The sequence below is a fragment of the Bradyrhizobium sp. LMTR 3 genome, from assembly GCF_001693485.1.
Lineage (GTDB): Bacteria > Pseudomonadota > Alphaproteobacteria > Rhizobiales > Xanthobacteraceae > Bradyrhizobium.
The window spans coordinates 1-55960 of sequence record NZ_MAXC01000023.1; the positions used below are offsets into that span (position 1 = coordinate 1).

At 63.6% G+C, this 55960-nt stretch carries 54 protein-coding genes and 2 tRNA genes (1 of these 56 cut by a window edge); 24 read left to right on the plus strand and 32 right to left on the minus strand.

Translation table 11 applies throughout. The features are described from left to right. Positions 1–201 precede the first annotated feature (201 nt). The 4 genes from LMTR3_RS17065 to LMTR3_RS17080 form a co-directional block, all read right to left on the minus strand. Complete coding sequence (locus LMTR3_RS17065; RefSeq protein WP_065746238.1) at positions 202–693, minus strand: hypothetical protein; 492 nt, start codon at positions 691–693, stop codon at positions 202–204. Positions 694–839: 146 nt separating this feature from the next. Then, positions 840–2066, minus strand: a complete 1227-nt coding sequence (rlmN, locus tag LMTR3_RS17070; protein ID WP_065746239.1) for a dual-specificity RNA methyltransferase RlmN — start codon at positions 2064–2066, stop codon at positions 840–842. Between the two features lie 185 nt (positions 2067–2251). Beyond that, a complete protein-coding gene (locus LMTR3_RS17075; protein ID WP_065746240.1) occupies positions 2252–2875 on the minus strand; it encodes an invasion associated locus B family protein in 624 nt (207 codons plus the stop codon). 167 nt (positions 2876–3042) lie between these two features. Continuing rightward, positions 3043–3882 (minus strand): SDR family oxidoreductase, encoded by an 840-nt coding sequence (locus LMTR3_RS17080; RefSeq protein WP_065746241.1) that lies wholly within the window; start codon positions 3880–3882, stop codon positions 3043–3045. Between the two features lie 112 nt (positions 3883–3994). On the opposite strand from LMTR3_RS17080, the gene LMTR3_RS17085 reads away from it, so the two are divergent. From LMTR3_RS17085 to LMTR3_RS17095, 3 genes are all read left to right on the plus strand, one after another. Further along, positions 3995–4969 (plus strand): NADPH:quinone oxidoreductase family protein, encoded by a 975-nt coding sequence (locus LMTR3_RS17085; protein WP_065746242.1) that lies wholly within the window; start codon positions 3995–3997, stop codon positions 4967–4969. A gap of 348 nt (positions 4970–5317) precedes the next feature. Then, entirely contained in the window at positions 5318–6433 is a 1116-nt protein-coding gene (locus LMTR3_RS17090; protein WP_084029682.1) for a hypothetical protein, read from the plus strand. Between the two features lie 44 nt (positions 6434–6477). Further along, positions 6478–7641, plus strand: a complete 1164-nt coding sequence (locus LMTR3_RS17095) for a TAXI family TRAP transporter solute-binding subunit (protein WP_065746244.1) — start codon at positions 6478–6480, stop codon at positions 7639–7641. A 236-nt stretch (positions 7642–7877) separates the two neighbouring features. On the opposite strand, the gene LMTR3_RS17100 is transcribed toward LMTR3_RS17095, so the two are convergent. Together LMTR3_RS17100 and LMTR3_RS17105 are read right to left on the minus strand one after the other, a co-directional pair. After that, positions 7878–8264, minus strand: coding sequence for a YkvA family protein (locus LMTR3_RS17100; RefSeq protein WP_065746734.1), 387 nt, complete (start codon positions 8262–8264; stop codon positions 7878–7880). 106 nt (positions 8265–8370) lie between these two features. Continuing rightward, positions 8371–8676, minus strand: coding sequence for a 4a-hydroxytetrahydrobiopterin dehydratase (locus tag LMTR3_RS17105; RefSeq protein WP_065746245.1), 306 nt, complete (start codon positions 8674–8676; stop codon positions 8371–8373). 230 nt (positions 8677–8906) lie between these two features. On the opposite strand from LMTR3_RS17105, the gene LMTR3_RS17110 reads away from it, so the two are divergent. Both LMTR3_RS17110 and LMTR3_RS17115 read left to right on the plus strand, forming a co-directional pair. After that, entirely contained in the window at positions 8907–10337 is a 1431-nt protein-coding gene (locus tag LMTR3_RS17110) for a TAXI family TRAP transporter solute-binding subunit (protein WP_084029683.1), read from the plus strand. A gap of 87 nt (positions 10338–10424) precedes the next feature. Beyond that, positions 10425–11999 carry an alkaline phosphatase D family protein gene (locus tag LMTR3_RS17115; RefSeq protein WP_065746246.1) on the plus strand — a complete coding sequence of 525 codons (1575 nt, stop codon included), beginning with the start codon at positions 10425–10427 and terminating at the stop codon, positions 11997–11999. 22 nt (positions 12000–12021) lie between these two features. Here LMTR3_RS17115 and LMTR3_RS17120 read toward each other — a convergent pair whose 3' ends face one another. After that, positions 12022–12402, minus strand: coding sequence for a response regulator (locus LMTR3_RS17120; protein WP_065746247.1), 381 nt, complete (start codon positions 12400–12402; stop codon positions 12022–12024). 203 nt (positions 12403–12605) lie between these two features. Between LMTR3_RS17120 and LMTR3_RS17125 the strand changes: the two genes are divergently transcribed. Both LMTR3_RS17125 and typA read left to right on the plus strand, forming a co-directional pair. Then, positions 12606–13361 (plus strand): Crp/Fnr family transcriptional regulator, encoded by a 756-nt coding sequence (locus tag LMTR3_RS17125; protein WP_065746248.1) that lies wholly within the window; start codon positions 12606–12608, stop codon positions 13359–13361. A 242-nt stretch (positions 13362–13603) separates the two neighbouring features. Then, entirely contained in the window at positions 13604–15430 is a 1827-nt protein-coding gene (gene typA / locus LMTR3_RS17130) for a translational GTPase TypA (protein WP_065746249.1), read from the plus strand. Positions 15431–15497: 67 nt separating this feature from the next. On the opposite strand, the gene LMTR3_RS17135 is transcribed toward typA, so the two are convergent. Then, entirely contained in the window at positions 15498–17396 is a 1899-nt protein-coding gene (locus LMTR3_RS17135) for a hypothetical protein (RefSeq protein WP_065746250.1), read from the minus strand. Positions 17397–17633: 237 nt separating this feature from the next. On the opposite strand from LMTR3_RS17135, the gene LMTR3_RS17140 reads away from it, so the two are divergent. Continuing rightward, the gene (locus LMTR3_RS17140; protein ID WP_065746251.1) at positions 17634–18893 is read left to right on the plus strand and encodes a flavin monoamine oxidase family protein; all 1260 of its coding nucleotides are present in this window, start codon (positions 17634–17636) and stop codon (positions 18891–18893) included. A gap of 113 nt (positions 18894–19006) precedes the next feature. On the opposite strand, the gene LMTR3_RS17145 is transcribed toward LMTR3_RS17140, so the two are convergent. The 4 genes from LMTR3_RS17145 to LMTR3_RS17160 form a co-directional block, all read right to left on the minus strand. Further along, on the minus strand, positions 19007–19417 hold the full coding sequence (locus tag LMTR3_RS17145; protein WP_065746252.1) for a thiol-disulfide oxidoreductase DCC family protein: 411 nt from the start codon (positions 19415–19417) through the stop codon (positions 19007–19009). Positions 19418–19504: 87 nt separating this feature from the next. Beyond that, entirely contained in the window at positions 19505–20824 is a 1320-nt protein-coding gene (locus LMTR3_RS17150; protein WP_065746253.1) for an SDR family oxidoreductase, read from the minus strand. Between the two features lie 22 nt (positions 20825–20846). After that, complete coding sequence (locus LMTR3_RS40305; RefSeq protein ID WP_065746254.1) at positions 20847–21047, minus strand: DUF2269 family protein; 201 nt, start codon at positions 21045–21047, stop codon at positions 20847–20849. A 22-nt stretch (positions 21048–21069) separates the two neighbouring features. Then, positions 21070–21969, minus strand: coding sequence for an alpha/beta hydrolase family protein (locus LMTR3_RS17160; protein WP_065746255.1), 900 nt, complete (start codon positions 21967–21969; stop codon positions 21070–21072). 291 nt (positions 21970–22260) lie between these two features. Here LMTR3_RS17160 and LMTR3_RS17165 point away from each other — a divergent pair, with 291 nt between their 5' ends. Next, positions 22261–22770, plus strand: a complete 510-nt coding sequence (locus tag LMTR3_RS17165) for a GNAT family N-acetyltransferase (protein ID WP_057842744.1) — start codon at positions 22261–22263, stop codon at positions 22768–22770. A gap of 98 nt (positions 22771–22868) precedes the next feature. Next, entirely contained in the window at positions 22869–23399 is a 531-nt protein-coding gene (gene ppa / locus LMTR3_RS17170) for an inorganic diphosphatase (RefSeq protein ID WP_028348406.1), read from the plus strand. A gap of 164 nt (positions 23400–23563) precedes the next feature. Here the strand turns inward: ppa and folD are convergent, their stop codons facing one another. The 3 genes from folD to LMTR3_RS17185 form a co-directional block, all read right to left on the minus strand. Then, a complete protein-coding gene (folD, locus tag LMTR3_RS17175; RefSeq protein ID WP_065746736.1) occupies positions 23564–24448 on the minus strand; it encodes a bifunctional methylenetetrahydrofolate dehydrogenase/methenyltetrahydrofolate cyclohydrolase FolD in 885 nt (294 codons plus the stop codon). Positions 24449–24533: 85 nt separating this feature from the next. Beyond that, positions 24534–24851: a DUF167 domain-containing protein gene (locus LMTR3_RS17180; protein WP_065746256.1), complete on the minus strand. Its 318-nt coding sequence runs from the start codon at positions 24849–24851 to the stop codon at positions 24534–24536. Positions 24852–24881: 30 nt separating this feature from the next. Further along, positions 24882–25172, minus strand: a complete 291-nt coding sequence (locus tag LMTR3_RS17185; RefSeq protein WP_065746257.1) for a YggT family protein — start codon at positions 25170–25172, stop codon at positions 24882–24884. A gap of 184 nt (positions 25173–25356) precedes the next feature. Here LMTR3_RS17185 and LMTR3_RS17190 point away from each other — a divergent pair. Further along, positions 25357–25432 (plus strand) — tRNA-Ala (locus LMTR3_RS17190). Between the two features lie 124 nt (positions 25433–25556). Here the strand turns inward: LMTR3_RS17190 and LMTR3_RS17195 are convergent. The 4 genes from LMTR3_RS17195 to LMTR3_RS17210 all read right to left on the minus strand — a co-directional run bounded on the left by LMTR3_RS17195 (position 25557) and on the right by LMTR3_RS17210 (position 28956). Then, positions 25557–26369, minus strand: coding sequence for an enoyl-CoA hydratase (locus LMTR3_RS17195; protein WP_065746258.1), 813 nt, complete (start codon positions 26367–26369; stop codon positions 25557–25559). A 112-nt stretch (positions 26370–26481) separates the two neighbouring features. Then, positions 26482–27282 carry a glutamine amidotransferase gene (locus LMTR3_RS17200; RefSeq protein ID WP_065746259.1) on the minus strand — a complete coding sequence of 267 codons (801 nt, stop codon included), beginning with the start codon at positions 27280–27282 and terminating at the stop codon, positions 26482–26484. A gap of 165 nt (positions 27283–27447) precedes the next feature. Next, positions 27448–28227, minus strand: a complete 780-nt coding sequence (locus LMTR3_RS17205; RefSeq protein WP_065746260.1) for an SDR family NAD(P)-dependent oxidoreductase — start codon at positions 28225–28227, stop codon at positions 27448–27450. Positions 28228–28452: 225 nt separating this feature from the next. Continuing rightward, entirely contained in the window at positions 28453–28956 is a 504-nt protein-coding gene (locus tag LMTR3_RS17210; RefSeq protein ID WP_065746737.1) for a tellurite resistance TerB family protein, read from the minus strand. Between the two features lie 377 nt (positions 28957–29333). On the opposite strand from LMTR3_RS17210, the gene LMTR3_RS17215 reads away from it, so the two are divergent. Then, positions 29334–29810, plus strand: coding sequence for a cupredoxin domain-containing protein (locus LMTR3_RS17215; protein ID WP_065746261.1), 477 nt, complete (start codon positions 29334–29336; stop codon positions 29808–29810). A gap of 214 nt (positions 29811–30024) precedes the next feature. Here LMTR3_RS17215 and LMTR3_RS17220 read toward each other — a convergent pair whose 3' ends face one another. The 3 genes from LMTR3_RS17220 to LMTR3_RS17230 all read right to left on the minus strand — a co-directional run bounded on the left by LMTR3_RS17220 (position 30025) and on the right by LMTR3_RS17230 (position 34426). Continuing rightward, entirely contained in the window at positions 30025–31434 is a 1410-nt protein-coding gene (locus tag LMTR3_RS17220) for an adenylate/guanylate cyclase domain-containing protein (RefSeq protein ID WP_065746262.1), read from the minus strand. 102 nt (positions 31435–31536) lie between these two features. Then, entirely contained in the window at positions 31537–32922 is a 1386-nt protein-coding gene (locus tag LMTR3_RS17225) for a cytochrome P450 (RefSeq protein WP_065746263.1), read from the minus strand. Positions 32923–33058: 136 nt separating this feature from the next. Further along, the gene (locus LMTR3_RS17230) at positions 33059–34426 is read right to left on the minus strand and encodes a hydrolase (protein WP_065746264.1); all 1368 of its coding nucleotides are present in this window, start codon (positions 34424–34426) and stop codon (positions 33059–33061) included. A gap of 149 nt (positions 34427–34575) precedes the next feature. On the opposite strand from LMTR3_RS17230, the gene LMTR3_RS17235 reads away from it, so the two are divergent. The 6 genes from LMTR3_RS17235 to LMTR3_RS38580 all read left to right on the plus strand — a co-directional run bounded on the left by LMTR3_RS17235 (position 34576) and on the right by LMTR3_RS38580 (position 41391). After that, the gene (locus LMTR3_RS17235) at positions 34576–36267 is read left to right on the plus strand and encodes an MFS transporter (protein ID WP_065746265.1); all 1692 of its coding nucleotides are present in this window, start codon (positions 34576–34578) and stop codon (positions 36265–36267) included. A gap of 320 nt (positions 36268–36587) precedes the next feature. Then, positions 36588–37709, plus strand: coding sequence for a TRAP transporter substrate-binding protein (locus LMTR3_RS17240; protein WP_065746266.1), 1122 nt, complete (start codon positions 36588–36590; stop codon positions 37707–37709). Between the two features lie 113 nt (positions 37710–37822). Beyond that, positions 37823–38428, plus strand: coding sequence for a TRAP transporter small permease subunit (locus LMTR3_RS17245; protein WP_065746267.1), 606 nt, complete (start codon positions 37823–37825; stop codon positions 38426–38428). Further along, entirely contained in the window at positions 38425–39774 is a 1350-nt protein-coding gene (locus LMTR3_RS17250) for a TRAP transporter large permease (protein ID WP_065746268.1), read from the plus strand. The genes LMTR3_RS17245 and LMTR3_RS17250 overlap by 4 nt, the downstream gene beginning before the upstream one ends. A gap of 31 nt (positions 39775–39805) precedes the next feature. Further along, the gene (locus tag LMTR3_RS17255) at positions 39806–41221 is read left to right on the plus strand and encodes an amidase (protein WP_065746269.1); all 1416 of its coding nucleotides are present in this window, start codon (positions 39806–39808) and stop codon (positions 41219–41221) included. Then, on the plus strand, positions 41218–41391 hold the full coding sequence (locus tag LMTR3_RS38580; protein ID WP_176721929.1) for a hypothetical protein: 174 nt from the start codon (positions 41218–41220) through the stop codon (positions 41389–41391). Before LMTR3_RS17255 ends, LMTR3_RS38580 begins: the two co-directional genes overlap by 4 nt. 21 nt (positions 41392–41412) lie before the next feature. Here the strand turns inward: LMTR3_RS38580 and LMTR3_RS17260 are convergent, their stop codons facing one another. Together LMTR3_RS17260 and LMTR3_RS17265 are read right to left on the minus strand one after the other, a co-directional pair. Then, a complete protein-coding gene (locus tag LMTR3_RS17260; protein WP_065746270.1) occupies positions 41413–41634 on the minus strand; it encodes a hypothetical protein in 222 nt (73 codons plus the stop codon). Positions 41635–41865: 231 nt separating this feature from the next. Then, positions 41866–42144, minus strand: coding sequence for a hypothetical protein (locus LMTR3_RS17265; RefSeq protein WP_065746271.1), 279 nt, complete (start codon positions 42142–42144; stop codon positions 41866–41868). Positions 42145–42350: 206 nt separating this feature from the next. Here LMTR3_RS17265 and LMTR3_RS17270 point away from each other — a divergent pair, with 206 nt between their 5' ends. After that, complete coding sequence (locus LMTR3_RS17270) at positions 42351–43403, plus strand: polysaccharide deacetylase family protein (RefSeq protein WP_065746272.1); 1053 nt, start codon at positions 42351–42353, stop codon at positions 43401–43403. Between the two features lie 74 nt (positions 43404–43477). Here LMTR3_RS17270 and LMTR3_RS17275 read toward each other — a convergent pair whose 3' ends face one another. The 5 genes from LMTR3_RS17275 to LMTR3_RS17295 all read right to left on the minus strand — a co-directional run bounded on the left by LMTR3_RS17275 (position 43478) and on the right by LMTR3_RS17295 (position 48069). Then, positions 43478–43882, minus strand: a complete 405-nt coding sequence (locus LMTR3_RS17275) for a hypothetical protein (protein ID WP_065746273.1) — start codon at positions 43880–43882, stop codon at positions 43478–43480. 127 nt (positions 43883–44009) lie between these two features. Beyond that, positions 44010–44085: transfer RNA gene (locus LMTR3_RS17280), tRNA-Thr, on the minus strand. Positions 44086–44179: 94 nt separating this feature from the next. Beyond that, the gene (locus tag LMTR3_RS17285; protein ID WP_065746274.1) at positions 44180–45961 is read right to left on the minus strand and encodes a heme biosynthesis HemY N-terminal domain-containing protein; all 1782 of its coding nucleotides are present in this window, start codon (positions 45959–45961) and stop codon (positions 44180–44182) included. Positions 45962–45969: 8 nt separating this feature from the next. Then, on the minus strand, positions 45970–47202 hold the full coding sequence (locus tag LMTR3_RS17290; RefSeq protein WP_065746275.1) for a COG4223 family protein: 1233 nt from the start codon (positions 47200–47202) through the stop codon (positions 45970–45972). A 111-nt stretch (positions 47203–47313) separates the two neighbouring features. Next, positions 47314–48069 carry a uroporphyrinogen-III synthase gene (locus LMTR3_RS17295; protein ID WP_065746276.1) on the minus strand — a complete coding sequence of 252 codons (756 nt, stop codon included), beginning with the start codon at positions 48067–48069 and terminating at the stop codon, positions 47314–47316. Positions 48070–48202: 133 nt separating this feature from the next. Here LMTR3_RS17295 and tsaD point away from each other — a divergent pair, with 133 nt between their 5' ends. Genes tsaD through LMTR3_RS17310 form a run of 3 tightly spaced genes read left to right on the plus strand, consistent with a single transcriptional unit; the run spans position 48203 to position 50674 of the window. Beyond that, positions 48203–49276 carry a tRNA (adenosine(37)-N6)-threonylcarbamoyltransferase complex transferase subunit TsaD gene (gene tsaD / locus LMTR3_RS17300; RefSeq protein ID WP_065746738.1) on the plus strand — a complete coding sequence of 358 codons (1074 nt, stop codon included), beginning with the start codon at positions 48203–48205 and terminating at the stop codon, positions 49274–49276. Between the two features lies 1 nt (position 49277). Then, complete coding sequence (locus LMTR3_RS17305; RefSeq protein WP_065746277.1) at positions 49278–50258, plus strand: NAD(P)H-dependent glycerol-3-phosphate dehydrogenase; 981 nt, start codon at positions 49278–49280, stop codon at positions 50256–50258. 2 nt (positions 50259–50260) lie between these two features. Further along, on the plus strand, positions 50261–50674 hold the full coding sequence (locus LMTR3_RS17310) for an EVE domain-containing protein (RefSeq protein ID WP_065746278.1): 414 nt from the start codon (positions 50261–50263) through the stop codon (positions 50672–50674). Positions 50675–50829: 155 nt separating this feature from the next. Here LMTR3_RS17310 and LMTR3_RS17315 read toward each other — a convergent pair whose 3' ends face one another. Beyond that, complete coding sequence (locus LMTR3_RS17315) at positions 50830–51981, minus strand: DNA topoisomerase IB (RefSeq protein ID WP_065746279.1); 1152 nt, start codon at positions 51979–51981, stop codon at positions 50830–50832. A 369-nt stretch (positions 51982–52350) separates the two neighbouring features. On the opposite strand from LMTR3_RS17315, the gene acs reads away from it, so the two are divergent. Then, positions 52351–54303 (plus strand): acetate--CoA ligase, encoded by a 1953-nt coding sequence (acs, locus tag LMTR3_RS17320; protein WP_065746280.1) that lies wholly within the window; start codon positions 52351–52353, stop codon positions 54301–54303. A gap of 324 nt (positions 54304–54627) precedes the next feature. Further along, the gene (locus LMTR3_RS17325) at positions 54628–55140 is read left to right on the plus strand and encodes a L,D-transpeptidase (RefSeq protein WP_065746281.1); all 513 of its coding nucleotides are present in this window, start codon (positions 54628–54630) and stop codon (positions 55138–55140) included. 47 nt (positions 55141–55187) lie between these two features. On the opposite strand, the gene LMTR3_RS17330 is transcribed toward LMTR3_RS17325, so the two are convergent. Then, positions 55188–55787, minus strand: coding sequence for a thermonuclease family protein (locus LMTR3_RS17330; protein ID WP_502686649.1), 600 nt, complete (start codon positions 55785–55787; stop codon positions 55188–55190). A 48-nt stretch (positions 55788–55835) separates the two neighbouring features. Next, positions 55836–55960, minus strand: the 3' portion of a protein-coding gene (locus LMTR3_RS17335; RefSeq protein ID WP_065746282.1) for a DUF1674 domain-containing protein. The gene runs 85 nt beyond the window's last position; the window shows 125 of its 210 coding nt (coding positions 86–210); its start codon lies beyond the right edge, outside the window — the gene reads right to left on this strand; the stop codon is at positions 55836–55838.

Consider the following 55960-nt stretch of genomic DNA (forward strand, 5'->3'; position numbering starts at 1 on the left):
CCCCAATTTGCGCAGCACCAGCGTTCCCGCTGTCGCCACCCGCTCGATCAGCCAATCAGCACGCTCAGCAACCCGAATATCGCCAAAAGACATCGCATGCCTCCCGCCAAAATAGGTCGAAAGGCCTTGAATCACATTCACAAAATCCGGGGAATCACTTTCGGGGATCCCGTAGCCCACAAGGGGAGAGGGGAAGAAGCATCAAGAGAATGGCCGTGACTGCGATGGCAGCGGCGGCGGCGGCTTTATCGGGGGCGGCGGTTCGCGCCAGGCTCCGGCGGTGCGGCCCGCAATCAGCCAGTAGACGAGGCCGGCGACGATGCCTGCGCCGGTCATGATTTCGAGATGACGGCGCACGATACCATCGAAAGTCAGCGTCTCGGGGTCGAAGGGAACGAGGCCGAGATAGCAGGCCGCGCCAACAATCCCGCCGCCGACCGCGTATGCGAGCACGCTGCGGATGTAGAACGCTTCGGTGATGAGCACGACCACCAGCGCCGGCAGCAGCGCAAAGCCGGACAGGAAGATGAAGCCGAAGCCGAGCACGACATCCAGCGCGCCCTGGTCGATCGGTCCGCTGCCGAGATCGCTGAATTCCGGATACAGCACCGCGCCGACCACGATCATTCCCGCCACGAAGCAGGCGGCGAGGAAGGCGAACAGGATGACGAAGATGCGGCCGATCAGTGCCATGGCTCATGCACCGTCATTGCGAGGAGCGCAAGCGACGAAGCAATCCAACTCTCAGCAAGCCGAGAGATGGATTGCTTCGCGGAGCCTGTCATCCGGCGGCGCTTCGCGCCGACCGGGTGGCTCGCAATGACGGCACTGACCACCGCTCAATCCGTCATCGCCATGGCGCGCAGCGCCTGGCGCTCGCGCGCGGACAGCTTTTCGGTCTCCGACTTCAACTGGCCGCAGGCGGCGAGGATGTCGCGGCCGCGCGGCGTGCGGACCGGCGAGGAATAGCCGGCATTGAAGATGTATTCGGAGAATTTTTCGATCTGCTCCCAGTCCGAGCACTCGTAGCGCGAACCCGGCCACGGGTTGAACGGGATCAGGTTGATCTTGGCCGGAATGCCCTTGAGCAGCTTGACCAGCAGCTTGGCGTCGTCGAGGGAATCGTTGACGCCCTTGAGCATCACATATTCGAAGGTGATGCGCCGCGCATTCGACGAGCCCGGGTAATCGCGGCAGGCCTGCAGCAATTCGGCAATCGGATATTTTCGGTTCAGCGGCACCAGCTCGTTGCGCAATTCGTCGCGCACGGCATGCAGCGAAATCGCGAGCATGACGCCGATCTCCTCGCCGGTGCGGATGATGTTGGGTACCACACCCGAAGTCGACAGCGTAATGCGCCGGCGGGAAATGCCGATGCCTTCGTTGTCGGCTGTGATCAGCAGCGCGTCGCGCACCGCGTCGAAATTATAGAGCGGCTCGCCCATGCCCATCATGACGATATTGGTGACGAGGCGACTGCCGGTCGGCGTCTCGCGATCGGCCCAGTCGTTGAGGCGGTCGCGCGCCACCATGATCTGGCTGACGATTTCGCCCGCGGTGAGGTTGCGCACCAGCCGTTGCGTGCCGGTATGGCAGAACGAGCAATTCAGCGTGCAGCCGACCTGCGAGGAAACGCAGAGCGTGCCGCGATCGGTTTCGGGGATGTAGACGCACTCGACTTCATGTGCCTTCTGGAACGCATCGCCGCTCGGCAGGCGCAACAGCCATTTGCGGGTGCCGTCGTTGGAAACCTGCTCGGCCACCACTTCCGGACGATCGACGGTAAAATGCTGCTCGAGCTGCGCGCGCATGTCCTTGGAGACGCTGGTCATCTCCGCAAACGATTTGGCGCCGCGAAAGTACATCCAGTGCCAGAGCTGTTGCGTGCGCATCTTGCGCTGCGCCGGCGCGACGCCGATCTCGCCGAGCCGGTCGGCGATCTCCGCGCGCGACAGGCCGATCAGCGAGGGTTTTGCCGGCGGCACATAGGTTTCGAGTGGAACCTTCTCCAGCGGCGCCACGGGAACTATCGGCGTGGATTTCGTCTCTGTCGAAACTGCGGTCATCGTATTTCTGTTCTAGGGAGGTTTCTCCCTCATCCTGAGGAGCGGCGTCTTCGCCGCGTCTCGAAGGATGAGAGCCGGGCCTCACGGTTCGAGACGGCGCAAGCGCCTCCTCACCATGAGGGGAGACAGCTTCAAATAGGCCCTCCGAGGCCTCAAAACAACGTCGTTCCGGGCTAAAAGCGGGTCTAGCGCTTACAATCCTGCGCCAGCCGGTCGAGCGCCTGGGACAACCCCTTCAACGAGAAAACGTCCGTGGTCTCGGTGCCCTTGGCAGAGACGCCCTTGATGGTGACCTCGGCAGACTTGCGCATGGCCGCGACCATTTGCTCTTCCTCCGCGGCGTTCTTGATCCAAAGCCCATCGCCCTGAGTGTACATCGCGTAGGACGCGCCGCCGACTTCGAGCGAAGATTCCGAGCCCGGCTTCAGCGCGTAGCCGATCATGATCGAAACTTCGTTGACGACTTTTTCAGCCGGACGCGTCGAGACGAAAGCGTAGGCGGGATCGCGCGGACGGTTCGGCGGGTTGGTCTTCGACGACGACGGCTTCGCCAACGCGAAGCAAACCTTCTTGCCATTCGGCGTCGCGGTGTAGGCGCCCCAGGTCCCGTACTGACCGATCAAGGTAGGTTCCGCGCCGCCCGCGGCAGCAGCCGCTTCCGGCTTCTTTGCCGCTGGTGCCGGTGCAGGTGCCGCCTTGCCTGAGTCCTTGGCGCCCTTCGCAGCAGGGCTCGGTGTTTGCGCGAGGGCTGTCGTCCCGCACAACGCCGCTATCGCAACCAGAAATGCCAGTATTCGCAACACGGACAACTGGTTCCCTCATTATTGTGACTGGAAGATGGCCCGCGGGCGCATCGCGCCGCCGGGGATGGATAGCCGGGAAATGCTTTTTTGGGAAGGCAGTTACGGTGTTACTCACCGCCGTCGCGACGCTTCGTCCCTGATACCTTCGAATTCAGGGCGCGGGGGTCTCGACTTCAGTCCCTAGAACGGCGCTCGCGCTGCTTCTGCCACTGCGCATCGGTCCATTGCAGCAGATCCTCGGCGCCGGAACTGCGCAAATGCGCGCCGCCATCCTGCACCACCATCTCGCCATTGATGTATCCGGCCTGGTCGGAAATCAGAAAGCTCGCGAGATTTGCAAGTTCGCCATGCTCGCCAGCGCGGCCAAGCGGATTGCGTTGCGCCCAGCTTTCATCTCGGCCCTCGGGGCGGAGCTGACCCGACGCGCCGGGCGTCGGAAACGCGCCGGGCGCGATCGCAACCGTACGCACACCCTTCGGTCCCCATTCCACCGCAAGGCTTTTGGTCATCGCGAGCACGGCGGATTTCGCCATCGCCGACGGTACCGTGAAAGCGCGGCCGGTGATCGTCGAGGTCGAGAGTATGCTCAGCACCACGCCCTTGTGCTTGCTGTCGATCCAGCGCCTGCCCGCGGCGAGCGTGCAGTACATCGTGCCGTGCAGCGTCGGCGCCAGGATCGCATCCGCCGCGCGGAACGAGAGATGTTCGGTCTGCGCGATGAAGGTCGCGGCAGCATTGTTGACCAGCACATCGATCGGCGCCTCCCGCCAGATCTGGTCCATCATCACATTGACGGCCGCGCCGTCGCGGACATCGCATCGGACTGCAGCAACCTTGCCGCCGAGTTCACCGCGCATCTGCGCGGCAGTCGCCTCCAGCACTTCGAGCCGCCGGCCGCAGATGACGAGCTCTGCGCCAAGCTCGACGAAGCGGCGTCCCATCGCGGCTCCAAGGCCCGAGCCGCCACCGGTGACCAATATCCGTTTTCCGGCCAACAGGCTGTTTTCAAACATCGTTTGAATCCCCTCACCCGCGCTAGTCATGCGTCCGAATCGGATTGTAGCCCGGCTTCAAATCCGGCAAGAAGCAGTCAGCTCATCGTCGGTCCGAAAATCAGGTGTGTCCATGAAAGCCATTCTCTGCTCGCAATATTGCCAACCGGACGATCTCGTGCTGGCCGACGTCCCCGATCCGGTGGCCGAACCGGGACAGGCCGTGATCGCGATCAAGGCCGCGGCGCTGAATTTCTTCGACATCCTGATGATCCAGGGCAAGTACCAGATCAAGCCGCCGTTCCCGTTTTCGCCGGCCGCCGAAGTTGCCGGCGTGATCGAAAGCGTCGGCGCCGGCGTGACCGACCTGAAGGTCGGTGACCGCGTGGTGGCATCCTGCGGCCACAATGGCGCACGCGAAAAGATCGCGCTGCCGGCAAGCTCGATCGTGAAGATCCCCGACAATCTGGATTTTGACCGCGCCGCCGGGATCATCATCATCTACGGCACGGCGCTGCACGCCCTGGAAGATCGCGCCAGCCCGAAGCCTGGCGAGACGCTTGCCGTGCTGGGCGCTGCCGGCGGCACTGGCCTTGCGGCCTGCGAGCTTGGCAAGTTGATGGGCCTGAAGGTGATCGCCTGCGCGTCGTCGGACGAGAAGCTGGAATTTGCCAAGGCGCATGGCGCCGAGCTGACGCTGAACTACAGCAAGGAAGATTTGAAAGAGGGCTTGCGTCGGCTTACCGGGGGCAAGGGCGTCGACATCATCTTCGATCCGGTCGGCGGCACCTACGCCGAAGCCGCCTTGCGCTCGATCGCCTGTGAAGGCCGCTTCCTGGTGATCGGCTTCGCGGCGGGCGACATTCCGAAGATGCCGCTCAACCTCGCGCTGCTCAAGGGCTGCGATATCCGCGGCGTGTTCTGGGGAGCCTGGACCAGGGTCAATCCCGAGAAGAACCGCGCCAACCTGGAAAAGCTCGTGAAGTGGACGGCGGAAGGCAAGATTTCCTCGCATGTCGACCGCACCTTTCCGCTGGCACAAACCGCCGAAGCGCTGAAGGTGCTTGCCGGCCGCAAAGCGATGGGCAAGGTGATCCTGCACCCCTGAGGTGCGGGATCATCTGTCGGACTTAGTCGTCCACTAGGAAGAAGCGAGAGCGTCGGTGCGATGCGCGGACGCGGACCAGCAACGCGCCTTTTTTCGCGTCTGCGGCATGAATTTCATCTCACCGATATAGTTTCTCGGTAACAATGCGTGTTTTCAAACCGCAGGATGCCGCTTGTTTGCCTCAATCATACCAAAATATCTCCTCATTCCCACCAGCCGTCGTCGTTTTTTGAACCCATTCCGTGTGCGATTTTAACCATCAGTGAAGGGGCTCCTGTACGTCAAGAAGAGCAAGAAGTAGGTGCAGGGGGACGCCCGTCGTTGCGTTCAGTAGTGGGGAGCATCATCATGGCGGATAACACCAGGCCGGTTCAGGCGAGAGATCCGTTCGACAGGTTCGACGAAGCCATCAGCGATCCTCGGTTGTACGAGGCCGATCAATCTCGATATGAGCAGCTTCGATACGAGCAACCCCGATACGAACAGCCCCGATACGAACAGCCCCAGTACGAACAGCCCCGATACGAGCAGCCGCAATACGAGCAGCCCCAGTATGCGCAGTCTTTTGCGCCATCGTTTGAGCGGACAGATGTGCTGCCGGAGGAGCTCCCGCCACACGAGCCGGTGCCGCTTTTCCTCGCCAACTACGAGGAGGAGTCGCATCAGCAGCTTTCCGAATATACGTTCGGCAGCGGACGGTTCGGCAGCGGCGGCCTGAAGAAGGCGCGCGCCGGGCGCATTGTAACCGGCGTCGTGATCGTGTCGGCGATAGCGGCCGTTCTCGCGCTCTTTTCGATCGACTCGACCCGGGCCGTCATCTTCAACGCCTCGCTTGGCGGCGGTGGCGGCGGCATCGCGCCGCCAGCCGACCAGCTCGCCGCGGCGGTGCCGGAGCCCGCGCCGCAGCAGCGCGTTGCCGCGCCGCCGCTGGCCGCCGAGCCATCCGGTGCGGAGATGGCAGCCGCTCGCCGCTCGCCGCCCACCGCGCTGGCATCCGCATCGCCGACGCGCGACGAAATTGCCGCCGCCTATCAGAGCGCGCTCAAGGGCAAGCTCGCGGTGCCTGAGCCGGTAGCGCGCGAAGCATCCAACGACGTCGTCGCTGCGATCAATCCGGCGGCCCCGGTTGCTGCGGCCGCACCGGCGGTTCGTGAGCCCGCGCGCGAGGCGGCTCCGGCACGTCGCATCGATCCGGAGGAACTTGCGGCGCTATTGAAGCGGGCGAAGGGCCTGCTTGAGATCGGCGACATTACTTCCGCCCGATTATTGCTTGAGCGCGCGGCGGACGCGCAGGAGGCGGAGGCGGCATTGATGCTGGCCGGAACCTATGATCCGCAAGTGCTGGGCAGCCAGGATTTGCGGAGCGTCACGCCCGATCCGGCTGCGGCGCGGCTCTGGTACCAGAAGGCCGCCCAGCTCGGGTCGCCTGATGCAAAGCGGCGGCTCGGCCAGTTGCAGAACTAGGCAATTAATCAAGAAAATACTCAAGACCAGCGCAGAGGAAACCCATGCGACACTTACTGGGAATGGCATTGCTTGCCATAACGGTGACATGCAGCAATACGGCGGCCAAGGCCGCTGAGAAGGAATACGATCCGGCCAAGGTCAGCGAAAGCCTGAAGGCCATTTTCCAGTTCGGCTCAGTCGCCACCAAGCAGGCGCTGAACGCCAACACCGTCACACTGATCTCCGGAACGATCGGCGGCACCTACGTGCAGTTCGGTGCCGACCTGGCTTCCGTGCTCGACGATGGGAACAAGTTGCGCGTACTCCCCATCGTCGGGCGCGGTTCGGTGCAGAGCGTGGCCGACATCCTGTTCCTGCAGGGCGTCGACCTCGGCATCGTGCGCGCTGACACGCTCGACTATCTCGAGAACAAGGGCTTCGCGAAGGACATCAAGAAGCAGTTCACCTATGTAACCAAGCTCTTCAACGAAGAGCTGTACGTCCTCGCGCCGAAATCGGTAACCAACATCAACCAGCTCAGCGGCAAGCGAGTCAGCGTCGATCTTCCCAACGGCGGCACCTTCGTGACAGCGGCGATCGTTTTTGAGCGGCTCGGCCTCAAGCCGAACTTCCACTATATCGAGCAGCGCATCGCGATGGAGAAATTGAAGAACGGCGAACTCGACGCCGTGATCGTCTGTGGCGGCAAGCCGTACAAGTCGGTCAGCAACTTCAAGGACGACCGCTTCCACCTCGTTCCTGTCGACTATTCGCGGCCGCTGCAGGGCGACTATCTGCCTGCGGTGCTGACCTCGAAGGACTATCCCAACCTGATCGCGGAGGGTCAGAAGGTCGATACCATTGCCGTACCGGCAGTGCTCGCGGCATACAACTGGGCGCCCAACACGGAGCGCTACCGCAAGCTGTCCCAGTTCGTTGACGCCTTCTTCACCAAGTTTCCGACGTTCCAGAACCCGCCCTTCCATCCGAAGTGGAAAGAGGTCTCGCTCTCGGCGCCACTGCCCGGCTGGCAGCGCCTGCCGGTTGCCGAGCAGTGGCTCAAGACCCACAATATCGAGGCCGTGTCGCGCGCCAGGTTCGATGAATTCCTGAAACAGAGCCCAACGACGGCGGCCAGCGTCAGGACGGATGCGGACAAGGAAGCGCTCTTCAAGCAGTTCCAGGCGTGGGAAGCGGAGCGAAGCGCAAGGGCGCAGACTCGCTAGAGCGTTTTCCAGCGAAGCATGCCCTCGGACTTGATCCGTGGGTGGACACCGCTTCGCGTCAAGAAACGCGTCAAAACAAAAATCTGGAGTCCGGTTCTGATTCAATCAGAACCGGACTCTACGCGTCTTCCGGTGGAAGCCGGCGTCGGATTTGGTCCGGGACCGCGGCCGGTTCATCAAGGCCAGAAAATCAAAGGCCCGGTTCCGATTCAATCGGAACGGGCCTTTGGCATCCGCTATTCCGTCGCTTCATCAGCGTCGATCCCGCGCTTCAGCGCAGCGCGGGCGGCATCGCGATGCTCCTGCGTGATGTGACTTGCAACCATGCGGATGGCGGTGGCGAGCACAGCCGCATCGTCGGTGAAACCGAGCAGCGGCATCACGTCCGGCATGAAATCGAGCGGCAGGATGAAGTAGGCGACAGCGCCGAGCAGCGCCGCCTGGACGTGACGCGGCGTCTCTTTGTCGAATGCGCAATAGTAAGCCGCGAGCAGATCCTCGGCGAAAGGAAGCTGCGCTACCACCCGCTTGAGCTTGATCCAGAAGCGCCGGCGCACACTCTCGCGGTCCTGCGCCAGCCGGTCGGCCGGCTCAAAACCCGCGGTGTGATCGGACGATGCCATCGCGGCGCTCCCCTCGCATCCGGCGCGGCAGATCGCCGCGGCCAATATGTACGAATGAAGAATTGGGGATGTCCGCCCCACCCCGCAAGGTCGCGGCGAGGCGACCTCAGGCGACGCCCAATTGCCCGGCGATGGCGTTCATGGCCTTGGCCAGATCGATATCGCGCCCGGTGACGCCGCCGGCGTCATGGGTCGCCAGCACCACTTCCACCGTCTTGTAGACGTTCTTCCATTCCGGATGGTGGTCGCTCTTTTCGGCCACGAGGGCAGCGCGGGAGATGAAACCGAACGCCTCGTTGAAGTCCTTGAAAGTGAAGGTGCGGGCAATCGCATCCCGGCCGGCCGTTTCCGACCAGCCGGTCAGTTCCGCCAGCGCCGATTTTAGCGCTTCTGCCGATAGCCGTTCCGCCATGATCGCCTCCGCGCTTGAATCAGCCTGTCACTAACGCCAAGCCTTAACACCCAAGGCCGCTTCGGGGATCCCCCACACCTAAAATTGGCAAGCAAGGGGGTCCGATGGCGACCCCGGGCGCCGGTAACCATGACAGAGATGTAACAATGGTTCCGCGGGAAAATTTGCTAGAATATTAGGTGAAGCGTGCCGGCTGCGTGAAAATTCCACCCTCAAACCGACCGGGATTGATGACCGACGGCCCCCATTCTGCGGAAACGCCGGCCGCCCCCTCGCCCCGCTCTGCGAAACGAAGGCTGACATTCGTGACGCTGGCCGGCGTACTGGCCGTCATCGGCGCGCTGGCAGCCGGCTATTACTTTGCGATGCGGCCAGTAACGCTGCGGATCGCGGTTGGCCCTGCTAACAGCGACGATCTCAAGGTGGTTCAGAATCTGGCGCAGGCCTTCAATAATTCCCGAAACAGCCAGGTCCGGCTGCGTCCGGTGCAAACCGACGGCGCGCTCGCGAGCGCCAATCTGCTCGGCGAAGGCAAGGCTGATCTCGCCATCATCCGCGGCGACCTCGATGTGCCGAAGAACGCGCAGGCCGTGGCAACGCTGCGCAAGAACGTCGCCGTGTTATGGGTGCCGTCGGCCGGCAAGGCCAAGGCTGCCAGAGGCCGGAAGGCGGCGCCCGAAATCAAGAACATTACGCAACTCGCCGGCCGTCGCATCGGCGTGGTCGGCCGCACCCAGGCCAATGTCAATTTGCTCAAGGTGATCCTGCGGCAATACGGCGTCGATTCCGGCAAGGTCGAGATCGTTCAGTTTCCGGCCAACGAGGCCGCGGAAGCCATTCGCAGCCAGAAGGCGGATGCCTATCTCGCGGCCGGCCCGGTCAACAGCAAAATCACTTCGGACGCGATCGCCGCTTCCGCGCGCGAGGGCGGCACACCGAAGTTCCTGGTGATAGATTCGGCCGAGGCGATTGCGCAGAACCATCCCGCCTACGAGGCCGCCGACATCCCGGCCGGGACGTTTGGCAGCGCGCCGAGCCGACCCGAAGAAGAGATCAAGACGATCAGCTTCGCCCACCACATCGTTGCGAGAAGGGGCATTGCAGAATCGACTATCGCCATCTTTACGCGGCAGTTGTTTGCGATCCGCCAGACGCTGAAGAACGAATTTCCGCTGGCCGCCAAGATCGAGACGCCCGACACCGACAAGGACGCCACGCTTCCCGTGCATCCCGGCGCCGCCGCCTTTGTCGACGGCGAGGAAAAGACCTTTCTCGACCGTTACAGCGATTACATCTGGTGGACGTTGATGGCGATGTCGGCGATGGGCTCCGCCGGCGCGTGGTTTGCGGGCTACCTCAAGAAGGATGAGCGCAACGTCAACGTATCGCAGCGCGACCGGCTTCTCGACATGCTCAGCGCCGCCCGCCAGTGCGATTCGATGGACGAGCTCGACCAGATGCAGGCGGAAGCGGACGACATTTTGCGCCACACCCTGCTGTGCTACGAACACGGCACGATCGAGGAAGGAACGTTGACCGCGTTCAACATCGCGATCGAGCAATTCCACAACGCGGTCGCCGATCGCAAGGCGCTGTTACTGAGCATGCCGCAAAACCTGCAACGCGCCAGCGCGCAGTTCCGTGCGGCCGGCAACGCCTGATCTGCGAACCCGGTAATCGGGCCGTCATCAATTCCCTCTAGGTCTGGCCGCTCTATTGCGCCTAAACCTGGTCCGGAAGAGGCTTGCATGACATTCAGGATTTCCCGCAGCCGCCTTCCTGGAATTTCACGGCGCCATTTCCTCGCCACCGCCGGAGCAGGCGCCATCGGCGTCATTGCAACGCCTTATCTCAGCCGCGCCGCGGATCGGCCGATCGTCACTTCGGGCGTGCAATCCGGTGATGTCGGCACCGACGGCGGCGTGGTATGGGCGCGCGCCGACCGGCCCTCCCAAATGCTGGTCGAGGTCGCCACGAATGAATCCTTTGCCAACGCACGGGCTTTGCCGCCGATCGCAGCGCTGCCTGAAAGCGACTTCGCCGCAAAAATGTTGCTGGAGAACCTGCCTGCCGGGCAGGAGACCTTCTATCGCATCCGATTTCGCGACCTCGCCCATACGGGCATCGAAAGCGAGCCTGTGGTCGGGCGGTTCCGCACCGCGCCTGGCGACCGCCGCGACGTCAGCTTCGTTTGGGGCGGCGACGTTGCCGGACAGGGCTGGGGCATCAACCCGGATGACGGCGGCATGCTCACCTTCGCCACCATGCGCAAGCATCGCCCGGATTTCCTGCTGCACTCGGGCGACACCATCTATGCCGACGGCCCGATCAAGAGCGAGGTGACGCTTCCCGACGGCAAGGTCTGGAAGAACGTGACGACGCCTGAGAAAGCAAAGGTCGCCGAAACGCTCGACGAATTCCGCGCCGCGCACAAGTACAACTTCATGGACGCGCATCTGCGCGCATTCAATGCCGAGGTGCCGATCTTCGTGCAGTGGGACGACCACGAGGTCGTCAACAACTGGTCGTCGTCCAAGGAATTGCCCGCCGCCTACAGTGAACGCAACGTCGCCCTGCTCGCGGCCCGCTCAGCACGCGCCTTCCACGAGATGTATCCGATCCGCGCGAGCATCACGGAGCCGGGACGGCTCTACCGCACGCTCCGTTATGGCCCGCATCTCGACGTGTTCATGCTGGACGAGCGCAGCTATCGCGGACCGAATGGCTCGAACCAGGAGACCGCTTACGGGCCGGAAAGCTTTTTTCTCGGGCCGGCGCAGCTCGCGTGGCTGAAACGGGAACTGTTGAACTCGCGCGCCACCTGGAAGGTGATCGCATCCGACATGCCGCTCAGCATCATCGTCTATGACGATGCGCGCAACAGAAAAGGCTCGGAAGCCGTTGCACAAAGCGACGGCCCGCCGCGCGGCCGCGAGCTGGAGATCGCCGATCTCCTGCGTTTCATCAAGACGTCGGGCGTGGTCAACACCGTGTGGCTGACGGCGGATGTGCACTACGCGGCCGCCCATTATTACAATCCCGACAAGGCGCACTTTCAGGAATTCGATCCGTTCTGGGAGTTCGTCGCTGGTCCCTTGCACGCCGGCACCTTCGGCCCGAACGACCTCGACAACACGTTCGGACCCGAGGTGAAGTTCATCAAGACGCCGGGGCCCGGCCAACAGAATTTGCCGCCGTCCGCCGGAATGCAGTTTTTCGGCCACGTCAGGATCGACGGCGGCGGCGGACAGATGACGGTGACCTTGCGCGACCGCGCCGATGTTGCGCTGTGGTCGACAACGCTCGATCCGAAGCCGGTCTAATTGCTGCGCCGGCCGCAACCGCTCAAGGCATGACGCGGCTGTTCTTCAGCAGCGCCTCAAGCGCTTCGGTCGAACAGGGTTTTGGTAGCCGCGGCTTCGCCGCGAATACCGCCGGCAGCATGGCATCGGCGCCATAGCCGGTGACGAAGGCAAACGGAATCTTCAGCACCTCGAGCCGTTCTGCGACGGCAAAGCTTTTTTCGCGGATAAGGCTGACGTCGAGCAGCGCAAATTCCGGCGGCCGGTGGGCGATCAATTCGAGCGCTTTGGCCACGTTCGCGGCAATCCGCACCGTCTTCACGCCAAAACCCAGAATCGTATCTTCGAAATCGAGTGCGATGATCGGATCGTCTTCGACAACCAGCACGTCGCTGGGCATGCCGTCACGGGGGGCGCGGTCCATGTTCTCGCCATTTCAAACTTCATGATTTGATCAGGGACCCGGGCCGAAGCCCCGGAGGCTGCGGGCGGCCGACGCCTGTAAAAAGCGCATCTGCCGGTTCCGGAACTGAAACCACCACATGTCCGTTCTACCGTCTGTTCACTTGTGCACATATCGGCGGCAACAAGCCGATTATTGTCGTTTGGAGGAAACAAGGAACTTCCATGCTCACGCGACGAAACGGGGTGGCCGGCGAGCGGCCATTCAACAATCTGTTGCGCCGCTTGAATGACGCCGATTTCGCGTTGATCGAAGCGCATCTCGTCGCGGCCGATGCCAATCCGAATGATTTGCTCTACAGCCCTGGCGACAACGTCGAGACCGTCCATTTTCCCTGCGGCCCCAGCCTCGTCTCCTACATGGTCCCCAACGAAGATGGCCGCGATGTCGAAACCGTCCTGATCGGCCGCGAAGGCGCCGTCGGCGGGATCGTCAGCCAAGGGTTTCTACCGGCTTACACGCGCATCACAGTCAGGTTCGGCGGGCCGTTCGTGCGGCTGCCGGTCGGCCGGCTCGATGCGGCGAAATCGAAATCGCGCACGCTGAGCAACATTTTCGCGCGCTATGCCGATTGCATGCTGGCGCAAATCTTCCAGTCCACCGCCTGCAATGCGATCCATTCGATCGAACAGCGCACCGCCAAATGGATCATTTCGGCGATGGAGCGCACCGACGGCGATGACGTCGTGCCGCTGACTCATGAGCAACTGGCGACTCTGCTCGGCGTCGGCCGTTCCTACACCAGCCGGGTTATTCAGACTTTCAGGATGGAAGGCACGCTGGAGACCCGGCGCGGCTCGATCCTGGTCCGTAATCGGGAGACGCTGCGGAACCGGTCCTGCCGCTGTAACGAGGCGGTCAAAGCCCATTTTGACGAGGTTTTGCGCGGGGTGTATCCGGACCCCAAAAAGGGCAATTGAACCCGGCGCCATGCCCAAAATCGGCTAACCAAATGCCAAACGAACCATTGTTTTTTGGCGTTTTCTGAATATATTGCGCCGCAACGCGTAAGGTGTGCCCGGTCCTTTTGGCCGGGCTTCCTTTTTGGAGCCAGGTTTGAGCCATGGCCCCGTTCGCATCCCAGGTTTGAGCGCGATCCGGAAAAGTGGGTCCCGGTTTTCCGGTGAGATCGCCCTCCACATGCACGACCAGAAGAAGAGCCATGAACCTTCGTAACGTCGCCATCATCGCCCACGTCGACCACGGCAAGACCACCCTCGTCGACCGTCTGCTGCAGCAATCCGGCACCTATCGCGAGAACCAGAAGGTCACCGAGCGCGCGATGGACTCCAACGATCTGGAGCGCGAGCGCGGCATCACCATTCTGGCCAAGGCCGCCTCGGTGCAGTGGAAGGACACCCGCATCAACATCGTCGACACCCCCGGCCACGCCGATTTCGGCGGCGAAGTCGAACGCATCCTGAACATGGTGGACGGCGCCCTGGTGCTGGTCGACGCCGCCGAAGGTCCGCTGCCGCAGACCAAGTTCGTGGTCTCCAAGGCGCTCAAGGTCGGGCTGAAGCCAATCGTCGTGATCAACAAGGTCGATCGTCCCGATGCGCGCCCGACCGAAGTCATCAACGAGGTCTTCGACCTGTTCGCGGCGCTCGACGCCAGCGAGGAGCAGCTCGATTTCCCGATTCTTTACGGGTCGGCCAAGCAGGGCTGGATGGCCGACAGCCCGGACGGCTTGCAGGATGCCGGCATGCAGCCGTTGTTCGACCTGATCGTGCGCCATGTCGCGCCGCCGAGCGTCGAGCAGGGCCCGTTCCGGATGATCGGCACCATCCTCGAAGCCAACCCCTATCTCGGCCGCATCATCACCGGCCGCATCACCTCGGGCGCGATCAAGCCGAACCAGCAGGTGAAGGTGCTGGGCGCTGACGGCAAGACGATCGAACAGGGGCGTATCACAAAGATCCTTGCCTTCCGCGGCATCGAGCGCACCCCGCTGGATGAAGCCGAAGCCGGCGACATCGTCGCGATTGCGGGCCTGACCAAGGGCACCGTCGCCGACACCTTCTGCGATCCTTCCGTCGAGACGCCGCTGGTGGCGCAGCCGATCGATCCGCCGACGGTATCGATGTCGTTCATCGTCAATAACTCGCCGCTCGCCGGCACCGAAGGCGACAAGGTGACTTCGCGCATGATCCGCGACCGCCTGCTGCGCGAGGCCGAAGGCAACGTCGCGCTGCGCGTGGTCGAGGCCGCCGACAAGGATTCCATGGAAGTATCGGGCCGCGGCGAATTGCAGCTCGCGATCCTGATCGAGACCATGCGCCGCGAAGGTTTTGAACTCTCGGTGTCGCGTCCGCGCGTCGTGCTGCAGAAGGACGAAGCCACCGGCCAGTGGCAGGAACCGATCGAGGAGGTCGTGATCGACGTCGACGAGGAGCATTCCGGCGTCGTCGTGCAGAAGATGAGCGAGCGCAAGGCCGAGATGATCGAGATGCGCCCCTCCGGCGGCAACCGCCTGCGGCTGGTGTTCTACGCGCCGACCCGCGGCCTGATCGGCTACCAGGGCGAACTGCTCACCGATACCCGCGGCACCGCGATCATGAACCGCCTGTTCCACGGCTATGCTCCCTACAAGGGCGACATCCAGGGCCGCCGCAACGGCGTGCTGATCTCCAACGACCAGGGCGAAGCGGTGGCTTACGCGATGTTCAAGCTGGAAGACCGCGGCCCGATGATGATCGAGCCCGGCTGGAAGGTCTACAAGGGCATGATCGTCGGCGAGCACACCCGCGACAACGATCTCGAGATCAACGTGCTCAAGGGCAAGCAGCTCACCAACATCCGCACCACGTCGAAGGACGAGGCGGTGCGCCTGACGCCGCCGATCAGGATGACGCTGGAAAAGGCGCTGGCCTATATCGAGGACGACGAGCTGGTCGAAGTGACGCCGAAGTCGATCCGCCTGCGCAAGAAGTTCCTCGACGCCAACGACCGCAAGCGCGCGGAAAAGGCCAAGGAAGCGGTGGCGTAAGGCCAGTCTCGTGCCCCGGACGCAGCGCAGCGCGATAACAGTGCGCTGCTGAGCCGGGGCTCAAGCTCTACTCCCCCTCGTGCTTGGTCGGATCGTCACCGTCGTCAACCAGATCGATAGCGCCGTCCCTGTCAACCAGATCGACGGCCTTGCGCAGCGCAACGACGTGCGGGGCGCTATAGGTGTCGGGCTTGCGTTCGACGTCCCAGTAGGCGGTATGGGTGAAGAAGTCCGCGCCGCCTGCCGCCTTGGTCGATACTTCGAGATCGACGATGTGGTAGCCGAAAATCGGCGACAGCGCGCCGCCGATGGCGTCTCCCCAGAAAAGCTGAAACCGCGGGAAATAGATGTTGGTCCATCGGGTCAAGCCGAACAGGGCACCGTTATGAACCCGCCTGTTCCCCGTATTTGGGTCCCGGAACGTTAGCAAACCGTCCGCATCAAGCCGTTTTGGCGGGCAGGTCGGAAATTCTCTTTCTTCAACACGACGCTTGAAATCATTCTTGAGCCCGGCGTCAGCTACCTTGGCCGACGCATCGGCCTTGTCCTGACGCGTCGCGGCGCCGGTCTTGTCCTTGTCCTCACACATCAGGAAGTAGACGTGGGTCAGCGCGCTTCCCAACGTGACGTAATCGGTAACCAGCCAGCTTTTGGAGCGCTGTCCATTGGGCGATTGCACGGCCGCGGCGGCGGCGATGTTTGCGATCGCCGCTCGCGCCTTCGTCCGCAACGCCTTCTTGTCTGCGATCGACGCGCTCTTGTCGTCTGGCTGCCATGGCGCGCGGTCGATGTCGGCGAATTCTTGCCCAAGCTGGTCGACCGGCGGCAGCTCGCTGCAAATCCGGCTGAAATAGGCGCGCAGCATGTCGTAGGCGACCACGGTTCCGAGGCTGTGCGCAACGACGACGATCCGGTCGTATTGACCGCTGGTGTGAAGACGCTCCAGCGTGTCCACGGCATCCTTTCGGATCGCCCGGCGCACCGCGACATTGGCGGGCGAATTGCGGAAATAGCGCGCCGCATCGCCGAGATAGGGCTGCAGGAATGCGGCATTGACGATCAAATAGAGGCCAATCACGGCTGCGGCGGTGGCAACGGCCCACGGCGAGTTCAGCCCCCACACCCAACCCTTGACCACGGTCGAAATGAAGGCCGTCTCCGAATTCCAGTACCGGTCGGCAGCGACAAACCAGCCAAACAGGAACAGCGAAATGAACAGAGCCCAGCAGAAGGCGCGCAGCCCCTGCAGCCCCATGACCAGCCCGGTTGCGATGAACGCGGTCAGCGTAGGCAGCGCAATCAGCGTCACCAGTTCGGCGCCGTCAGGAATTCCGGGGCTGCCGGGGAAATGCCACGCAACCTCGAAGTAGCCGAGGGCCAGCAGGCCTCCGCCCGCCAATAGAACTGCAAACAGGACGATGAGCCGGAACGCCAGCCACCGGCACGCCACGGCAAAACCGACAAATATACTGGCGACGAGCAGCAGAAACGGCGCCACCAGCATGATCTGCGCGCTGTTTCCCGAGAACAGCAAGATGCCCCGCAGCACCAGCACTGCGAAGGAAAGATTCATCAGGCACAGGAAAATGGCCGCTGCCCACCAGAGCCCGTTCATGCCGAGCTTCATGATCGGACCCTTCCGGCAGAGCTCGTACAGCCAGAGCAGCACCGCAACCGCCCTGGTTTCACTCATCAGATGCGCCCAATACAGTTCGTGGAAATCGACGCTGCGATTATCTTTCGAGCCCGGCACCTTGTTGGTCGTCATGACGGACAGATCGATATCGGCGCCATCCTTTTGCGGATGCGTCCATACCCGCTTGTCCTTGTCGGCCGGGTTGTTGCGATCAAGCCAGATGCCCCGTATCACCCCACGCATTGTCTCCAGGGCGCGCTGGCTGCCGATGCCGTGAACGACGAGAACGGCGGTTCGCTTGCGTCTCGTAGCCGGATCCAACGTAGCCATGGCTGAAATCCATATCTGAAATGAGACAAGTGAATGTTGTATTCAACACAACTACAGAACGAGGCGCAAGTGATCCCATCGTTTCCACAGCGTCTCCACAGCGTCGCATCAACTGCCCGCCGCGGCCGACGTCCGCTTGCGGATCGATGCGCGAACGCGCCCGGATCGCCGACCCGGCATCGCCCCTCGTCAAGGGCCGGCTTCTAGCTTCGCGACGAACGTGCTAGAGCCTGCCGCATGACGTCTCTCCCCTCCTCAGTCGATGTCGCCATCATTGGCGCCGGTGCCGCCGGGCTCGGCGCGGCGAACGCACTGAAAAATTCCGGCCTCTCCGTCATCGTGCTCGAAGCGCGTGACCGGGTCGGCGGCCGCGCGCACACCATCATGGCCTCGCCTGACGTCACCTTCGACGTCGGCTGCGGCTGGCTGCATTCGGCGGATGAGAACTCCTTTGTCAAAATCGCCGAACAGCTCGGTTTCGAGATCAACAGGTCACTGCCGCCCTGGCGCGAGCGCGCTCACGGCAAGGCGTTTCCGCAGGCAGAGCGTGACGACTTCATGCACGCGCTCAATGCGTTCTACGATCGCGCCGAAGTAGCAGCGGCGGAAGCCGGGAAGAGTGGTCGCGACTGCGCCGCAAGCCTTTATCTTGAGCCCGGCAATCGCTGGAACCCGATGATCGATGCGATCTCGACTTACGTCAACGGCTGCGAGCTCGACCAGGTCTCGATCCTCGACATGGACGCCTATGAAGATACCGACATCAACTGGCGCGTCCGCCGCGGCTATGGCGCGCTGATAGCGGCCTATGGCGCCACGTGCCCGCTTGCGCTCGATTGCGCCGTGACGCTGATCGATCATTCCACCAAGCGCGTCCGCATCGAGACGTCGCGCGGCACGCTGACTGCCGACAAGGTGATCATCACGGTGCCGACCAGCCTGATCGCCGATGAGGCGATCCGCTTTCACCCGCCATTGCCCGAAAAGGTCGATGCCGCGCGCGGCCTGCCGCTTGGCCTCGCCGACAAGGTGACGCTGGCAGTGGATGAGCCGGAAGCGCTGCCCGTAGAGGGCAATCTGCGCGCCGCTACCATGCGCACCGAAATGGGCACCTATCACATCCGCCCATTCGGCCAGCCCTGCATTGAAGGCTTTTTCGGCGGCCGTTTCGCGCAATCGCTGGAGGACGCCGGCCCTGGTGCGCTGGCCGCAGCAAGCATCGACGAGATCGTCTCGATCCTCGGCAACGATTTTCGCCGCAAGCTGAAGCCGCTCGCGGAGTCACGCTGGGCGCATGACCCCTTCGCCCGCGGCTCCTATTCACACGCGCTGCCGGGACATGCGGGAGATCGCGAGGTCCTCGCCGCGCCCGTAGATGGCCGGCTGTTCTTTGCGGGCGAGGCAACCTCGCCGGAGTTCTTCTCGACCGCGCATGGCGCAAGGGATTCGGGTGAGCGCGCGGCGAGGGAAGTGCTGGCTGCGACGACGAAGCGCTGACGTCTACGCCGTTATTGCGAGCGAAGCGAAGCAATCCATCGCGCAGCATAACGGATGGATGGATTGCTTCGTCGCTTTGCTCCTCGCAATGACGGCTGAGGCGACGTTCTTTCCTACTCCATCACCCTTGCCCGCATCTCCGCGTCGGGCACAAAGCATTCCTCGTACTTCCCGAATATCCGATAGCGGTTTTTCGCCACGAGGCTGTACACCGCGTCGCGCAGCGGCTTCGGTACAGCAAACAGCAGGCGCGTCCATCGCCAGCCCGGCAGCATGCCGAGTACTGTCAAAGCGGCGTCCGATTTGAGATATGCGACGTCTCCATGCACCACCGCGTTGGTATCGGGATCATGAGGGTCGATACCAAACGCCTGCGCCAGTCGTGTGCCATAGGGCGACTGGATCGCGGTAAAACGAAACCCCCGCTCGACGTCGCGTTTCGCCACGAAGCGGACCCAGCGCGAGCAGAAGACGCAGACGCCGTCATAGAGGATCACGTCATCATCGGGCCATCGGCTGTTCATGCACATTCTTTGTTTGGACGCGTTTCCTTCACGCGAACCGGTTCCCACCCACGGATCAAGTCCGAGGGCATGCTTCGCTCGGAAACGCTATCTGTTATCCAATGTCAGCAGCGCCACCAGCATCAGCACGACCGCGGGTCCCGTCTTCACCAACGCGCCGAGCGGCTCGATCCAGAGGTCCGGCGTCAGGATTGCGGCGCCGATCATATAGCCGAGCGAGGCAATGATACCCGCCACCAGGCCAAATGCCGAGGTGCGGCGGAACGCGATCAGCACGCCGATGGTCATATCCATCAGGCTGGTGCCCACCGTTATGGGTGCGACGAGCGCCGGCGGAAAGCCGTGGCTGCGCAGGATTCCGGCCGCCGCGTCGTAGGAAATCACCAGCGCAATGAAGCCGGAGACGACCCAGAATAGCACGAGGCTTGCAATCATCAGCGCCTTGATCGGGAACAGCCGGGCGAACCATTTGTCCTGGATGGTCGCCACGCGTCTTCCCGCCATCTGCGCAATCGTCTTCGGGATGATGCCGGTGGCGGCCATCCAGCCCGCGGGGCTGCCGCTGACGCCGCGCCGCAGCTCCGCGATCGCCGTGGTCCGCATCGGCGGCGTCCAGCCGAGCAAGCTCGCGAGGTCGCCGAGCCTGGCGCCGAGATCGAGCAGGAATGCCGGCATCACAATGCGCCACCACCTGCCGGTGCCGAACACCTCGCGAAATTGGTCGATCACGTCGCCGAGCGTGACCGGCTGCTCCTGCATCAGGTCCCACGTCACCGCGTTCGCCTCGCCGGGATCGCGCGCGGCGAGCCAGGCAATCGTCGCCGCGATATCCTCCATGGCGACCGGCTGGAATGGCGTCAGCCGTTCGGCGGGCGAAAGATCGATCGGAAGCGCTGCGACCGAGCGCAGCATGGCGCTGCCGCCATAGGCGGCCAACGCCACCACGAAACCCGGCCGCAGGATCGTGTACGGGACGGCCGATTCAGCGATCAGCCGTTCGGCCTCGCGCTTGGTGGTGCTGAAGGCAGTGGCGTCGGTCTCGGCGGCGCCAGGAATCGAGATATGCACCAGCCGGATCGCGAGGCGGCTTTCGCGGATCGCCTGCAACAGCCGCGCGACGAATTCGCGATGCACGGCGGCGGTGTCGCTGCCGGGGCCGTCCTGCAGCACGCCGAGGCAATTGACGACGAGGCCGATGCCGTGATCGCGCAGCAGCCGCGCCATCGCCGCCGCATCCATCGACATGAGCGGCAGTTCGAGATCGAGCGCGCCGTTCTTCTGCGAAGCGGATAATCTTCGGGCGACGCCAACCACGCGAAATCCTCTCCCGCGCAGATCGTCGGTCACGAGGCGGCCGATCAGGCCGGAGGCGCCGAGCACGAGGATTTTTCGAATGTCGGCGTTCATGCTGCCTGGAACGGTTTGGCGATCACCAGCCAGAGAATAGCCATGGCCGCGCCAAACCCGGGAATCCCAAACAGAAACCAGCGGTGGAAAAGTGCGGAATAGCGCGACGGCAACTCTCGGTTTTGCTCCGCGCCTTGCGCGCAAGATCGCGCATTTCGATCTGCATGAAGACGACCGGCACCCAGAACAGTCCCGCCACCGCATAGAGCCCGAGCGAGATCATCAGCCTGCGTTCGCTCCACGCGTCATCGCTTGGCCGCCGGGGTACGGGACCGCGCCTTCAAAGCGCGATCGAGTTCAGGTCCGGCAAGGTTTACACCGCCGCCGGTTTCCACCAGCCAGTGGCCTTCACTGCCATGTGCCGGCAGCACGCGAAAATCGGCCTTGCCGCCGGCGGCGCGAAACGCATCGGCAAGTTGACGCGAGAACGCGGGCGAAAAGTAGCTGTCATTGGCAGCCACCAGCCAGGTCACCCTCACGCGTGCGGTCTTGCCGAACTCGCCGGCGGCAGCCATCAGCGTGTGCGGCGCGCAGACGCGGTTGGAAGAATCATCGGCATGCCCGCCGCGCCCCGGCGCGAACGCGATGATGCCAGCAACGTTCTTTGGATCTTCGCCGGCCAGCGCCAGTGCACCCCAGGCACCGGCCGAATGGCCGATCACGACCATGCCCTCGGCGCGGATGAAGGGCTGCTTGCGTATGAAGTCGGTGGCAGCGGCGATCGCATCCGCCGTGGCGCGGCCAGACTTGGCATAATCAGCCTCGTCGCAGCCGCCCTGATCCTCCAGGTACTTTCCGCCCGTCGCGCCGTGGCCCGGGCGTTCGGGAATCAGCACGGCAAAACCGCGCGTCACGAGCCATCCGGCGAGCGCGCGGTATTCCGGTTGCGGCATCTGCGCCCGTCGCAACACGTTCTGGGTCGAGGCGTGCGCAATCACGGCAAGCGGAAACGGCCCCTTGCCCGGCGGCCTGAACAGCACCGCGTGCGCTGACGTGACAGGATCGGGAGCGGGTACCATCCATTGTTGCAGCCGGTGAGGCTCGCCTTCCTGGCCTTGCGCGCCAAGATTGGGCTGCGCGGCGGCAGCCTTCACACCGAGCGCGGCAACGAGGACCAGCGCAGGAAGCAGGTTCAGGGGACGCATGAACTGGCCTGGTGCAGCCGAGGGAAGGGCGTATTGCGAAGTCACCAACAGAATACCGTCGGCGAATCAAATCCTGGGCATTTTTCCGTGAACGGATTTCACCCAGCCATTTGGTTGGATGATTTTAACAACGATTTCGCCACCCATTGCCTCGGCGAAACACCTGATGAGACAGCCACCTTGTCCTCTTTCGGTACAGAAGAACACGAAACTGATGCCGAAAATCCACAGGTTAACCGATAATTAACGATGGACCTTGAAGCCGGCCCGCCGACTTGCTTTGATCAGGATATGAGCACAACCCTGATCGAGGTTCGACCGGCCAAGGCTGCGGATGCAGCCGCGGTGGCGTCTACCCATGATGAAGCCTGGCGCTCCGCCTATCAGGGCATCATTCCCGGCGCCGAGCTCGAAAAACTTATTAACCGTCGCGGCCCGCAATGGTGGGACAGCGCAATCCGCAAGGGCAGCCGCGTCAGCGTGCTGGTGTTCGGCGACAAGGTCGCGGGCTACGCCAATTACGGCCGCAACCGCGCCCGCAGCCTGCATTTCGAAGGCGAGATCTACGAGCTTTATCTGCGGCCGGAATTCCAGGGCCTCGGCTTCGGCCGCCGCCTGTTCACTGCCGCCCGGCGCGATCTGATGCAGAGCGGGCTGAAGAGCATGGTGATCTGGGCGCTATCCGACAACGATCCGGCGACCGAATTCTACCGCGCGCTCGGCGGTCGCATGGTGGCCCGGTCCTCGGAGAAGTTCGGGGCCAAATCGCTCGATAAAGTCGCATTCGCCTGGACGAACTGAGCCTAATTTCGGCTTTCCCCTGCTCCGCTGCGGGTCTAAACGGACCCGGACGCGCGCTTGATTCCGGGCGCGCCCCTTAACGCAAAGCGGAGCCCTTTATGCGCATTGACGCCATCCCGATCGGAGTAAATCCGCCCCACGACGTCAACGTCATCATCGAGGTGCCCGTTGGCGGCGAGCCGATCAAATATGAGATGGACAAGGAAGCCGGCACGCTGGTGGTCGATCGCTTCCTCTATACGGCGATGCGCTATCCCGGCAATTACGGCTTCATCCCGCACACGCTGTCCGGTGACGGCGATCCCTGCGACGTGCTGATTGCCAATACGCGCGCCATTGTCCCGGGCGCCGTGATGAGCGTGCGGCCGGTCGGCGTCTTGCTGATGGAAGACGAGGCCGGCGGCGACGAGAAGATCATCGCCGTGCCGTCCTCAAAGCTTACCCAGCGCTACGACAAGGTCCGGAACTACAACGACCTGCCCGACATCACGCTGCAGCAGATCCAGCACTTCTTCGAGCACTACAAGGACCTCGAAAAGGGCAAATGGGTGAAGGTATTGCGCTGGTGCGGCGCCGAGGACGCCCACCGCCTGATCCTGGAAGGCATCGAGCGCGCGAAGAAGAAGTAGGAATCGCCGCGCGAGCGACCGGACGTGATTCGGTTCTATCGGCGGCTTCGAGAACAGCGCGGGATGACGGCGTAATCGTCATTCCGGGATGGTGCGCAAGCACCAGACCCGGAATCTCGAGATTCCGGGTTCGATGCTGACGCATCGCCCCGGAATGACAGCGGTCACACCCCCGGCCTCGGCAGCCCGTGAATCGCACAGGCCGCACGCAGCGTATTCACCAACAGGCACGCCACCGTCATCTGGCCGACGCCGCCCGGCACTGGCGTGATCGCACCCGCAACCTCGGCCACTTCCTTGAACGCGACATCGCCGACCAGCCGGGTCTTGCCCTCGGCACCCGGCAGGCGGTTGATGCCGACGTCGATCACGGTGGCGCCCGGCTTGATCCAGTCGGCGCGCACCATCTCGGGCTTGCCGACCGCGGCATAGACCAGATCGGCGCGCGCGCAGAGTTGCGGCAGGTCCCTTGAGCGCGAATGCGCGATCGTCACCGTCGCATTTTCATTCAGCAGCAATTGCACCAGCGGGCGGCCGACCAGGTTGGAGCGGCCGATGACGATCGCGTTCATGCCTTCCAGCGAGGCATGCACGCTCTTGGTCAGGATGATGCAACCGAGCGGCGTACACGGCGACAGCGCGGCAAAGCCGCCGGCCAACCGGCCGGCATTGTTGGGATGCAGCCCGTCAACATCCTTGGCGGGATCGATCGCGTTGATGATGGTTTCGGTGTGAAGCGATTTCGGCAGCGGCAATTGCACGAGAATGCCGTGCACGGCGGGATCGCGGTTGAGCTTTGCGATCAGCGCCAGGAGGTCGGCCTGCGCGACGTCGGCGGGCAGTTTGTGCTCGAAAGAGACCATGCCGGCGGTCTGGGTCTGGGTCTGCTTGCTGCGGACATACACCTCGCTGGCGGGGTCGTTGCCGACCAGAACCACGGCAAGGCCCGGTATGACGTGATGCTCGCCTTTGACCCGCGCGACCTCTTCCGCGACACGGGCGCGAAGCTCCGCCGCAATGACCTTTCCGTCGATAATGCGTGCCGTCATCTCAAATCCTTCGTCTTCGTTTTGACGCATGATCTTTTCGAAAAACCGGTTCTCACTTTGCGCTAACGCGGCCTCCGGCTCCGGATCATGCTTTGGCGGCGGCTACCCTTCGCAGCGTTTCGCCGAGAATTTTGGGATCGCCGTCAATGGCGACCTGCTTGATGCGCGAGGTCATGCCCGACAGGATCTTCACCCTCGCCTTCGGGACGCCGAGTACCTTCGCCAGCAGTTCCGTGACCGCACGGTTGGCCTCGCCGCCGTCGGCGATGGCGCGGACGCGAACCTTCACCACCGAGCGGCCGTTAGCGAGCGTCTCAATGCCATCGATATCGTCGCGGCCGCCGCGCGGTGTCACCCGCAGCGCGACACTGATGCCGTCGGTGGAGTAGCGCCAGGGATCCATCGGGCATCCGTCAGCTATCAGTGCTCGCGGTCAGATGACGTTGGGATAGATGTAGTAGAGAATTACCCGCTGGATGAGCATGATGACCAGGATCAGGATGATCGGCGAGATGTCGAGCCCACCCAGGTTGGGCATGAACCGGCGGATCGGCGCCAGCGCCGGCTCGGTGATCCGGTACAGGAATTCGGCTACCGCCGCGACGAACCCGTTGCGCGTGTTCACGACATTGAAGGCAATCAGCCAGGACAGGATGGCCGCGGCGATCAAAAGCCAGACGTATAGGTCAAGGACAATGATGACGATGTCGAGGATGGCACGCATGGGAGGGGGAGCTCGCGAGGAGGGATAAACAGCTAGATATCGGTTCATCCTCTCGCAAACAAGGGAAGTTCCCGGCAAAATCACGCCAAAATCGGTACTTTCACCGTTCTTGACTTGGCCTTGGGCCGGACTGTAAATGGCGCCGATTGTCGGCTGCTTCGGACGATGTCGAGGCGGTCGCGACGGGGCCATAGCTCAGCTGGGAGAGCGCGTCGTTCGCAATGACGAGGTCGGCGGTTCGATCCCGCCTGGCTCCACCATGCTTCGCCCTTCGGGCTACGCGTGGCGCAGCCACGTGTTGGCCGAAGGGCGAGGCGTGGTGCCCGGCGTAGCCCGAAGGGCGAAGACGGGCCTAGGCAAGCCTCCTGCAGCAAACCCTTCCCCTCACTTCCCCGTAAACCGCGGCGGCCGCTTCTCCACAAAACTCGCTACCCCCTCCCGGAAATCGCTCCCCCTCAGGGCGATCTGCATTTCGCGGTTGGCATCAATGGTGGCTTCTGCCAGCGTCTGGAACGGCACGTCGTAGAGCTGGCGCTTGATGACCGAAATCGCGCTGGGCGAGACGAAATCGGCGAGATCGCGGGCGTAAGCATACGTCTGCTCGCGCAACTGATCCGGCGGATAGATCCGGTTGACCAGCCCGATCCGTAACGCTTCCTGGCTCGAGACCCGCCGCGCCGACATCAGCAAATCCAGCGCATTGGCGTGGCCGACGATGCGCGGCAGCATCCAGCTAATGCCGTGCTCGGCGATCAGCCCGCGGCGCGCAAACGAGGTGGTGAAGACGGTGTTGTCGGCCGCAAAGCGCAGGTCGCAATAGAGCGCGTGGACCAGGCCGATGCCGGCGGTTGCGCCGTTGAGCATGCCGATCACGGGCTTTGGGATCGCCGGATAATAGGCGTAGCGCGTCTGCCAGTCCGCCCGGCGGTTCATGTCGAAGGGCGGAATGTTCTCGCCGCGCCTGATCTCGCTGGGGTCGATGGCCTGCAACGCCTCCATGTCGGCACCTGCGCAGAAGGCGCGGCCGGCGCCGGTGAGCACGATGACGCGGACATCGTCGTCGGCGCCGGCGGCCTCCATCGCGTGACGCACGTCGCGCTCCATGGTCGCGGTCCACGCGTTCATGCGGTCGGGGCGATTGAGCGTGATGGTCGCGATCTTGTCGCTCACCTCGTAGAGAATATGCTGATAGGTCACCGCGGGTCTCCCTGTCGTTCTTGTCATTGCCGTGCGGGCTCAGGAGCGCGACACTATCACATCAGCGGTTTTTGAAAGACGTTCGGACGCGCGGGCAAATTCCGCGTGGCGGCTATTCGGCCGCTTCCAGCAGAGCCGCGTGCGACGCGCGCACGATCCAGCCTGCAATGAAATTCTTCAGCCACGCCCGTTCGACGACGTCGTGCACGGCGCGGCCTTCGAAGTGAAGGTGACGCGGCTGCGCGCCTGGCGAATCCATCCGCACGCATCCGCGCGTGGTCCAGCGATGCATCATGGCGTAGGTGACGTCGGGATGAAACTGGAAGCCGAACGCGTGGCCGTGCCGAAACGCCTGCACCGGAAAGTCATCGCCTTCGGCAAGCAGTTCGGCGCCATCAGGCAGTTGGAATCCTTCGCCGTGCCAATGGTAGACGCGCTCCGGCCAGTCTGAACAGAGCGCGTGACCGGCGGCGGTTGGGCGGATCGGATAGTAACCGACCTCGACCCGGCCTTCATGATGCGGCGCGACCGGCGCGCCCAACTGTTTGGCAAGCATCTGGGCGCCCAGGCAGATGCCGAGAAATGGCCGCCGCTCGCGCAAGGGAATTTCGATCCAGTCGATCTCGCGGCGGACATGGTCGTCGGAGTCGTTGGCGCTCATCGGGCCGCCGAAGATGACCGCGCCGGCATGCTGGGCCAGCGTTTCAGGCAGCGGGTCGCCGAACCGCGGACGCCTGATATCGAGGGGATAGCCGAGCGCCCGCAGTGCGTTGCCGACCCGGCCGGGCGTCGAGCTTTCCTGATGGAGCACGATCAGAACGGGTGGCAGGGATGCGGCGTCTGGCGCAGTCAGCGCCTCGCTGCCCCGAAAGGGCACGATGTTGTCGCCATTCTTGCTCGACCGGAACGACATCGACGTTGCTCAGGTGTCTCGAATCGAAACCATACCTAAGTGAGTATTAATTTCGGGTGAGTTCACGCACACATGCAAAAATGTAAGCAAACCGCGGGCCAGATGCGGTGAGCGCGCTGGCCGCGGTGCGAACGGGCAAGAACGCCCGGAAATCCCGGGGTTTCTTCAGCGCTGGCGGAGCTGGAAGCGGCCGATCGCCCCGAGGATAAAGGAGCGCGGAAACAGCCGGAGCATGAACGGCACAATCTTGATGCCGAGGCCCGGCAACACTGCCCGTTTGTTCGCCATCAATCCGCTGTAGGCCTGCTGCGCGACATCGGCCGACGACATATTGAGGATCGACGAATCATAGCCGGGTCTAAATCCGGCGCGCGCCTGAAATTCCGAGGGCACGGGTCCCGGACACAACACCGTCACGCGCACGCCATGCGGCGCCAGTTCTGCGCGCATGGCTTCGGTGAACGACAACACATAGGCCTTGGACGCGTAATAGACCGCCATTCCCGGCCCCGGCAGAAAACCCGCGATCGAGCCGACGTTAAGAAGGCCGCCGCGATTGCGGATCAGGTGATCGGAGAACCGCAGTGACAGGTCGGTCAGCGCGCGGATATTGACGGCGATTATCTCAAGCTGGTTGGACCGGTCGCGCTGGATTGCTCTGCCAAAGACGCCAAATCCGGCGTTGTTGACGAGGTATTCAACCTCCACCCCGGAGGCGGTCAAGGCTTCGGCAATCCTGTCGCCGCAATCGGGTTGCGCAAGGTCGCAGGGAATGACGATCGGCGCCGCCCCGCCGGCCGCCTTGATTTCCATCGCCAACGCTTCCAGGCGATCAGCGCGCCGCGCCACCAGCGCCACGCGATGACCCTTCGATGCAAAAACGCGCGCCAGCTCGGTGCCTATGCCCGCCGATGCACCGGTAATCAGCGTCACACGCTCGGTCACGGTTGAATGCTCTTAAAATCAAATCAGGGTTATGCTGCAGCACGGGAACGAGAGCATAGGCGCGCGGTCTGGCGCAAGCCCATCCCCCAAATATGGCGCCAGGCCGGCCTAGCTCCATGCGCTGAAGTTTCTATGTTTTCAGGCCCATCGCGCGCTGCCGCAGCCGATTGCGGCGCACATTAAAGTTTCGTCATCTGCAATGATGCGTGGCTGCGCCGCTCATTGTCACATTGCTGCGTCTTCGGCCTTCGCCGCACCTGCGGACGAGACCGGCTGCCGCTCAGCCACCCGATGCTTGAGGTCGATCCGGTCGCGCGAGGAAATGCCGAGCAGGTCAGCCGCGCGCCAGACGACGTTATCCTCGAACTCGCTGACCTGGCCGTCCGCGTATACCAGTTCCCACATCATCTCGATGATGCGAAGCCGGCCCTCCTCGTTCACCGAACGCATGATGACGCTGGTGAAACGATAGAGATCGACCGCATCGCCTTCGGCCCGTGTCGCCGACGCGATCAAATGATCCGCCGTCCCTGGATCGAGCTTGAAGCGGCTTTCGATCAAACTGTGCAATTTGCGCTTCTCGATCACGCTCGGCTCGCCGTCGAGCGAGACGACGTGGACCAGTAGTGCAGTCGCCGCGAGGAGATATCCGGTATCGTCGAACGCGAAATCCTGATCCGCGCTGGGTGCAACGATGTCGGCAATGAATTGGCGCAGTCCGTCGAGCATCAATCTACCTGCAAATTCGAAGAAGCTGTCGAGCGAATATGGGTCGAAGACCTCGCCTTCGCAATCCGCGCGATGGGTGGCTGACAAGGCGTGCGGATTAAATCGGCGTCACGTTGAATGTGACGGAAAACATCTGCGTGAAACCTGGGCAGCGCCCAAAACCGCCGCGGCGAACGGCGCGCTTTCGCTTTTCTGTTGGGAGGGGACCGGTTCAAGGCATGTAAACCTTGCCGCTTCGGTAAGACACGACCTCGGCCAAAGGCCGACTGGGCGATTCGCCGCAGGCAGCCGGTCGATATCTAATTGCAAATCATTCGCATTTGCACTAAGGAAGAACTCCTTGTTTCAGCAAGCTATTTTCAAAGAAGGAAACGACCATGACCTCCTTGCGCTTCGCACTTGGCGCTGCCGTTGTGTTGGGAATCGCTTCCGGAGCAGCGCTTGCGGCAGGTGACCTGTCGCGACAGACGCCGATCGAGGTGACGGTCGATCTCGGCTCGCCCGGCAAACACGAATTCGCGCCGAAGCAACTCAAGTTCGAAACCGGCAAGCTCTACAAGCTGATCCTCCGCAATTCGAGCAACGATCCGCACTACTTCACCTCGCACGCGTTCTCGCAGATGGTGTTCACGCGCAAGGCGCAGGTGACGCAGCAGCAGAACGGCAAGACCGTTACGCTCGCCGAATTCAAGGGCGCGATTCGCGAGATCGAGGTCTATCCGGGACAATCCGCCGAATGGTGGCTGGTGCCGGTCGCAGCCGGCCGCGTCAACGATCTGCGCTGCGACATCAAGACCGGCGACGGCAAGACCCACGCCGAGCTCGGCATGACCGGCGAGATCGTGATCGAGTAGCGCCCGTTAATCTCACTGCGTGATAAACCCTCATGGTGAGGAGCGCCAACGGGTCCGCGCATAGCGCGGCCCGATGACAGGCTCCGCGCGTCTCCGGACGATGCTTCGCATCGCCGGAGAACCATGAGGCCTGTCGCTGGCCTACATCCTTCGAGACGCCCGCTTCTCGCGGGCTCCTCAGGATGAGGGTTTGAGAAATTATGATACAGTAGAATTAAGGTATCTCGTACACCATCACCTTGTCGGCGATGCCGCGCAGCGCCGCTTCCTTCTGGATCGGCCTGATCGCCTCTTTCTCCAGAATGGTGGCAACGGCCGGCGATTCGATAATTGGGCCGGTGATGTGGATCTCCTGCGAGGTCGACAGGTGCTGCACCCTTGAAGCGATGTTGACGGTCTGACCGAAATAGTCCTGTCGCTCGTTCAGCATCACCGCGAGGCATGGCCCCTCGTGGATACCGATCTTGATGATCAGGTCCTCCCGGCCACGCTCGGCATTCAGCGTCGCCATTGCCGCCCGCATGCGCAGGCCCGCCACGATCGCATGTTCCGGCCTGATGAAAGTCGCCATCACGGCATCGCCGATCGTCTTCACGACCGCGCCCTTCTCCGAGGCGATGATTTCGAGCAGCGCGTGGAAATGCGCCCGCACCAGGTCGAAGGCGGCGAGATCGCCGACCCGCTCATAGAGCGCGGTGGAGCCCTTGAGGTCCGTGAACAGGAAGGTAAGCGAGGTGATCTTGAGGCGCTGATCGACGTTGAGATTATCCGCCTTGAAGACGTCGCGAAAAGTCTGGTTGGACAGCATCCGCTTGGCAGTCAGGATCGGCTTGCGCTTGCCGAGCAGCTCATGGAGCGTGTCGTTGGCGACCCAGACCGCCGGCAGCACCCGGTGGTCGGTCTGATTGTCTAGCGACAGCCGCAGCGGTCCCGGCCGCATCACCGTCGAGCCCGTAGGCGCGTGCAGCTTGTTGAAGACGATCGAAAATTGCTGCCGTTCGCGGGTCGGTTCGCCCTGAACATCGAAGAAATGCGCCGAATGCGTCACCGGCTCGAACACGATCACGAACTGATTGGGCAGTTGCAGCGACAGCACCGCCTTTTCGCCCGCCGGCAACTCGATGGCTTCGAGCGAGACTTCATCGATGAGCCGCTTGATCGATTCCTCGCTCAGGTCCATCCCCGAGCTCCAGAACATCTGGCGGTTATATTCCCAGATCGACAGCGTATTGGGATCGTGCGCGGCTATGCGCCTGACGCGCGGGCTGACCGTGAAGGCGACCTCGACGCGATCGTCGACCGATGCCTCGTAACCTTGGGCGCATAGCGCGCAATTGTAATCGTCGTGGCGCAGCGATTTCAGCGTGTTGTGCGCGCCGAGCACGCCACCGCAGCCGGGGCACAGCACATTCCAGGTGAGATCGAACAGCCCGAGCCGCGCCGAATGCAGGAAGGCCGAGATGACCTTTTCCTCGTCCAGCCCATAGCGCGCGGCGAAATCCAGCAGGTTGATGCGGTTGAGCTCGCGGTCCTCGCCCGTGGCGATCAATTGCGAGATGGCGTCGACCACCGCGGAATCGGCGGTCTGCTTCAAGACTGCGAACTGGGCCTGAGTATCGCTCATGATGATAACCTAGATGACGCTCCCAAAGCGACGGCGCAAGGTGCGCTTGCTTCTCTGACGCATTTTCTTCGCGCGGTCCGACAATCCCCGATCACAAACAGACTACCGAGGCGTGATGGCAAACATCGGCGAACGGTCGGGCTGCGTCGTCACCACGCCGATCGGCATCACCGGATCCTTGTCGGCCAGCGTGACGCGAAACGCGCCGATCATCTTCGCCAGAGCCAGCGTCGCCTCGACCAGCGCGAAATGCGCGCCGATGCAAACGCGGGCGCCGACGCCGAACGGCAGATAGGCGAAGCGGTCGGGCGGCGTTCCCGTCATGAAGCGGGACGGGATAAACGCGCTCGGATCGCGCCACAGTTTTTCGTGCCGATGCAACAGCCACGGCGCGATCAGGATGACGTCCTTCTTCTTGACCGGCAGACCCGCAATCGTATCCGGCCCGATCGCCGCGCGGGCGATCAGGAACGCCGGTGGATAGAGACGCATCGTTTCGTCGATCACCGCGCGGGTGAATTTCAGCCGCTCGATATCGAACGCGCCGTTGACGGACGCGGTCTGTACTTCGCTCGCCACCTGCTCCTGCGTGGCAGGATCGAGCGCCAGCAGATAGAGCGCCCAGAACAGTGCGGTCGCCGTCGTCTCGTGGCCGGCGAGAATCATGGTCGCGACCTGATCGCCGAGTTGTTCGTCGGAGAAGGCCTCGCCGGTTTCCGGATCGCGCGCGTCGCCCATCAGGTCGAACAGATCGCGCGCCGGCGCGCCCTCCTGCTTGCCGGCGGCGCGGCGCTCGGCCATCAGCATGCCGACGAATGCGGTCCAGCGCTTGCGGAAGCGGCCGCGCGCAATGTCCTGCGGGCTTGGCCAGCTCAATGGCAGCAGCAGATCGAGGAAATGCGGGCGCGCCAGCCGCTCGCCATACTCCATCACGAAATCGCGCAAGGCGGCGCCATGGCGATCCATCCCGAACGAGAACATGGTGCGGCCGGCGATCTCGAGCGCCATCCGCTGCATCGCCTCGCGCAGGTCGACGTGTCCATTGCTGGCGGCTCTCAGCTTGGCGACCGTCTGGTCGGTCGCCGCCAGCATGTGCGGAATGAGCGGCATCACCGCGCGCGGCGTGAACGCCGGCGCCAACGTACGGCGCTGATGCTTCCACGCGCGCCCTTCCGCGATCAAAAGACCTTCGCCGAGGATCGGACGCAACACCCGGATGCCGGCTGGCGTGCGCGTATAATTTTCGTAATTGTCGACCAGCACATGCTTGATCGCATCCGGCGCGTTGAGAATGAACGTGCTGCGACCGAAGAAGCGGCCCTGGACGATATCTTCCTCATAGGCCCGCTGGCCCCAGCTACCGATCGGGCTTTCGCGGATCGCCTTCATCCGCCCGAACACCGTCATATCGTCGGGCGCCCGCGGCGGGCTCGGCGGCACCAGCGGCGCTCGCGCAACCGTCACGTCGTAGGCTTCGGCTATGCTCATCGGCGCCACTCTCGTAGCCCGGATGAGCGTAGCGATATCCGGGACCAACGCCCCGCATATCGCGTCGCTCATGCGGGCTACGGCTCTACTATGCATTCGATCCGGGCGCCACAAAGGCGCACCCGTCAGGAAACAGCTAATAAGTCAGTTCGGCCACCGCAATCCGGTTTTCCGAGGCCGGCCAGGCCCGCGCCACGATCCGTTCCGTATTGAATATGGTCACCACGGGCCTGCCGAGTTCCGCCGCCGGAAGCCGCAAGATCGTGACCGAATCGGTCGGCACGCCGGATTTCACGTCCCCAGGCTCCTTGCCGTCGATCAGCACCACGTCTCGCGGCAGGCCGAAATAGCCCCGCGGGCGCGACATCAGGACCACGGCGCCCGCGCCGGCATCGGCCGGCCCGAGCGGGCGCGCGGCGCGCAGATGCGCGATTTCGGAGGAGCGCGGGAACGGCGAGCGGTAGAAATGGGTGGTCGGCGAGCCCGCTGACGTCAGCACGATTTCGAGAAACCAGGTAGCCTCGACCTGCGCCGGGCCCCAGCGGCCGTCGGCGCCGGTTTGCGAAGAATGGACCGGACCGCCGATCCGTTCGCCGGTTTCGGGAGAGACCCGATAGATTTCGACCGTCGCGCCGGAAACCGGACGGTTGGTGACGACGCCGCCCGGCGTACCCGTCACAAGCCCGCTCAGTCTGACTTCCGCTTCCGGCACGATCTCGATTCGGGACGGCTCTGCGCCAGCAATAGATTTATAGATCTCGCGAAACGCACGCGGATGAAAGGCGACCTCGCGATGATCGAGCGCGCCGAGCGCCAGATTGGTCGCGCCCTTCAGCGCAGGACCATCTGATGTCACGCCGGTCGGCGTGCCCGGCTTGCCGACGAAGCGTCCGTCGGGTTGCGCATATTTGTCGTTGCCGTCGCTGCGCAAAGTGAGAAACGCCGTGCCCGGCGTCGCCTCGCTATCGCCCTCGTTCAAGCCGCGCAAGAATGGGCCGCGGCCGTTGAACTCGTTATTGATGCCGTCATCCCAATCATAGATTCCGTGATTGGGAACGCCGCACAGCACGGCGTGGCTCACATCAGCTCCGCCGCCATTTCTAATGTAATTGCGGATCGAATAGCCGCCACGCGAATTGCCGACGAGGGCAATGCGCGCCGCACCGGTGCGACGCTGCAATTCCTTGACGGCCTCGCCGAGCTCGCGGCGCTGGTCTTCGGTCGAGGAACGGTTCGGTTGCTCCACCTTGTCGTCGGTGCGCGCCAGAGGATCGGTAAAATTGATCGCCCGCATTCGCTCGCGTGGCACGCCGTTCGATTCCATTCGCCACAGCGTCGTTATCCAGAGTGCCGCATGGTCGCCATTGCCATGCACGAACAGGATCGGCGGAACGGCCGCCGGTGCGGTCTGCGCCCGCGCCTGCAGTCCGAGGAGCGGAAGACCGCCCGCCAGCAAAGGCAACGCTCCTGCGCTCTTGAGAATTAACCGCCGCGACAGCCGCATTCCGAAACCTTCCGTTGCTTTTCAATACCTTAGCTGTGCGATAGCACCGCCGATAGTGCTGCTTCGACTGGACAGGCCGAGGCTTTCGCAGGCATCACTTTACATTCGAACGGAATCAAGCCGGTGACAGAACGCCAACGGAACCGATCATGACCGACCAGCCGAAACGCTCGCTTCTTGCGACAGATGGCATCGCAGCGCCGTTGCGGCACGCGGTGTTCCGGCGCATCTGGCTCGCCAGCCTCGTTTCCAACCTGGGGATTTTGATCCAGGGCGTCGGCGCGGCCTGGGCGATGACGCAGATGACTGCTTCGGCCGACAAGGTCGCACTGGTGCAGACCGCGCTGATGCTGCCGATCATGCTGATCTCGATGCCCGCCGGCGCCATCGCCGATATGCACGACCGCCGCATCGTCGCGCTGGTCTCGCTCGGCATCGCGCTTGTCGGCGCAACCGCGCTCACGGTGCTGGCGTGGCTCGGCCTCGTTACGCCGAATATCCTCCTGGCGCTGTGCTTCGTCGTCGGCAGCGGCATGGCGCTGTTCGGGCCGGCCTGGCAGGCCTCGGTGACCGAGCAGGTGCCGGCGGAGACGCTGCCGGCGGCGGTCGCACTCAACGGCATCAGCTACAACATTGCGCGCAGCTTCGGTCCGGCGATCGGCGGCATCGTGGTCGCCACATCAGGCGCCGTGGCCGCGTTTGCCGTCAATGCGGTGCTGTATCTGCCTCTTATGGTGGTGATGTTTCTATGGAATCGCGCCCACGAGCCGTCGCGCCTGCCGCGCGAACGACTCAACCGCGCCATGGTCTCCGGGGTGCGCTACATCACCAATTCGCCGTCGATCAAGATCGTGCTGACGCGCACGCTGGTCACCGGCATCATCGGCGGCTCGGTCTCGGCGCTGATGCCGCTGGTCGCTCGCGATCTCCTGCATGGCGGCGCGCAAACCTACGGCATCATGCTCGGGGCCTTCGGCATGGGCGCGGTGTTCGGCGCGCTGAATATCGGCGAGGTGCGGCGGCGCATGAGCGGCGAGGCCGCGGTGCGCGCTTGCGCGATATCGATGGCCGGCGCGATCGCGGCGGTCGCGCTGAGCACCAACGCGGTCCTGACGGCGATTGCGCTCGTGCTCGCCGGCGCGGTGTGGATGCTGGCGGTCGCCCTGTTCAATATCGGCGTGCAGCTTTCGGCGCCGCGCTGGGTTGCGGGGCGCTCGCTGGCGGCTTTCCAGGCATCGATCGCCGGCGGCATCGCTGTCGGAAGCTGGGGCTGGGGACACCTCACCGACCTCGCCGGCGTGGAGATCGCGCTATTGGTCTCGGCTGGCCTGATGCTGATCTCGCCCCTGCTCGGCATCTGGCTGCGCATGCCGCCGGTCGGCGCGCGCAACGAGGATGCCACCGAACTGCTTGCCGATCCCGAGGTGCGGCTGTCGCTCACGGGGCGCAGCGGACCGCTGGTGGTCGAGATCGAATATCGCGTCGCGCAGGACAACGCGCGCGCGTTTCACAATGTGATGCAGGAAGTGCAGCTCAGCCGCCAGCGCAACGGCGCCTATGGCTGGTCGATCGCGCGCGACATCGGCGACCCCGAATTATGGACCGAGCGCTACCATTGCCCGACCTGGCTCGATTATCTGCGCCAGCGTAACCGTGCGACGCAGTCCGAGCGCGCGCTGCACCAGCGCGCGATCGACTTTCACCTCGGGCCGCAGCCGATTCGCGTCCGCCGCATGCTGGAGCGGCCGTTCGGCTCGGTCCGCTGGAAGGAAGATACCCCCGACCGCGCCGCCAACGAGGTCTTGCCGGTGGTGGCGACCGCGGCAGGCAGCAGCACCTGACCCATCGATATGGGTGCCGCACCGCGGCTATTGGGCGCAGAAATGGCGCGGGAAATCAGCCAAACTTCAGCGTACCTGCCGACACCGCGCCACCCATTTCCTGCGACTAAAGTGCAAGACGCCGGCGCGCATTCGCCCCGCCGAACGCGAACAGGTCCTGCTTCGCGCCTGCGAAATAACAACGTTACCCTGCCAATTGAGCGATTCATAAGAAGCCTGCGCACTTCCCGCTTGCCAAAATGCCGCGCAAGCCTTTGACTTGTCGTGGAGACAAACAAGCCTGCGGCGACAGCGGGCGACATCTCAACCGGGAGGAACTCATGAGCAAGCGTAGCGATACAAAAACGACGCGGCGCCGTTTCCTGACGGCCGCGGCCGCCGGCGGTGCGGCGATTGCGATGCCACAAGTCAGCCGGGCGCAGACGGCGACCCTGAAGATGCAGGGCTCGTGGGGCAAGGCCGACGTCTTCAACGAGATGGCCGAAGATTATGTGAAGCGCGTCAACGAGATGGCGGGAGGCCGGCTGCGTATCGACTATCTGGTGGGCGGTTCGGTCGTGCATCCGTTCCAGGTATTCGACGGCGTGCATGGCGGCCAGATCGACGCGGCCCATACGGTGACCGTCTACTGGTACGGCAAGCACAAGGCAGCATCGCTGTTCGGCACCGGGCCCGTGTTCGGCTTCAATGCCAACGAAGGCCTCGGCTGGATTCACAACGGCGGCGGCAAGGAGCTGTTCGAAGAACTCCAGACCCAGATCATGAAAGTCAACATCAAGAGCTTCTTCGCGATGCCGATGCCGACCCAGCCGCTCGGCTGGTTCAAGAAGCCGATCACCAGCGACGCCGACCTGAAGGGGCTCAAGTACCGCACCGTGGGTCTCGCCGCCGACTTGTTTCAGGTGATGGGCGCCTCTGTCGCGCAGCTTCCGGGCGGCGAAATCGTGCCGGCCATGGAGCGCGGCGTGATCGACGGATTCGAGTTCAACAACCCGACCTCGGACAGGCGCTTCGGCGCACAGGACGTAGCCAAGAACTACATGATGGGCAGCCACCATCAGGCGACGGAATACTTCGAGATCATGTTCAACAAGACCAAGTTCAACGCACTTCCAGCCGAGCACAAGGCCATTCTGCAGTATGCAGCGGAAGCCGTGTCATCGGCCAACGAGTGGAAAGGCATGGACTACTACTCCAAGGACCTGCAGGAACTGATCAACAAGGACAAGGTCAACGTCGTGCGGACGCCGAAGTCGGTGTTCGATGCGCAGATCAAGGCATGGGACGGCATAATCGCCCAGCTCGGTTCGGATCCGTTCATGAAGAAGGTGATGGACTCGCAGAAGGCATGGGTGCGCCGCGTGGTTTACTACAACATGAACAACGCGACGGACTATCGTGGCGCCTTCGAGCATCATTTCCCGGGTGTGCTCAAGGTCTGACGAGCTCGCTGGCCGCTATCGGCGGTACGAATAATGAGCGGCGCGGTTGACGCGCCGCTCAGCCAGCAACTGGGGGACATCCGGATGTGCGATTTGCCGCGAGTTCAACTCGCATGAGGAAATTTCTGTTTTTCATCGATGAACTCAGCACATGGGTCGGCAAGGCGTTCGCCTGGCTGATTCTCGTCCTCACGCTCGGTGTCAGCTACGAGGTGTTCATGCGCTACGTGTTGCGTGCGCCGACCACCTGGGCATTCGACATCAGCTATATTACCTATGGCGCGATGTTCCTGATGGCCGGCGCCTATACGCTCTCGCGCAACGGCCATGTGCGCGCCGACGTGGTCTACCGGCTGTGGTCGCCGCGCACCCAGGCGACGATGGACCTCGTTCTCTACATTCTGTTCTTCCTGCCGGCGATTGCGGCATTGATGTATTCGGGCTGGAACTACGCCGATATGTCGGTGCGCTTCCGCGAAGTCAGCATCTTCAGTCCGGCCGGCGTGCCGGTGTTTCCGCTGAAGGCACTGATTCCGGTCACAGGCCTGCTTCTGTTTCTGCAAGGGTTCGCTGAAATCATCCGCTGTGTGCTGTGCATCCGCACCGGACAATGGCCGCAACGGCTGCACGACGTCGAGGAAACCGAGAGCCTCATCATCCGCGAGCATCAACAGCACCAGGCTGCGGTGGAGCCGACCGAGAAAGGAGCCGGCGCATGACCGACCCTCAACTCGGCATGCTGATGCTGGGGCTTTTCATCTTCATCATCATGCTTGGCTTCCCGATCGCCTTCACGCTGATGGCGATGGGCGTCTCGTTCGGCTACTACGCGTACTACACGCCCGGTCAGGAATTCTTCCAGAATCGAATCTTCACGCTGCTCGTGCAGAAGACGTTCGAGGTCACGTCGAGCGACGTGCTGGTCGCGGTCCCGCTGTTTCTCTTCATGGGCTATTTGATCGAGCGCGCAAACATTCTCGACCGCCTGTTCTACTCGCTGCAATTGTCGATGAAGAACGTGCCGGGCGCTCTGGCGGTGGCCACGCTGATCACGTGCGCAATGTTCGCAACGGCTACCGGTATCGTCGGCGCCGTCGTCACGCTGATGGGCCTCTTGGCCTTGCCCGCGATGCTGCGGGCCGGTTACGACACCAAGCTGTCGGCAGGCGTAGTCTGCGCCGGCGGCTGCCTCGGCATCCTGATTCCGCCGAGCATTCTCCTGATCGTCTATGCGGCTACCGCCGGCGTTTCGGCGGTCAAGCTTTATGCGGCCGCGTTCTTTCCGGGATTCCTGCTCGCCGGATTCTATGTCCTCTATGCGATCGCGCGCGCGATCATCAATCCAGCGCTCGCACCGAAGCTTCCGCCCGAGCAGACCAATGTGCCGATCTCCACGGTAATCTGGGCTCTCGCCACGTCATTCCTGCCGCTGGCGCTGCTCATCGTTTCGGTGCTTGGCGCGATCCTGTTTGGCCTGGCGACGCCGTCCGAGGCGGCCGCGGTAGGTGCCCTCATGAGCATCGTTCTGGCGGCCGCCTATCGTTCGCTCAATTACACGATGATGAAGGAATCGGTATATCTGACGGTGCGCGCCACTGCGATGGTCTGCTACCTGTTCATCGGGTCGTGGACGTTTTCCGCGGTGTTTGCCGTCCTTGGCGGACAGACCGTGGTCGAGCAGTTCTTCGCCTCGATGAATCTGTCGCCGATCCAGTTCCTGCTATTGACCCAGATCATCATCTTCCTGCTCGGCTGGCCGCTGGAGTGGACCGAGATCATCATCATCTTCGTGCCGATCTTCCTGCCGCTGCTTCCCAACTACGGCATCGATCCGATCTTCTTCGGCATCCTGGTCGCACTCAACACGCAGACAGCGTTCAATACGCCGCCCGTTGCGATGGCCGCCTTCTATTTGAAGGGCGTGGCGCCGCCGCAAGTGAAGCTCACCGACATCTTCTCCGGCGCGCTTCCCTTTGTCGGCCTGGTCTTCTTCACCATGGCTCTGGTCTACATCTTCCCGGAACTTGCGTTGTGGTTGCCCAGCTATCTCTATGGATCGCGGTGAGCCGGCCCGGTAAAGCGCTGAAAGGATGCGCATGAGTCTCAGTGCGCTCGGGCTTGCGGAAGCGGCGGCCGGCATCCGCGACGGCCGGCTCAGTTCGGCGGAGCTGGTCGCCGACTGCTTGAAACGCATCGACGAGGCCGATCGCGACATCGAGGCGTGGGCATTCCTCGATCGCGACTATGCGATGCGGCAGGCCGAGGCCGCCGACGACCGTCGCAAGCAGGGCAAGGCCACAGGCCCGCTGCATGGCGTGCCACTGGGCATCAAGGATATCTTCGATACCGGCGACATGCCGACGGAATTCGGATCCAGCCTGTGGGCCGGACGCACGCCGCGCCGCGATGCGGCGGCGGTGGCGCGCCTGCGGGCGGCAGGGGCCGTGATCCTCGGCAAGACGGTGACGACCGAGTATGCCTATTTCAATCCCGGTAAGACCCGAAATCCGCACAACCCGGCTCACACGCCGGGCGGATCGTCGTCGGGCTCCGCCGCGGCCGTTGCGGCGCTGATGGTGCCGGGCGCCATCGGCTCGCAGACCAACGGCTCTGTCATCCGTCCTGCCGCCTTCTGCGGGGTGGTTGGCTTCAAGCCGACACACGGTCTCATTCCACGGAGCGGCGCGCTACTGCTGTCGCGGGCACTCGATCATGTCGGCGTGTTTGCGCGCTCGGTCGACGATGCAGCACTGCTGGCGCAGACGCTTGCGGGTTTCGACGAGGAAGATCCGGATACGTGCCCCCTTGCCGCTCCCCGCTTTGTCGAAATGGCGGCAAGCGAGCCGCCATTGCCGCCGCGTTTCGCCTTCGTGCGCTCACCGGCATGGAAGCATGTCGAGCAGGTGACCACGGAGGCATTTGCCGAACTGGTGGAAGCGCTCGGCGAGCACGTTTCGGAAGTCGAGATCGGCCCGAGCTTCGACCGCGCCATCGACATGCACCGCACCGTCATGGAAGTGGAGATGGCGCACAACCTGCATCGTGATTTCGAGCAGGGCGACGGATCCTTGAGCCAGGTATTGCGTGCGCTGATCGAGCGCGGCCGCATGGTGGCGGCCGTCGACTACACGCGCGCCTTGGCCGGCAGCGCGCCGCTCAACGCCGCGCTCGACGGCGTGTTCGACGAATACGACGCGATCCTGACCCCGTCTGCACCGGGCCCGGCGCCGCGTGGCCTCGACACTACCGGCAACCCCGTGTTCTGCTCGACGTGGACTTATCTCGGCACGCCGGCGGTGAACCTGCCGCTGCTGCAATCGGAAAGCGGCCTGCCCATTGGCGTTCAGTTGGTCGGGCGCCGCGGCAACGATGCGCGGCTCCTGCGGACGGCCAACTGGCTAGTCAGAACTCTCGGAAAGGGCGGCGGCGACAGAGCCGCGCCTGCCAAAACCAGTGCCAAGACCAATGCCAAGACCAGTGCGCGGCGCGCGAAAACAGGGAGCGACAGATGACGAATTTCATCACCGGACTGATCGGCGTTGCCGGCGTCTGCGCGTTTCTCGGCATCATGCTCTGGTGGATCAAGGCGGTGCCGCTGGTCATCATCTGCGTATTGGTGATGGCGCTATTGATTTACGACTTCTATCAATCGCTCCGCACCAACGGCAATGGGGCGGGATAGGCCGCGGCCGCCCGGCGCCTTCTACTGCCCGGCGCTCGCTAGCTTCCGCTGGCAGGCCTTGCTGATCCGTGAGCGGTTCTGCTTCAGGCAGGCCAGAATGACCTGATCACCAGCCTGCATCTGCGCCCGGCAATACCGCGAGACGTCGCGCGCGCACTCGTCATGCCCCTCTCTTTTTTCTGTTTGTGCCGACACGCTTGAGGCCATCAGGATCAGGGGAATGACGAAAAGGATCTTGGTCATTTGTTATGCCTTCGTAGCCGGGAAACGCGATCAGCGCGCTCTATAGCGTTTTCTGGAGAGGTTGGAACCGGTCCGCGTCAGGAAAACGCGTCAAACGGGAATCCAGTGCGCCAAAATCCCGGCCGCACGCATTTGTGAACGGTGAAATGCCCCGTTCGCGTTGTGAACGCCGCGAAACGAAAAACGCCTGCGTCGCATCGCCGCAAGCGTTCCCGGGAGCCGGTGGGCCGACTATTGCGCGGCGAGCTTGCCCTTCTTCGCCGCGAGATCGCGATCCATCACGGTGCGGCAGCCCGCGCTCAGGTCGGCGCGATGCTTGATCATGCAGGCGGTGATCTTCGGAATATTCGGGATTTCCGAGCTGCAGAGACGGAATGCGTCGCCGGTGCACATCTGCTGCTGCTCGGAGGTGAAGGCGAAGCTCGCGGTCGACGAAGCGGCGGCGAAAGAGGTGGTCAAGGCCAGCACCAGACTGACCTTGCGAACGGCATTGAAGAACACTGCGGTCATTGTCGGCTCCTGTTGGCTCGGCAAACGAGCCCGTTGTTGATGGCAGGAGCATGCGCCCGGAACCGCGGGGCGACTGTGACTGACCTCACTCGCGCTTAACGCCCTCATTTCCCTGTCCTAACCCGCGCTTGTTCGCGAGACGTTAAGACATTGTTGGCATTAATGGCCCGTTGCGTGTGTACCCCGAGTATGTGGAAAGAGTAGCGATGCGTAATGCGTTGGGCCTGATGCTGGCCAGTGTAGTGACGGCGCTGGTGATCACCGGCGTTTGGTACTGGACCTCCTCGCCGCGGGCCGACGCGGCTGCCCCCCAAACCGTTGCCGCCCGCGCGGCCGAGCCACTGCCGGCACCTGCCGCAGCCAGACCCGCACTGAGGGACGACGTCGAGACCACGGCCTCCCTCTCGAAGCCGGCCCCCACCCTTGCGCCAGCTCCCGCGGCGTTCCCCGCGCCGCTGCCGGCGCGGCCATCAGCAGCCTGCGCCAATCCCGACGCGCTCGGCGTCAGCCGCGCCGTCGTGATCGACACCACCGGCGGGCCCGGCTTCGGCTTCCTGCAATACAAGCAGTTCGACTTCCTGACCGACAAAGAGGTCGTGCTGACCTTTGACGACGGCCCGTGGCCGACCACGCCCGCCGTGCTCAAGGCACTTGCGGATGAATGCACGAAGGCGATCTTCTTCCCCGTCGGCAAGCACACGACTTATCATCCGGAAATTCTCAAGCAGGTCGCCGCTGCCGGCCATACCATCGGCTCGCACACCTGGTCGCATGCGCATCTCGACAGCAAGAAACTGACCGAAGCTCAGGTCAAGGAAGAGATCGAGAAGGGCTTTAGCGCGGTGAAGATGACGTTGGGGACGGCGCCCGCGCCGTTCTTCCGCTTCCCGGGGCTTGCGCACACGCAAGGAGCGCTTGGCTATCTCGCCTCGCGCAACATCTCGATGTTTTCGGTTGATGTCGATTCCAACGACTTCAAATCGCCGGGTCCCGACCAGGTGATCCAGAACGTCATGACCAAGCTCGACAAGCAGGGCAAGGGCGTCATCCTGATGCACGATCTGCAGAAGAGCACGGCGCACGCTTTGCCGACGCTGCTGCGCCGCCTCAGGGCTGGCGGCTACAAGGTCGTGCAGATGAAGGCCAAGGAGCAGCTCGAAACCCTGCCCGAATATGACGCGATGCTGGTGAAGGATCAGAAGATGCCGGCGGTTGCCAGCCGCCCGATCAGCAGCGTGGTGCAGACGGTTTCGCAGTAAGCCAACGGCTCAAGCGTCACTCAACAAAACGCGCCCTCGGAATAATCCCGGGGGCGCGTTTTGCTTTGGCAATGTTACCAGTAAATGCCGTGCCGATGCAGCTCGCGGACGATGCGCGCTTCGATCCAGTGGTGCCTGCGGCGCGGCTTCATGCTCCTGGACATGAACGCCGTTCTCCGGGCAACGGGCCTTCCGCGCTCGGCTCTCGACCGCTCGGCGGCCGGCTGTTGGACCTTTGCTGCCAGCTTGGGCGTCTCGGCCTTCGGTGTCTCGGCCTTCGCAGTCTCGGCTTTGGGCTCGATCGCCGGCCGCTCGACATATTTCGGCGGTTCCGGCGGCTGCGGGACTTCGGCGGTTTTCGGTGCATCGATGGCCTTCGCGGGTGCCCGCTCGATGCCCCCCAGCGACAAGCTTCGATCCCCAGCCTGAGCTGCGGCGGATGCGAGAACGAATCCTGCGATGAGAATGAGTTTACGCATGTTGATGTCTCCCCTTGTGGTCGAGGCGGAGACTAGGCCGGGAGACGCGGCGCTTTATGTGAGACAGGTCACGCAAAGGCGTCGTGACCGTGTGTGCTGACGAATTCGGGAAACGTTCGGAAAAGCGTGGTGCCGCAAACAGGACTCGAACCTGTGACCCCGTCATTACGAATGACGTGCTCTACCAACTGAGCTATTGCGGCGGACCGAAGCGGCGTCCGGGCGTTAGCCGCGAACGCCCGCACCTGATATCGGGCAGCGCCCCGATTGGCAAGAAAAACGCTGCTTCAGAAATGCCTAGCTGCCGCCCCAACGTGACAAAAATCCCCGCCAGCCGCCGGCCTGGGCCTTGGGCAGAGCGAGTTGTTCCGCGAATTCGTCCGCGGGGCCGCCGTCCTCGTCGATGCCGGGGTCGTCCGGGGCTCGAATGAGGGGGATCACGACGGGAATCGGGGCCGGAACCGCCCTCGGAATATCCTGACGGGAACGGAACAGCGGTGCCGGCTGGCTTGGTGCCGGTTCGGCCGGCTTGGGCGGGGCTGGCTCCGGCGTCGGAAGAATGGTGGCCGCTTCGAGGCGGGGAGCCTCGGCGGGAAGCACTTCGGCGGCAGCCGCGGGTGGCGGCACATTGTCCTGCGCGGCCGGTGCCACGGGCGGTTCGGACGTCACGGGAGCGGTGGGCGCGGCGGGCTGCTCGTCCACAGCCTCGGGCGGCGCAATCACCACGGCACGGCGCGGGGTCGCCAACATGGCTTCCTCGAACGGGGAGGATTCGATCGTGCTCGCCTTGTCGGACGGCAGGGCCGCGACCGGCGTCTGCCACTGGAAGGCATCGAGCCGCCCGGTGACGGGGGAGACCGGCCGCCAGCGATCACTGACATAGCCGTCCGCAGTCCAGGCCGGATCGTGCAGCGCGCGCACCGCGCGCAAGGTCCACGCGCGCGCCCGCCCCGAATCACCGTGTTCTGTGCGCTCGATCTCGGCCATCAACAGCGCGACGCGCTGCGTCGGCTGAGCGATGAAGGGCGCCAGCGCCTCGCGCGCCTTGGTGAACTCGGACGCGTCGATCGCGGCGCGCGCGATCGCCAGCGCGCCTTCGATATGTTCAGGCGCTTTCGCCGCCAGCGTCTCGACCCGCACCAGCCGTTGGCGCGCGGAATCCCCCAACTTCACATGCGCATAGGCATCGGCCAGATCAGGATGCGGCTGCGCCAACCACGCCGTCTCGACGAGACGCATCGAACGCCGCACCTGGTGCGCTTCGCTCTCGAACTTGCTCGCCAGCACCGCGGCGGGCACCAGCGTCGGCGCCAGCTTGACCGCCTCCATCACGCTTTCGCGCGCCAGGTCGCGATCGACCTTTTCGAGTTCGAGCGCGCGTGCGGTGAGCAGCACGCCGCGCTGCCGGCGATAGGTCGCCTTGTCGATCAGCCCGGCCGATTGATTGTTGTCGAGGATTTTCAGCGCGCCGCCCCAGTCGCCCTTGGCGCAGCAGAAGCCGAGCACGGCGTGCGATGCCCATGACGACGACGGCGACAGCTTCAGCGCTTCCTCGGCGAGCATGACGGCGGCGACGGGATCGTCGGCACGCTGCGCCTCGATGAACAGGCCGCGCAGGCCCAACAGCCGCGTGTCTTCACGCTCGGCCATGGCGCGGAAGGCGCGCTGCGCGCCCTCGCGATCGCCGTCGAGCTGCGCCGATTGCGCGTGCAGCAGCAGGGCCAGCGGATCATGCGCCGCGTGCTTTCGCGCGGCGTCCGCGTGGATGCGGGCAGCCGTGGAATCGCCATGGCCGATCGCGAGCAGGCCTTGCGTGATCGCATGCCGGCCGCGGGCCTGGCGACGTTCGCGCCGGTTGCGGCGGATCCGTTGCGGCGTCCGCCACAGGCCGCGCAGGATCGCCCACAGCATCATCGCCGCGACGATGACGATGCCGAGCGCCAGCACGAACACCGGCAGTGTGGTCTGCACGCGATAGCCGCCCCACGACAGCACGACATTGCCGGTCTGCTCGGCAATCCAGGCTGCGCCCACTGCTCCGAGCGCGATCAACAGCAGAAACAGAATGATCCGGACCATTGAAATCCTTATTGCGCCGGTTTGGCGAGCACAGCCATGGCCTCAGTCGCAAATTGACGGGATGCAGCCAGCGCGGCGTCGCGCGCGTCGGCCGACGCAAGCCATGATTGCGCCGCAGCGCGATCGGCCGGCTCCAGCGTCTTCAACTCCCGCCGCGCCTCGTTGAAATCGTTGCGCAGCGCAGCCGCCGTGATCCGCGCCACCACGGCGCCGCGGTCCGTGCCGGCGGTATCGGTGCGTTCGATCTTGACCAGTTTGGCAGCGCCCGCCTGCAGACGGTCGACGATGCCGGTGCCGGTGGTGGCGGAGCTCTGTTGGGCCGGCAACAGTTTTGGCACCAGCGCCAACAGTTCCGTGCTCAGCTTGCCGGCATTCGGCACGCCCTTCTCCGCAAATTCATCGAGCGGCTTGAGCGCTTCGGGATTTGGTGCCAGCGCCTTGGCCGCGGCGAGCGCCGTCGGATAGGGATCGCCGATTCTGACCAGCACATCGAGCAGCGCTGCCGATACCACACGGCGTAGCGGCATATCATCCGCAGGTTTGGCGTCGGCTGTCGTGTCGGCAAGCTTGCTGCCTTGTTGCGCGATTTCGGCGCTCTGCGCCCGTATCTGGCTCTCGACCTTGGCGATGCGTTCTGCGAAAGCCGCGAGATCAGGCGACACGGCGCCGTCGCCACGCGGCGCCGACTTCACTTCGTTGATGGCAGATGCCAGCTTCTCGCCTTGCGCGCGCGCCGTGGCGAGCTCACCGCGCAGCGTCGCGACCGATTTTTCAAGTGCGTCAGTGCGCGCGGCCGCGGCCGGATCGGCCACGGGTTTCCCCACCTTGGATTCGAGGCCGGCGATTTGCGCGGTCAAACCGTCGATGGCGGCGGCGTTGAGCTGCGCGGTCTGCGATACGGAGGCCGGCTGAATCGCGGGCCAGCCCAGCATCCAGCCGACGCCGATCACCAGCGCCGCCGCGACCGCGCCGGAAACCGGCGCGACGACCCAAGGCGACACGGGAGGCGACACGGGCCGGGACGGCGGCTCCGCAACCCGTGACTCCTCAACTGGAGCCTCCTCAACCGGCGCTCGGGCGATCTCGGGCGCGGGCTCCGTCACGGGCTCGGACGGCGCCTCGCCGGAACTCTTGGTCTCGCTCGATACTTCGGAGGCATCGAGATCGATGGTCGGTGGCTCACGCTTCGGCCGACCCGATTCGGGCAGCGATCCAGTGTCTTCGGGCCTGTTGTCGACCATCACAGCGGTTCCCTTAAGGTGGTTAGATGCCGGAACTTAGCAGAATCGAGACGTCTTAGAGCATGATCCAGCCGTGGCGGCACCGGTTTTCCGATAAGACCATGCTCAGACTTAAAGATTAGGACCCGATCGGGCCTGCAACGCCCGGTCCAGCGCCTCGAACAGCGCGTTTTCATCCGGTGAAACCGCCGTCGTGACCTGGGTCGCGCCAGCATCCCGCAACACCGCGGCGACGCCTGCCGAAATGCAGCACTGCGCCAGCGCCAATGCCGAGATTTCGACGCCGCCGAAGCGTGCCGCCTCCAGAAACGCACGCGCGCTGCGCCGCGAGTAATGCAGCACGGCCTCGACCTCATGCGCCACGAAAGCGTCACATATTTCCCGCGGCAGGCTGGGCACGGGCACCATCCGGTACGTGGTATGCGTCACCACCGTAAAACCCTTCTCGCCGAGTTCACCGGCAAGGTCGCGCGCGAGATCGGCGCCGGCGAGGTACAGGATCGGGCTCGCCTTCTTCAGTTGCTTCGATTTCGCGATCGCCAGCACCAGATCGCGCAACGCGCCGGCGTCGCCCTTGGAGGCGATCACGTCGTCAAACCCCGCATCGCGGGCCGCCGCCGCGGTATTTTCTCCGACCGAGAACAACGGCAGTTCGAGAAGCCGGCTGTCGGCAAGTTGGGGCGCGATGGCGCGCAGCGCGTTGGCGCTGGTGACGATGACGGCGCTATAAGTCGCGTCCGCATCGTCCTGGAACGGCACCGGCTCGAACCGCAACATCGGCGCGCGCAGCACGTCGAACCCCCGCGCGCGGAGGGCCTTCGCCGTCATCTCATCATCCGGACTTGGTCGCGTCACGAGAACGGCCATATTTCAGATCTCCGCCAAACCGGTTTCGGGCACGCGCAGGCGATTGCACGTTGTGACCTCGTAATGCTACCCGGTTACGGAAGCGTTGTTTTTGGCGATAGCGCAAGGGTTTAAATTGGACAACGACAAGCCGATGCTGGTGCTGGGTATCGAGACCACCTGCGATGAAACCGCAGCCGCCGTGGTCGAGCGCCAGCGCGACGGCAGCGGAAAGATTCTATCCAATATCGTGCGCTCGCAGACCTCGGAGCACGCCCGTTTCGGCGGCGTGGTGCCGGAGATCGCGGCACGCGCCCATGTCGACCTGCTCGACGGCATCGTCGGCCAGGCCATGAAGGACGCCAATGTCGGTTTCGCGCAATTGTCGGCGGTGGCGGCCGCTGCAGGTCCCGGCCTGATCGGCGGCGTGATTGTCGGCCTCACCACCGCCAAGGCCATTGCGATGGTGCATGACACGCCGCTGATCGCGGTCAATCATCTCGAGGCGCACGCGCTGACGCCGCGGCTCACTTGCGCGCTGGCCTTTCCCTATTGCCTGTTTCTCGCCTCCGGCGGTCACACCCAGATCGTCGCCGTGGTCGGCGTCGGCAAATATGTGCGGCTCGGCACCACCGTCGACGACGCGATGGGGGAAGCCTTCGACAAGGTCGCAAAGATGTTGTCGCTGCCCTATCCCGGCGGCCCTGAGGTCGAGCGCGCGGCGGGAAGCGGCGACGCCAGACGCTTCGCCTTTCCGCGGCCGATGCTCGGCCGGCCGGATGCGAATTTCTCGCTGTCGGGATTGAAGACGGCGGTTCGCAATGAGGCCAACCGCTTGGCGCCGCTGGAGCCGCAGGACGTCAGCGACCTCTGCGCCAGTTTTCAGGCCGCGGTGCTGGAATCGACCGCAGATCGGCTGAGCGTCGGCTTGAGAGTGTTTCACGAGCAATTCGGCCCGCCCCGCGCGTTGGTCGCCGCCGGTGGCGTCGCCGCCAATCATGCCATTCGCGGGGCGCTGCAGGATGTCGCCTCGAAGGCGCAGACCACGCTGATCATTCCGCCGCCTGCACTCTGCACCGATAACGGCGCCATGATCGCCTGGGCCGGCGCGGAGCGGATGGCGCTGGGATTGACCGATACGATGGATGCGCCGCCGCGCGCGCGCTGGCTGCTCGACGCCAACGCAACCGCGCCGGCCGGCTTCGCCAACACCCGCGCAGGATTCTGACATGACGTCCTTCAATTCCGTCGCGGTGATCGGCGGTGGCGCTTATGGCACCGCGCTCGCCTGCGCCGCGGTGCGCGCCGGCCGCAAAGTCGTGCTCTATGCGCGAAGCGCCGAAAGCGCCGCGCAGATGCAGACGACGCGAAACAATCCAAAACTACCCGGCGTGAGCCTCGACAGCAGTATCGGCGTCACGGCCGACATCGTCGCCGCGGCGCGCACGGACATCGTCCTGCTTGCGACGCCTGCGCAAAGTTTGCGCGAAGCCGCGGCGACGCTAGCGCCGCACCTCAAGCCAAAGACACCCGTCGTCGCCTGCGCCAAGGGCATAGAGCGCGGCACCCACCGGTTCATGACCGAGATCATTGCCGAGACCATACCGGATGCAATCCCTGCGATCCTGTCGGGACCGAACTTCGCCGACGACGTCGCGCGAGGCCTTCCGACCGCCGTGACGCTTGCGGCAAGGGACGACAAGCTGGCAGGCCGTCTGGTGCAGGCGCTGGGCTCGTCAACATTCCGGCCCTATCACACCACGGATGTTCGCGGCGTCGAGATCGGCGGCGCGGCCAAGAACGTGCTGGCGATCGCAGCCGGGATCGTCGTCGGCCGTCAGCTCGGCGCCTCGGCGCTGGCCGCACTGACCACGCGCGGCTTCAGCGAACTCGCGCGCCTCGGCCGCGCCTGCGGCGCGCGCAGCGAAACGTTGGCGGGCCTGTCGGGTCTCGGCGATCTGATCCTGAGCTGCTCCAGTCCGCAGTCTCGCAATTTGGCATTCGGCATCGCGCTCGGGCGCGGCGAGCTGCCGAACCGTGACAAGCTCGCCGAAGGCGAATTCACCGCGCCGGTCTTGATCGAACTGGCGGCTTCGCAAAACGTCGATATGCCGGTATCAAATGCGGTCGCGGCGATCCTCGGCAGCAAGGTGACGATCGACGCGGCGATCGAAGGCCTGCTGACGCGGCCGTTCAAGGCGGAGGAATGACGATGGCTTACTGGCTGGTGAAATCTGAACCGTCGGCCTGGTCATGGGACCAGCAGGTCGCAAAGGGAGCAAAGGGCGAAGCCTGGACTGGCGTGCGCAATTTCACCGCGCGGCAGAACCTGGTGAACATGAAGAAGGGCGACAAGGCCTTCTTCTATCATTCCAACGAGGGCAAGGAGATCGTCGGCATCGCGGAAGTCATCAAGGAAGCCTATCCCGATCCGACCGACAAGACCGGCAAATTCGTCTGTGTCGACATCAAGGCCGACAAGCCGTTGAAGATGCCGGTGACGATGGCCGCGATCAAGGCTGACAAGAAGCTCGCCGACATGGCGCTGGTAAAATATTCGCGGCTGTCGGTGCAGCCGGTCACGGCGGAAGAGTGGAAGCTGGTCTGCACGATGGGCGGGATGTAGCGCGCTCTTACTTCCCCTCTCCCCTTGTGGGAGAGGGTGGATCGAATGAGCGTCAGCTCATTCGAGACGGGTGAGGGGTCTGCTTCCGCGGAGAGAACCCCTCATCCGGCGGACTGCGTCCGCCACCTTCTCCCACAAGGGGAGAAGGAAGAAACTTACGCTGCCGCAGCCGCGGTCACCACCTGCGCCAGCAGGGCCTCGCGTTTCGCTTGCGTGCGATAGCCTTTCATCGTCGCGGCAAAGCGCTCGAGGATGCCGTCTTCGAACGCGGTGACGATGGTGTCGTGGACATAGCTCTTGCGGCAGATCGCCGGCGTGTTCGAGAGTTCGTCGGCCGCCGCGCGCACGGCTTCGAGCACCTGCTTCTTGCGGCCGCGGGCGCTCGCCGCCGGTGAAATTCGCGACAATGATTCCAGCACCACGGCCGATGCCATCAGCGTGCGGAAATCCTTCAGCGAAATCTTGATGCCGGCGATCTCGCGCAGGAACCCGTTCACGGCCGTGGTCGAGGCTGCGCGCACGACGCCGGACCTGTCGCGGTACTGGAACATGCGTTTGCCCGGCACGGTGCGCAGGATGCCGATGGCGCGCACCAGCTTGGCGGCATCGCATTCCTTGCGCACGGCCTTGCCGCCCTTGGCCTTGAAGGTCAGGACGAGGCAATCGTCTTCCAGCGTGACGTTCGATTTCAACAGCGTGGTGGCGCCGCGGGTGCCGTTGAGACGAGCATATGACTCGTTGCCGGGACGGATCGCGGTACGCGCGATCAACTCGATCACGGCCGAGAGTGCGAACTCCCGCGTCGGCTCCTCGCCCGACAGATACGCAGAGACCTTCCGCCGGATCTTGGGCAGCGCCGCAACCAGTTTAGCCAGGCGATGCGCCTTGCGGTGCTCGCGAACCTTTTCCCAATCGGCGTGGTAGCGATACTGCAACCGGCCAGCGGCATCGAAGCCTACCGCCTGTAGATGCGAGTTCGGATCGGCCGAATAGCGAACGTCGCGATAGGCCGGCGGCACCGCCATCGAATGCAGACGCCGGATCGTTCCGGCGTGACGGATCTGCGTGCCATTGGCGCGAATGAATGAATAGCTTTTTCCGCGCTTGATGCGGCGGATGGTCAGGCCGTTTTGATCGCCGAGTTTGAGGCCAAGTTCCTGTGCCAGCGCTTCGACGGTGATGATGTGCGGCTTTGCCGCGGACGATTTGGGAGATCCCTTCGGCAGTTGCCCGAGCGCTTCGGCCAATGCGACGGCAGGATCGGCGGAAACGGGCCGCGTAGCCTCGAAATTCTGCTGATCCATCATGTCCGTTGTCGCCTTGCTCCGCCTGTTTCGCCGGTAATGCCGTTTGTTATGGCTTGTTCCGGGAGGCCGCCGGCCCCGGGGAGGCCATTTAGGGGGTAACGAACCACTTTGCGAGTCTCGATTCCGTCATTGGAGGTTATTGGATACCGTTCACGGGGGCCATTCCGCCGATAACGTTGATTTGCCCTGAGCGGGACCCGCGAAAATGGCCTGACTTTGATCCGCGACAAGGCCGGGAACCGCCTGGCCGACCAAGGTCGCAGACGTTCCGCCTTGTCCGGGCATCGTCCCGCGACGCATAATCGCTGCAACAATCAGGGACGATTTGTGGCCGCCGAGCATCCGGCCGCAATGAGTGGGAGGATAAAGATGTCCGAGAAGATCTACGACGTATCCGCCGATTGGGCCAAACGTGCCTATGTCGATGACGCCAAGTACCGCGAAATGTACGCCCGCTCGGTCTCGGACCCCAATGGTTTCTGGGCCGAACAGGCCAAGCGCATCGACTGGATGAAGCCCTTCCACAAGGTCGAGAATTCGTCCTTCGCCCCCGGCAACATCTCGATCAAATGGTTCGAGGATGGCGTCCTGAACGTCGCCTGGAACTGCATCGACCGGCATCTCGACAAGCGCGGCGACCAGACCGCGATCATCTGGGAGGGCGACGACCCCTCGCAGTCCAAGCACATCACCTACCGCCAGTTGCACGACGAAGTCTGCAAGATGGCCAACATCCTGCGCACCCGGAACGTCAAGAAGGGCGACCGCGTCACGATCTATCTGCCGATGATCCCCGAAGCCGCCTATGCGATGCTGGCCTGCGCGCGGATCGGTGCAATTCATTCGGTGGTGTTCGCCGGCTTCTCGCCCGACAGCCTCGCCCAGCGCATCACCGACTGCCAGTCCAAGGTGATCATCACCGCCGACGAAGGATTGCGCGGCGGCCGGAAGGTGCCGCTGAAGGCCAATGTCGATGCGGCGATCGCCAAGACCGGCGGCGTCGATTGGGTCGTCGTGGTCAAGCACACGGGCGCAGCCGTCGACATGAGTCCCTCACGCGACTTCTGGTACCACGAGGCGGCCAAGGTGGTGACGACGGAATGCCCGTGCGAGCATATGCACGCCGAAGATCCGCTGTTTATCCTCTATACGTCAGGCTCCACCGGCCAGCCCAAGGGCGTATTGCACACCTCCGCCGGCTATCTGGTGTATGCGTCGATGACGCATCAATACGTCTTCGACTATCACGATGGCGATATCTTCTGGTGTACGGCCGACGTCGGCTGGGTCACCGGCCACAGCTATATCGTCTACGGGCCGCTCGCGAATGGCGCGACCACGCTGATGTTCGAAGGCGTGCCGAACTATCCGGACAATTCGCGGTTCTGGAACGTCATCGACAAGCACAAGGTCAACATCTTCTACACCGCACCGACCGCGATCCGCGCGCTGATGCAGGCAGGCGATGGCCCCGTGCAGAAAACCTCGCGCAAGAGCCTGCGCCTGCTCGGCACCGTCGGCGAGCCGATCAATCCGGAAGCTTGGGAATGGTATTACCGCGTGGTTGGCGACGGGCGCTGCCCGATCGTCGATACCTGGTGGCAGACCGAAACCGGCGGCATCCTGATCACGCCGCTGCCGGGCGCCACAAAACTCAAGCCGGGCTCGGCTACGCGGCCGTTCTTCGGCGTGGTGCCCGAGATCGTCGATGCCGACGGCAAGGTGCTGGAGGGCGAAGCCACCGGCAATCTCTGCCTCACCAGATCCTGGCCGGGGATGATGCGCACGGTCTATGGCGACCACGCGCGTTTCGAGCAGACCTACTTCTCGACCTACAAGGGCAAGTATTTCACCGGCGACGGCTGCCGCCGCGACGCCGACGGCTACTACTGGATCACCGGCCGTGTCGACGACGTCATCAACGTCTCGGGCCACCGCATGGGCACGGCCGAAGTCGAGAGCTCGCTGGTGGCGCATGCCAAGGTCTCGGAAGCGGCCGTGGTCGGCTATCCCCACGACATCAAGGGCCAGGGTATCTACGCCTATGTGACGTTGATGGCCGGTACCGAGCCGACCGAGGAGCTGCGGAAAGAGCTGGTCGCCTGGGTGCGCAAGGACATCGGCCCGATCGCGTCCCCCGACCAGATCCAGTTCGCGCCGGGCCTGCCGAAAACCCGCTCCGGCAAGATCATGCGCCGCATCCTGCGCAAGATCGCCGAGGATGAGCCCTCCAGTCTCGGCGACACCTCGACGCTCGCCGACCCCGCCGTAGTCGACGACCTCGTGAAGAACCGGCAGAACAAGAAGGGCGCACCGGCGTAGGACGCCGCTGGAGCAAGCATCTCGTCCCGGGATCCGGGACGAGGCAATGCCGAATTTTGCGGCAATCCCATCGCTCACGCGTTTGTCAGTGGCGAACCCGCCTCGCCGGGCTTTTCGCCGCTGCGTGTCGTTTTACGGCCATTTACTTTATTTCGAGCATTCCCTTTGTTCCTTCCATCGAAAACAATCCCGAAGGCTGGCGTTGAACCCAGCCGGTCAGTTCGCGCGACTAAACTGAAAACGCGTGGACGAGACAGCGGGCCGTCAAGGCTTGAAAGGACATTTTGAGGGCCCCTGAGAGGGCGGGCAGAGTGGAGCTGGGGAATGTCGAAGAGGATTGCGGTGGCGTTGGCCGCCACCTTGGCTGTGGCCACCATGATGTCCACACAGGCGCAAGCGCGCCCGGAACTGGTCGACATCAGCGGCGATTACGCGCCGGGCACGATCGTGGTGAAGACCCATGAACGGCGTCTCTATCTCATTCTCGAATCCGGCCGCGCCATGCGCTATCCGGTCGGCGTCGGCAAGGCCGGCAAGCAATGGTCGGGCACCACAAAGATCGACGGCAAGTATCTCAACCCGGCCTGGTCGCCCCCGAGCGAAGTCAGGCGCGACAAGCCTTATATGCCCGACGTGATTCCCGGCGGCTCGCCGCGCAACCCGATGGGCGTCGCGGCGATGACGCTGGCCGGCGGGGAGTATGCCATTCACGGCACCAACGTGCCGGGCTCGGTCGGCGGTTTCGTGTCCTACGGTTGTATCCGCATGCTCAACGACGACATCTCCGATCTCTACCGGCGCGTGCCGGTCGGAACCACCGTGACCGTCACGCGCTGATCTTCGGATTAGGTTGAGTAAAAGAGCCGTGCAATCACGCGGCTTTTTTATTGCGGCAGTGCTTGGCCCGCGTTCGCACACCAGCCGTTGCGGTGCCCGCCGCCATAGTTTCGCACATGACCTGCCGCGAGCATCGCCGTTGAAACATTTCCGGTGCGCCGCGTCGCGACATCAGCGACAACGCGGCCAGCATATTTGTCCGGCCCGATATTGAAGATCGTAACATCGCCTTCGCCGAGCAAAGCGCGCAACGCGCCCGTCGCGGCCTCCGCCATCTGCAATTCCCCAGGACACGATGCCTTCAATTCGGGCGCGTCGATGCCGCGCAGGCGTATGCGCGTGGTCGGCTCAACGCCGGGCGACAAATGCACCCGCGCCTCGAACGTGTCGCCATCGATGGTCCTGATAACATCGACGGAGTGGCGCACATCTGGACTTCCGGCCCGCTTCCAGACCGTCTCGGCATCGCGCGCCGCCTGACTGTCGGCAAAGTCAGGCAACGACCGGCGTACCCAATCCCGCACCGGCAGCGTCGTCGCCGCCGCCACGCAAAGCACGAACATCCACGGCAAGGCCGCCGCAAACCAGCGGCGCCGCGGACCCCGGCGCGAGGTCCGGTAAGCATTTATCTTCTCATATGGAGGCATGTTCCCGACTAAGAGCTGAGTCGGGCCGTCCGGCAAGAGCCGGTGCCGTCAAAAATCCGAAGCGATCCCTTTGCGCTCCCAATCGCCGTATCGGGTCGGTTCCAGTCCCTTCGGGCCCTGGAATTCCTTCTGCTGCGGCATGGCGCTGGCGTCAAAGGCCTTGCGGCGCGCTT

Excerpts from the sequence above, each read along its gene's own strand:
- LMTR3_RS17065 (WP_065746238.1), bottom strand. The coding sequence starts at position 693 with ATGGCACTGATCGGCCGCATCTTCGTCATCCTGTTCGCCTTCCTCGCC.
- rlmN (WP_065746239.1), bottom strand. The coding sequence starts at position 2,066 with ATGACCGCAGTTTCGACAGAGACGAAATCCACGCCGATAGTTCCCGTG.
- LMTR3_RS17080 (WP_065746241.1), bottom strand. The coding sequence starts at position 3,882 with ATGTTTGAAAACAGCCTGTTGGCCGGAAAACGGATATTGGTCACCGGT.
- LMTR3_RS17085 (WP_065746242.1), top strand. The coding sequence starts at position 3,995 with ATGAAAGCCATTCTCTGCTCGCAATATTGCCAACCGGACGATCTCGTG.
- LMTR3_RS17090 (WP_084029682.1), top strand. The coding sequence starts at position 5,318 with ATGGCGGATAACACCAGGCCGGTTCAGGCGAGAGATCCGTTCGACAGG.
- LMTR3_RS17095 (WP_065746244.1), top strand. The coding sequence starts at position 6,478 with ATGCGACACTTACTGGGAATGGCATTGCTTGCCATAACGGTGACATGC.
- LMTR3_RS17100 (WP_065746734.1), bottom strand. The coding sequence starts at position 8,264 with ATGGCATCGTCCGATCACACCGCGGGTTTTGAGCCGGCCGACCGGCTG.
- LMTR3_RS17105 (WP_065746245.1), bottom strand. The coding sequence starts at position 8,676 with ATGGCGGAACGGCTATCGGCAGAAGCGCTAAAATCGGCGCTGGCGGAA.
- LMTR3_RS17110 (WP_084029683.1), top strand. The coding sequence starts at position 8,907 with ATGACCGACGGCCCCCATTCTGCGGAAACGCCGGCCGCCCCCTCGCCC.
- LMTR3_RS17115 (WP_065746246.1), top strand. The coding sequence starts at position 10,425 with ATGACATTCAGGATTTCCCGCAGCCGCCTTCCTGGAATTTCACGGCGC.
- LMTR3_RS17120 (WP_065746247.1), bottom strand. The coding sequence starts at position 12,402 with ATGGACCGCGCCCCCCGTGACGGCATGCCCAGCGACGTGCTGGTTGTC.
- LMTR3_RS17125 (WP_065746248.1), top strand. The coding sequence starts at position 12,606 with ATGCTCACGCGACGAAACGGGGTGGCCGGCGAGCGGCCATTCAACAAT.
- typA (WP_065746249.1), top strand. The coding sequence starts at position 13,604 with ATGAACCTTCGTAACGTCGCCATCATCGCCCACGTCGACCACGGCAAG.
- LMTR3_RS17135 (WP_065746250.1), bottom strand. The coding sequence starts at position 17,396 with ATGGCTACGTTGGATCCGGCTACGAGACGCAAGCGAACCGCCGTTCTC.
- LMTR3_RS17140 (WP_065746251.1), top strand. The coding sequence starts at position 17,634 with ATGACGTCTCTCCCCTCCTCAGTCGATGTCGCCATCATTGGCGCCGGT.
- LMTR3_RS17145 (WP_065746252.1), bottom strand. The coding sequence starts at position 19,417 with ATGAACAGCCGATGGCCCGATGATGACGTGATCCTCTATGACGGCGTC.
- LMTR3_RS17150 (WP_065746253.1), bottom strand. The coding sequence starts at position 20,824 with ATGAACGCCGACATTCGAAAAATCCTCGTGCTCGGCGCCTCCGGCCTG.
- LMTR3_RS40305 (WP_065746254.1), bottom strand. The coding sequence starts at position 21,047 with ATGATCTCGCTCGGGCTCTATGCGGTGGCGGGACTGTTCTGGGTGCCG.
- LMTR3_RS17160 (WP_065746255.1), bottom strand. The coding sequence starts at position 21,969 with ATGCGTCCCCTGAACCTGCTTCCTGCGCTGGTCCTCGTTGCCGCGCTC.
- LMTR3_RS17165 (WP_057842744.1), top strand. The coding sequence starts at position 22,261 with ATGAGCACAACCCTGATCGAGGTTCGACCGGCCAAGGCTGCGGATGCA.
- ppa (WP_028348406.1), top strand. The coding sequence starts at position 22,869 with ATGCGCATTGACGCCATCCCGATCGGAGTAAATCCGCCCCACGACGTC.
- folD (WP_065746736.1), bottom strand. The coding sequence starts at position 24,448 with ATGACGGCACGCATTATCGACGGAAAGGTCATTGCGGCGGAGCTTCGC.
- LMTR3_RS17180 (WP_065746256.1), bottom strand. The coding sequence starts at position 24,851 with ATGGATCCCTGGCGCTACTCCACCGACGGCATCAGTGTCGCGCTGCGG.
- LMTR3_RS17185 (WP_065746257.1), bottom strand. The coding sequence starts at position 25,172 with ATGCGTGCCATCCTCGACATCGTCATCATTGTCCTTGACCTATACGTC.
- LMTR3_RS17200 (WP_065746259.1), bottom strand. The coding sequence starts at position 27,282 with ATGTCGTTCCGGTCGAGCAAGAATGGCGACAACATCGTGCCCTTTCGG.
- LMTR3_RS17210 (WP_065746737.1), bottom strand. The coding sequence starts at position 28,956 with ATGCTCGACGGACTGCGCCAATTCATTGCCGACATCGTTGCACCCAGC.
- LMTR3_RS17215 (WP_065746261.1), top strand. The coding sequence starts at position 29,334 with ATGACCTCCTTGCGCTTCGCACTTGGCGCTGCCGTTGTGTTGGGAATC.
- LMTR3_RS17220 (WP_065746262.1), bottom strand. The coding sequence starts at position 31,434 with ATGAGCGATACTCAGGCCCAGTTCGCAGTCTTGAAGCAGACCGCCGAT.
- LMTR3_RS17225 (WP_065746263.1), bottom strand. The coding sequence starts at position 32,922 with ATGAGCATAGCCGAAGCCTACGACGTGACGGTTGCGCGAGCGCCGCTG.
- LMTR3_RS17230 (WP_065746264.1), bottom strand. The coding sequence starts at position 34,426 with ATGCGGCTGTCGCGGCGGTTAATTCTCAAGAGCGCAGGAGCGTTGCCT.
- LMTR3_RS17235 (WP_065746265.1), top strand. The coding sequence starts at position 34,576 with ATGACCGACCAGCCGAAACGCTCGCTTCTTGCGACAGATGGCATCGCA.
- LMTR3_RS17240 (WP_065746266.1), top strand. The coding sequence starts at position 36,588 with ATGAGCAAGCGTAGCGATACAAAAACGACGCGGCGCCGTTTCCTGACG.
- LMTR3_RS17245 (WP_065746267.1), top strand. The coding sequence starts at position 37,823 with ATGAGGAAATTTCTGTTTTTCATCGATGAACTCAGCACATGGGTCGGC.
- LMTR3_RS17250 (WP_065746268.1), top strand. The coding sequence starts at position 38,425 with ATGACCGACCCTCAACTCGGCATGCTGATGCTGGGGCTTTTCATCTTC.
- LMTR3_RS17255 (WP_065746269.1), top strand. The coding sequence starts at position 39,806 with ATGAGTCTCAGTGCGCTCGGGCTTGCGGAAGCGGCGGCCGGCATCCGC.
- LMTR3_RS38580 (WP_176721929.1), top strand. The coding sequence starts at position 41,218 with ATGACGAATTTCATCACCGGACTGATCGGCGTTGCCGGCGTCTGCGCG.
- LMTR3_RS17260 (WP_065746270.1), bottom strand. The coding sequence starts at position 41,634 with ATGACCAAGATCCTTTTCGTCATTCCCCTGATCCTGATGGCCTCAAGC.
- LMTR3_RS17265 (WP_065746271.1), bottom strand. The coding sequence starts at position 42,144 with ATGACCGCAGTGTTCTTCAATGCCGTTCGCAAGGTCAGTCTGGTGCTG.
- LMTR3_RS17270 (WP_065746272.1), top strand. The coding sequence starts at position 42,351 with ATGCGTAATGCGTTGGGCCTGATGCTGGCCAGTGTAGTGACGGCGCTG.
- LMTR3_RS17275 (WP_065746273.1), bottom strand. The coding sequence starts at position 43,882 with ATGCGTAAACTCATTCTCATCGCAGGATTCGTTCTCGCATCCGCCGCA.
- LMTR3_RS17285 (WP_065746274.1), bottom strand. The coding sequence starts at position 45,961 with ATGGTCCGGATCATTCTGTTTCTGCTGTTGATCGCGCTCGGAGCAGTG.
- LMTR3_RS17290 (WP_065746275.1), bottom strand. The coding sequence starts at position 47,202 with ATGGTCGACAACAGGCCCGAAGACACTGGATCGCTGCCCGAATCGGGT.
- LMTR3_RS17295 (WP_065746276.1), bottom strand. The coding sequence starts at position 48,069 with ATGGCCGTTCTCGTGACGCGACCAAGTCCGGATGATGAGATGACGGCG.
- tsaD (WP_065746738.1), top strand. The coding sequence starts at position 48,203 with ATGCTGGTGCTGGGTATCGAGACCACCTGCGATGAAACCGCAGCCGCC.
- LMTR3_RS17305 (WP_065746277.1), top strand. The coding sequence starts at position 49,278 with ATGACGTCCTTCAATTCCGTCGCGGTGATCGGCGGTGGCGCTTATGGC.
- LMTR3_RS17310 (WP_065746278.1), top strand. The coding sequence starts at position 50,261 with ATGGCTTACTGGCTGGTGAAATCTGAACCGTCGGCCTGGTCATGGGAC.
- LMTR3_RS17315 (WP_065746279.1), bottom strand. The coding sequence starts at position 51,981 with ATGATGGATCAGCAGAATTTCGAGGCTACGCGGCCCGTTTCCGCCGAT.
- acs (WP_065746280.1), top strand. The coding sequence starts at position 52,351 with ATGTCCGAGAAGATCTACGACGTATCCGCCGATTGGGCCAAACGTGCC.
- LMTR3_RS17325 (WP_065746281.1), top strand. The coding sequence starts at position 54,628 with ATGTCGAAGAGGATTGCGGTGGCGTTGGCCGCCACCTTGGCTGTGGCC.
- LMTR3_RS17330 (WP_502686649.1), bottom strand. The coding sequence starts at position 55,787 with ATGCCTCCATATGAGAAGATAAATGCTTACCGGACCTCGCGCCGGGGT.